This window comes from Paenarthrobacter sp. CAP02, from assembly GCF_040137855.1.
In the GTDB taxonomy this organism is placed as follows: Bacteria; Actinomycetota; Actinomycetes; order Actinomycetales; family Micrococcaceae; genus Arthrobacter.
Window position 1 is genome coordinate 1 of the sequence record NZ_JBEEII010000014.1, and the last position, 56,638, is coordinate 56,638.

Below are 56,638 nucleotides of genomic sequence, written 5' to 3' on the forward strand. Positions count from 1 at the left end.
TTAACAAGGGGGAGCCCCGACCACGACGGTCGGGGCTCCCCCCATTTAACACCCCAACAGCTCAGGTACTGTCATGGGATGAATCTCACCCGGAACATCCCCTTTGACTCCGCCGACACCGCGGACGGACGCGGGCCATTGACCTTGCGCCCGTTGGAGTTCCAGGATGCCGGCCCCTTGGCGGCGGCCTACACACGGAACCGGGAGCACCTGGCCCCCTGGGACCCGCAACGGAGCGAGGAGTTCTTTGGCGCTGCTGGACAGGCCAAGGACGTGGAAGCCAAACTAAACCTGTTCGCTGCCGGCAGCGAGGTGCCCTGGGTCATTACCGCGGGCCAGCGGGTCATCGGCCGAATCACGCTCTCCGGCCTCGTCCGCGGACCGTTTCTCAGCGCGAACATGGGGTATTGGATTGACCAGGAGTTCACGGGCAGAGGCCTGGCATCTGCCTCCGTGGGTCATGTCCTGACCATGGCTGCGGATGAGTTGGGACTCCATCGCGTGCAAGCCGCGACCCTGGTCCACAACCTGGCCTCGCAGGCGGTACTCAAGCGCTCCGGGTTCGAGCGGATCGGGATGGCGCCAGAGTATCTTCAGATCGCCGGTACGTGGCAGGATCACGTCCTCTTCCAACGCATCCTGTTCTGACAGGACCGGACGACGGCTCCCTGCCGACGGCGAAGGGTACGCCAAGGGCGTAAAGCGGTCCCAAAAACCCCTAAATTGCGGTGATTTTGGTCAAAAAGGCGCGGAAACACGCGGAATTTGCTGGCCATGGCTGCCCAAGCTGGTAAGTTTTCGAACAGTGGCTTGCTCGCATTCCGCTTGAAAGCTCAAAAACGTATGAGTCCAGGAGGACGTAAATGGCTAAGAACCGTAGTGAACTCGTTGCAGAGGTAGCAGGCAAGGCTGGCACCAGCCAGGCAGCAGTCAACTCCGTGCTCGATGCACTGTTCGAGGTTTTCGAGACTTCTGTCGCCGCTGGCGAAAAGATCACCATCCCGGGCTGGCTCGCAGTTGAGCGCACCGACCGTGCAGCTCGCACCGGCCGCAACCCGCAGACCGGCGAAACCATCCAGATCGCAGCCGGCCACAGCGTCAAGCTGACCGCTGGCTCCAAGCTGAAGGCAGCTGTCGCCAAGAAGAAGTAATTACTCTTCGGCGAACGCCTTGAAGGGACGGCAACCTGATGGTTGCCGTCCCTTTTGCTGTTAGTTAATGCACATAGCGCCCCTTACGATTCGCAGCCCGGGAGCGGGTAGCGGACAATGGATAGGTGCCGTCAGCAAGAAGCTCCGCAACTGCCCCTTCGCCCGTTCCCAAGCCGGGAACGCGTGGAGGTGACTCCGTCGCGGGAATTTCCATTCCATGGCAGCTGGCCGGCTTGGCGGTCTTGTTCCTGGTTCTGGCCGGGGCACTGATCTTCTCCGGAGCTGCCGCAGCCCGGCAGGTCTCCGATCCCGGCGCTCTGGTCCGATGGGGTCTTCCCATTGCAAAAGCCGTACACAACATTTCTGTGGCCACCGTCGTGGGTGGGCTGATCTTCGCCGTCGGCATCCTGCCCAAGAACCTCGGCGGCTCCCGGTCACGGGAGAAGGACCTGGACGCTCCGGAGCATCCGGCGTTTACCCGGGCCCTTGGAGTTGCTGCGGCCGCCGGTGCCGCCTGGACGTTGTCGGCCGTAGCGGTTCTCGTTTTGACGTACGCGGATGTCGCTGGCCAGGGACTCTCCGGTGACGCCGAGTTCACTCGGGCGTTGGTGTATTTCATGACCGACATCGACACCGGTAAGGCGTGGCTCGCGGTCACCATTATCGCCGCAGTGGTCACCACGGCACTGTTCGGCGTCAGGTCGTTGACGGGCCTGGCTTTCACTCTTCTTTTGGCCCTTATTGGTCTCGTTCCTACTGCCCTCATTGGGCACTCTTCAAGCTCCAGCGACCATGAAGGTGCCATCAACTCCCTGGGCCTTCACCTGGTGGGAGTCTCAACATGGGTGGGTGGCATCATCATGCTCGCCGTCCTGTCAGGACTCCTCACGGGTTCACGAAGCCAAGGGCGCCCGGACATCACGGAGCAAACCCTCCGGCGCTTCTCCGCCCTGGCAGGCTTCGCGTTCGTTCTTGTGTTCGCCTCGGGTGTCATCAACGCAGCCATCCGGGTCACCAACCCGGCGGACCTTTTCGGTTCGCCTTACGGCCAGCTGATCGTCGCCAAGGCGCTGGCCACCCTGGTCTTGGGCGGCATTGGTTTCATGCACCGTCAGTGGGTTATCCCCCAGCTCGGCAAGGGCGGTTCCATGTCCGCGCGCCGCGTGCTGTGGCAGTTGGTGCTGGTTGAACTGCTCGTGATGGGTGCGACGTCGGGCCTCGCCGTTGCGCTTGGGCGCTCGGCACCACCGCAGCCCACCACCTACGCGCCGGACGCGTCGCCGTCGTTCATCCTCTCCGGCTACGAGTTGCCAGCCGAACTGACGCCCGAGCGGTGGCTCACTGAGTGGCGTTTCGACTGGCTGTGGGTAGGTGTAGCGCTCTTTGGCGCAGTCACGTACGTCATGGGCGTCGTGAAGGTCCGCAAGCGTGGAGACAAGTGGTCCTGGTTCCGGGCTGCGAACTGGACGATCGGCTTGGTTGTACTCACGTACATCACGTCAGGTCCGCCCGCTGTCTACGGCAGGGTGCTCTTCTCTGCGCACATGGTGGACCACATGGCCCTCACCATGGTGGCGCCGATCTTCCTGGTCCTCGGGGCGCCGGTAACCCTCGCCTTGCGCGCCCTCCCGGCCAGGGGCGAAGGAGCCCTGGGCTCCCGGGGACTGCGCGAGTGGTTGCTGTTGTTTGTCCACTCCAGGTTCTCGCAGATCGTCACCCACCCGCTGTTCGCCGCAGCGAACTTCGCAGGGTCGATCGTTTTGTTCTATTACTCGGATCTCTTCGGCCTGGCGATGCGCGAGCACGTTGGCCACGAGCTGATGAATGTCCACTTCCTGCTGACCGGATACATCTTCGTGCTCAGCATGATCGGCAGCGACCCGCTGCCGCGCCGTGCCCCTTATCCAATGCGCCTGCTTCTGCTGCTGGCCACGATGGGCTTCCACGCCTTCTTCGGCGTGGCCATCATGGGTGGTACGGGCCTGCTCGCCGCGGACTACTTCGGAAACCTCGGCCGTGCGTGGGGCCCGTCGGCCTTGGGAGACCAACAACTGGGTGGAGCCGTGGCCTGGGGCATCGGCGAGATACCCACGCTGCTGGTGGCGATCGGGGTGGCTGTCATGTGGTCCCGTTCCGATGAGCGCGAGACCCGCAGGGTGGACCGGGCGGCCGACAGGAATAACGACGCCGATCTCAGTGCTTACAACGATATGTTTGCCCGCCTGGCTGATCGTGACGCCAAGATGGCGGGCCGGAGCACGCAACCTGCCCGGACGGACCCCACCACGGACCCCGCCGGGCAGACTGAACCACAAACCAAGCTGGAAGGACGCTGATGAGCGAAACCGTACGCACCCAACTCCGGGTCCGGGCCTCCGAACTGGAGGGCCGCGGCTGGCTCAACACGGGCGGCAAGTCACTGGATCTCGAATCCCTGCGGGGAAAGATCGTGCTGCTCGACTTCTGGACGTTCTGCTGCATCAATTGCCTGCACGTCCTGGATGAGCTCCGCCCGCTCGAGGAAAAGTACTCGGACGTCCTGGTGACGGTAGGCGTGCACTCGCCCAAGTTCGAACATGAGGCCGATCCGGTGGCCCTGGCATCAGCCGTTGAACGCTACGAAATCCACCACCCGGTCCTTGACGACCCTGAGCTTGCCACCTGGAAGGCCTACACGGCCCGCGCGTGGCCAACGCTCGTCGTGGTCGATCCGGAGGGCTACATTGTTGCCCACCTGTCGGGCGAGGGCCACGCAGGCGGCCTTGCCGTGCTCCTGGAGGAGCTCGTAGCCGAGCACGAAGCCAAGGGAACCCTGCACCGCGGCAACGGTCCATACGTGGCGCCGGAGCCGACGTCGGGCACGTTGCGCTTCCCCGGGAAGGCCACCCAACTGGCCAATGGCAACTACCTCGTAGTGGACTCCGGCCACCACCGGCTGGTGGAGCTCCGCCCGGACCTTGAGACCGTGGAGCGCGTTATTGGCTCGGGGACCAAAGGCTACTTGGACGGACAAGCTGAGATCGCTCAGTTCAACGAGCCGCAGGGCGTAGCTTTGCTCCCGTCTGAGCTCGCATGGAAGCTCGGATACGACGCCGTGGTGGCCGATACGGTCAACCACCGGCTGCGCGGAGTGACGCTCAGTTCCGGCTATGTGCAAACCGTTGCGGGCAACGGAGTGCAGCGCCTGCTGGACGCCGGTCCCGCCCGGGTCACCGACTCGGGTGCGGGTACGTGGTCCGAACACCACGACGACGGTCCGGCCGACTTTGCGGCGGACTCCGTGGACGTCGGAGCACTGGGACTTGGCACTGAAGTTTCCCTGTCCTCGCCCTGGGATGTGGTCTGGAGCCAGAAGCTGCAGAAGGTCGTCATTGCGATGGCCGGAACCCACCAGATTTTCGCTTTCGACCCCCTGACCAACGAGGTTTCGATCCTTGCCGGTTCCGGGCTTGAAGGCCTGTTGGACGGCAAAGCCGAGGAAGCCTGGTTCGCCCAGTCGTCCGGCCTTGCGATCGACGCGGACGACAACATCTGGGTTGCCGATTCTGAGACGTCCTCCCTGCGCCGCCTGGTTCTCAGCGACTCCGGCGTGACCGTCGAGACCGCTGTAGGCAAGGGCCTGTTCGACTTCGGGTTCCGCGACGGTGACTTCGCGGAGGCCCGTCTCCAGCACCCCTTGGGCGTCACGGTCCTCCCTGACGGTTCAGTGGCCATTGCCGATACGTACAACGGCGCCGTTCGACGGTACGACCCCGTCGCCAAGTCCGTCTCCACGTTGGCGAGGGGCCTCGCCGAGCCGAGCGACGTCGTCGTGGTTCAGGTGGAAGGCAGCGAGCCGTTGCTTGTCGTGGTGGAGTCGAACAAGCACCAGCTGGTCCTGGTTCCCATCCCGAAGGAAGCCCAGCAGGTGGACGAGGGCGCGTCGCAAACGCACCGCCCCAAGAGCCCTGTCATGCCGGGAAACCTTGAGCTTGCCGTGCGGTTCAAGGCCCCCACAGGCCAGAAGCTTGACGATCGCTGGGGTGACCCGACGCAGTTGAAGATCTCCTCCACACCCCCTGAGCTGCTGGTTTCAGGTGGAGGGACGTCGGTGGGCTTGCTCCGTACCCTTGAACTGTCTGCCGACGTTCCCGAGGGCATCCTGCACATCACGGCACGTGCTGCCGCGTGTGATGGACCCGAGACCGAAGACGGCGAAATCCCGGACCACGCTGCGTGCCACCTCTATCAGCAGGATTGGGGCATTCCCGTGGTCCTGCAGGCCGATGGCGAGTCCGAGTTGGTGCTGGACCTCCGCGGCATGGACTAAGAACCCACGGACAGGCCTCAGAACGTCAGCATGGGCGTCACCGTCACGGTGTCGCCGCTGACGTCCAACTGGGTGGTGAAGCTGAAGTCGTGCTCAACGCTGAGGTCTTTGCCTGCGCCCGTAAAGAGGTCGATTTCGCGGGCGGTCAGCGTTGCCTTGCCATTCAAAGGCGCTACGACCCACTTGCCGCCAAAGGGCTCAATGGTGACCTTGGGGTATTCCGTGATGGCCCATTTGATGGTTCCGTCCACTACCCGGGCATTACTGACGTGGTAGAAGGGGCAGTCCGGCTGGAGGCGTTGCTGTTCCGTCGCCTGGACGGCGCACGTGTCCAGGAACTCCTTGACTTTGCCCGCGACGGCGTCATTCATGGCCTTCGTGGACCGCGTCAAGAGGTTCAGGGGGGCTGTTCCGCCGTCGCGCGTTGAAACGAGCGCCGACGCAGGAGGAGCCTCGAAATAGGTGCCGTTCAGGCTTGCTTCGTATTTGCCGGGGAAAAAGACGGCGAAGGTGTTGTGGCCGTTGGGCATGTTGACGGGGACACCGTTGAGCGTCGCTTCGCTGGCATTGACTACCGTGACGTCAATGGTGGGCAAGGTGGTGGGCACGAAGGCCCATTTGGTGAAGAACAGCCACTGGGTTCCGGTGCGCTCCATCAGGAATTCGGTGTGGAGTCGGTTGCCGTCCAGGGTGTATTCCACGGGTACGGCCATCCGGTTGCTGCCACGGGATTCGGGGTTCCCCACCTTGACGTCTGACATCTTGGAGGCGGCGGTTTGTAACGCGGTTCCGTCGAGCATTGCGGCGTTGGCGCTGGGAACTTTGGCCCTCAGCAGCCCCAGTGCTTGTGCGCCGTCACCCTTTTGCAGGGCTTGGAGGTATTCCTTGACGGGCTGTTGGGGACTGGCCACCGAGGAGCTCACCAGGTTGATGCATACTATGGCTCCGGCGGCAGCAAGCATCAGACCGAGCAGCCACCCGGCTGCGGTCCTGACCATCGCTTGACTCAACTGCACGCCCTTTACGTTACCTGCCGCAGCCGAAATCACTGTGCACGAAGGCGTCGGAGCGACTTATGTCCACCGTGTGGAGAAGGCACGACGGCGGGCGGCAGCTTATGGTGCCGCCGCCCGGGCCCGGCGAAGAGGGTTAGCGACGCCGGCGCGAGGAGGTGCCGAAGACACCCCTCATGAGGTCACGGCCAAGCTGGGTGCCCATGGACCGGACCATGCTCTTGAGGCCACCGCCCAACGCACCTCCCAAGGCGCCGGCGATGTCACCGAACATTCCGTCCTGTGGGGCGGGTGCCGGGGCAGGCGCGGGAGGGGCCGGCATGGGCGGGGCCGGGTAGGACTCGGGGGTGGAAGGCCGGGAGCTTGGACGGCCGAGGATTTCCTCCTCAATACGGCGGGCTTCGGCGTCGATGTCTGCCTGCGATGTTCCCGTGGAGGAAGCCGGCGCGGGCGGCAGGCCCGGTGCGGGGTCGCCTGTGGAGGCGGCAACCTGGCCGTTCAGCTTCTCGTACGCCGAGACGTTGTCCACGGCGGTACCGTACTTCGACAACAGCGCGGACGCAGCCACCGTGCTCCGGATGAGCTCGTCAGTGCTGGGTCCCATGACGGACTCGGGCGCCCGGAGCCGGGTCAGGGCAACAGGCGTGGGAGCTCCTTTTTCGTTCATGACGGTGATGACAGCTTCGCCGATGCCGGCGGAAGTCAGTGTTTTCTCCAGGTCGTAGTCGCTGACCGGGAACGTGGACACCGTGGCTTTGAGCGCCTTGGCATCCTCGGGGGTGAAGGCCCGCAGGGCGTGCTGCACCCTGTTGGCCAGCTGGCCCAGGATGTCGGCGGGAACGTCCTTGGGAGTTTGGGTGACGAAGAAGATGCCCACGCCTTTGGACCGGATGAGCCGGACCGTGGTGGTGATGGCTTCAAGGAACGCCTTGGAAGCGTCGTTGAAGAGCAGGTGGGCCTCGTCCAGGAAGAAGACCAGCTTGGGCTTGTCCAGGTCGCCGGCTTCGGGCAGGTCTTCGAAGAGGTCGGCGAGGAGCCACATCAGGAAGGTTGAAAACAGCAGGGGCTTGGTCTGCAGCGTCGGGAGTTCCAGGCAGCTGACCACTCCGCGGCCGTCCGGTGCTGTGCGGAGCAACTCGGCGGTATCGAACTCCGGTTCGCCGAAGAATTTCTCCATGCCCTGTGCTTCCAATCCCACCAGTTCGCGCAGGATCACGCCGGCCGTGGCTTTGGAGAGGCCGCCCAGGTTTTCGAGCTCCGCTTTGCCCTCGTCGGAGGTGAGGAACTGGATGACGGCACGGAGGTCCTTGAGGTCGATCAGTTCAAGGTTTTTCTGGTCGGCGAAGTGGAAGATCAGCTGGAGGCTGGACTCCTGGGTGTCGTTGAGGTCCATGATGCGCGAGAGCAGGATGGGCCCGAAAGAGGTAATGGTGGCGCGGACCGGGATGCCGTTGCCGTCGCCACCGAGCGACAGGAACTCAACGGGGAAGTTCTTCGCGGACCAGTCCTGGCCCAGCGCAGAGGTACGGGCTGTCAGTTTCTCGCTCCCGGTTGCGGGCGTCGCCAGCCCGGACAGGTCGCCTTTGATGTCGGCGAGGAAAACCGGGACACCCGCCGTCGAAAGCTGTTCGGCGATCATGTGAAGCGTGACTGTCTTGCCGGTACCGGTGGCGCCGGCCACCAGACCGTGCCGGTTCATCATGGCCAGCGGGAGGCGGACCTGCGCCTCCTTGTGGACTTCGCCGTCCACGATCGCTGCACCAAGCTCAATGGTGGCACCTTCCAGGGTGTAGCCCTGCTGGATGGTGGCTAGTTTTTCGGCAGTGGTTTTGTTGGCCATGCGCATAGCTTAGCTGTGCGCGGCAAGATCCTTGCTGAAAGCCAAATGCTTGATTTCTTCGGGGTCTGCGGCGAGGTCGAACAGTGCCGTATACCCTGTGGCCAGGTACAGGTTTTTGGCCTCCGGCTGCCGGGGACCCGTGGTCAGGTAGAGCTTGGAGTAGCCGCGGCGCAGGGCCTCGGCTTCGAGCTCAAGGAGCACCCGCCGTGCCAGGCCGCGACGGCGATGCGCTGAGTGCGTCCAAATCCTCTTGAGTTCGGCGGTGTCCTGGTCATAACGGCGGAAGGCGCCGCCGGCCACTGATTCGCCGTTCTCCTGGAGGATGATGAGCGCACCGTGCGGAGCCGCGAACTCTTCGGCAGGGTAACGGTTGAGTTCCTCGGCCGCGCCCTCACTGCTGAACAGATTCCCGTAGCGCGTCTCATATTCGACGGCGAGCTCGTCCAGGAGCGGGCGGACGCGAGGATCGTCCATTGGCAGGCTCAGGACGGTGATGTCCGACGTCGAGAGGGGCGGCGAAGTGGTCATGTCATGCCTTTCGTGAACGGATACCAACCAGGTCACAGCTGCGAACTAGTTGGGTTGGAGCGCGGGGACGGCGGCAACCGCGGACAGGATCCTCCGCGCCAGGGCGTCATTTTCCCGGAACGGAGCTGCGTTGGTGTTGGGACGGGCAAAGGCGCCCGCGCCCCAACCGGAAGTCCATGGTCCCACCGCAAACAAGCCCTTCTGTGGAATACCAACGGGGGACAATACTTCGTGATTCCCGGAAACCAGGAGTTTCCCCGTTGAGTGGGTTCCTTCGGAGGTGAGCAGCCGCTGTTCGGTTCCCCATCCGGCGTCGTGCAGGTGCAGCAGGGCAGGGTTGGCGGACCGTTCCACCGACGCCGAGGGCAACCGCGCCTCGATATATGCGGACGAGTCAACCACCACGGGGGACTGGAAGGAGCCCGCGACGAACCGGCCAAGGGATTCATCAGCGCGAACCCACATGCCCGGGCCCAGGAATTTCAGGAGCCCGGCCCTGTGCAGCGCAAGCATTTCGCGGAGGCGGTGGGAAGGGGGCCCGGAGTCAACGAAGCTGAAGAAGCCGTGCCACCAGCCGTGGATAGCCTGCTGCGAGCGGGCGTTGAGCCGCTCCTGCGGGACAAGCCGGCCCAGATCCATGTAGACAAACAACAACGCGGTGAACAGTGCGAGGGTTTCGGAGTGGTCGCTGCTGGTGCGGAGGTTGAGGTCGTTCTGGATGTACGCGGCCACCGAACGCTGCACGGCGTCATGGTCGGCGAAAGCGCAGCCGCTCAACGGGTGGTCGAGCTTCTCCAGATCCAGCCGGAGGGCCGGATCCGGCACGGATACGGCCACCAGCTCTTCCCGTGCCGAGCTGTACCACTGGACGGCGTCAAAGTGCGCTTCGAAGCTCTCCCACGTTCCCAACACCCGTGACGGGTACCCGGTGAACAGTTCCCGGTAGTAGGCGTAGCCGGCATCCTTCGCGATCAGGGGCCACAGTTGGGTGCGGAAATCGAGCTCCTGATGCTCGGCCAACAACGACTGGACAGCCTCTGCAGTGAAATACCGGGGCCGGGCAATCGGCTCGCCGCGCAGCTCCGAGGAGATCTTGGAGTGATACGGCACCCCGCGCCGCGACCCTGCCCAGACCCGGGGTTCGGCGCCGGATGGCACGTAGTCGAGTTCGCCGTCGGGCCTTTCCTCGAACCTTCCGCCGCGACCTTCGAACAACAACACCAGCAGGTCAACGAACGCGAGCCCCATTCCGGAGACAATCACGTCCTGGCCTGCTTCCACGGCGGAGTAGTCCACATCAGTGGTGTACGACGGCGGCGCATGGAACCCGCCGTGGGTGGCAGCGAAATCGCTGAGGCGGGCGGACTCGGGATCCAGCAAGGAGTCGGTGTGGCCGAGCGCGTAGACCACGACGTCGGCGGCCACCCCAGCACCGGAAGCCAGCTTCACGTGGTGGGAACCGTCGTCGGAAGCGCGTTCGACGGCGGTTGCCGTGTCCTGATGGACCGTGACCGTCACTTCTGTGCCGAGCGAAGAGACAGCCCGACGGAAGAACCATTCAAGGTACTTGCTCTGGAGTTGCCTGGTGGGAAAGGACGACGGCGTCAGCGAGCGGAGCTGTGCGAGCAGGTGCGGCTCCAGCGCTGGAACGTCGCGGATGGTGCCATCCAGTACCCCCGCGGCCCAGGTTGCGAGGCCCGGCCCATCGACGGAGGGTCCATCGCACGCCACCGACGCGTCAGTGAACATGGTGACGTCCGCTGCCGTTGAGTTGAGCAGGAGACCGGGGTCCTGGTCGTAGCGCCAGATCCTGCCCGAGCCCGGCTGATGCGGCTCGATGACGTGGATGTCCAAGGGGCCGTCGAACAACGCGGGGCGGTTGGCTGCCAGCCGTTCCAGGACGCCGGCCGTGCGCGGACCGCCGCCAATGAAGGCGAGGGCGGGAACTCGTGACGGCATGGGATCTCCTGGCAAACAGTGGTTGGTGCAGTCCAATCTAGGGACCTCGGAGCACGCGGGTCGAGGAGCGGGTAACGGCCGTTCACCACGCGTAACACCGCGTTAAGGCACGCAAAATCCCGACGCATATGGCGCTTGATGACAGTGATTGTGACGCCGTGCGAAGCCTTGCGAAGCCCCGCGAAGTCCAGTGAAGAAGTGCAAATTCCCGCCTTGCTGGCGGCTTCGGCGCGCCCATAGATTGGCAGCCATCCACTAGACAACAACCGATCTGAAATGAGGTGGCGCATGAGTGCAATAGCACCGCCTGCCACGGCGGACACCGCACCGCCCACCCCGGACTACTCCGAATACAAGCTGGTCCCGGCCCGTCACCCCTGGCGTTGGGTGGGTACCGTGCTGGTTGCCGCCGGCGTTGCGGCCATCGCCTGGTCGCTGGTGACCAACCCCCGTTGGGAGTGGGGCGTGGTGGCCCAATGGTTCACCGCGCAGTCCGTTGTCAACGGTTTGGTGGAGACCCTTAAGCTCACGGCCATCTCCGGCGTCCTGGGCTTTGTGCTCGGGTTCATCCTTGCCCTCATGCGCTTGTCTGCCTCGCCTTTGCTGGTTTCAGTGTCCTGGACGTTCTCCTGGATCTTCCGCTCCACACCGCTGCTGGTCCAGCTCCTCCTTTGGTACAACCTGGGCTACCTGTACGAGAAGATCAGCCTGGGCATCCCCTTCACGGACGTCCGCTTCTTCGAGGCCCAGACCACCACGCTCATCAGCCAGTTCGCCGCTGCTGTGCTTGGCCTCACCCTGAACCAGGCGGCCTACTCCGCGGAGATCATCCGCGGCGGCATTCTCTCCGTGGACCAGGGCCAGTTGGAAGCAGCATCGGCTTTGGGTATCCCGGCGTGGAAGCGTTCCACCCGGATCGTGCTGCCGCAGGCCATGCGCGCCATCCTGCCCAATGCCTTCAACGAAATCATCGGCCTGGTCAAGGGCACATCGATCGTCTACGTCCTGGCCTACTCCGAACTTTTCTATACCGTCCAGGTCATCTACAACCGGACCCAGCAGGTGCTCCCGCTGCTCCTGGTTGCCACCCTCTGGTACGTGGTGATCACCTCCGTGCTGAGCGTCTTCCAGTACTACATTGAGCGCCACTTCTCCAAGGGCGCCCTCCGGACCTTGCCGCTCACGCCGCTGCAGAAGGCCCGGAAGTTTTTCGCCACCCACGTTGCCGCTTCCCCCACGAAGGACGCCCGATGAGCATCATCGCCGCACGCAAGCAGAAAACGACGGCGGCACAGGCTGCCGCTGAAACCGCAGCCGGGGAGGCTGCCGGCGAATCCCGCGAAACCGTGGGCGCTACCGGGTCAGCCCAGGCAGCCAACGACTCAGCCCAGGCCAAGGCCGGCACCCGCGGCCAGGTCGATATCGCCAACGTCCGGAAGTCCTTCGGCGCCACCGAGGTCCTCAAGGGAGTTTCCCTCACCGTGCAGCCTGGTGGCGTGGCTGTGATCGTCGGACCGTCCGGGTCCGGCAAATCCACGCTTCTGCGGACCATCAACCACCTCGAAAAAGTCGACGGCGGATACATCACCATCGACGGCGAACTGGTGGGCTACGAGGTGCGCGGCAACAAGCTCCACGAACTGCGCGAGAAGGACATCCTCAAGCAGCGCACCAACATTGGCATGGTGTTCCAGAGCTTCAACCTGTTCCCGCACCTCACAGCCCTGGAGAACGTCATTGAGGCGCCGATCGTGGCGCAGAAACGCTCCAAGGCCGAAGCCCGGAAACGCGGGCTGGAACTCCTGGACCGGGTGGGCTTGAAGGACCGTGCCGACGCCTACCCCCGGCAGCTCTCCGGTGGCCAGCAGCAGCGCGTCGCCATTGCCCGTGCGCTGGCTTTGGACCCCAAAATTCTGCTGTTCGACGAGCCCACCTCCGCACTGGACCCTGAGCTGGTCAATGAGGTCCTGGACGTCATCCGGGAACTGGCCAAGTCCGGGACCACGCTGATCATCGTGACCCATGAGATGGGCTTTGCCCGGGACGTGGCAGACACCGTGGTCTTCATGGACGACGGGTTGATCATCGAATCCGGTTCACCCCAGGAGATCTTCGCCAACCCGCGCGAGGAACGCACTCGGAGCTTCTTCTCCAAAGTCATCGAACCAGCTTTCAACATCTAGGACACTCCATGCTTCGCACTACCTCCGCCGTCGCCGCACATGAAACCAAGCTGCGCCCCACCAAACGCAGCCTTCTGGCACTCGCTGTACTTCCCGCCGTCGTGCTTCCCGTGCTGGCCGGTTGCTCCGATCCCGGAGCGTCGGCAGCCAAGCCGGAATCGGCGGCCGCCAAGAACGGCATTGTATACAACACCTCTGTTGACCAGAACCGGATCCGAGATGAGAAGGACGCCGCAGCGTCCGCCAAGGTACCTGCCGCCATCGCCAAAGACGGCAAGCTGACCGTGGCCACCACGGAGGGCTCCATCCCGCTGTCCTTCCACGCCACGGATGACAAGACCCCCATCGGCGTGGAGGTGGACATCGCCCAGCTCGTGGCCGACAAACTCGGCCTGGAACTGGACCTCCAGGTGACCTCGTGGGAGAACTGGCCACTGAAGACGCAGTCAGGCGACTTCGAGGCTGTGTTCTCCAACGTGGGCATCAACGCCGCCCGCGTGAAGTTGTTCGACTTCTCCACGTACCGCGCCGCCTACATGGGGTTTGAAGCGAAGAAGAGCTCAAGCTACGACATCAAGGGTTCGGATGACATTTCCGGCCTGAAGGTCTCCGTAGGGTCCGGCACCAACCAGGAGAAGATCCTGCTGGCGTGGAACAAGGAACTCGAAGCCAAGGGCAAAGCACCGGCCACGCTGCAGTACTACTCCTCCGACGCGGACACCATCCTGGCGCTGTCCTCCGGCCGCACGGACCTGAACCTCGCTCCCTACCCGTCAGTGACGTACCGCGAAAACACACGCGACGACCTCAAGGTAGTGGGGAAGGTCAACGCCGGCTGGCCCGCTGAAACCCTGGTTGCCGCCACCACGCTCAAGGGCAACGGACTGGCCCCGGCCATCACCGATGCACTGAACTCCACCATCAAGGACGGCTCTTACGCCAAGGTCCTGGAGCGCTGGGGCCTTTCCGAAGAAGCCGTGACGGAATCGAAGACCGTCACCGAAGCGACGTTCGGCACCGGCAAATGAAGTTCCAGGTCCTGGACATCATCCCGCACCTGAAGAATCCGGTGACGGGGGACATCGTCTCCACCGCTGATCGGCTCAACCAGGTAGTGGAGACGGCCCGCCGCGCAGAGGAGCTCGGCTTCGACAGCTTCTCCGTGGGGGAACGCCACGCCGGCGAGTTCGTCTCGTCATCCCCGACGACGGTCCTCGCCGCGATCGCCGCCGTCACCAGCCGCATCCGCCTCCAGACCGGTGTCACAGTGCTCTCCGTGCTGGATCCCGTGCGGGTGGCCGAGGACTACGCCACGATCGACCAGCTGAGCCGTGGACGCCTGGAACTGGTGATTGGCAAGGGCAACGAGGTGCTGCAGTACCCGTTATTCGGCCTAAACCTGGACGATCAATGGGACCTGCTCGCCGAAAAGTATGCGCTGCTGCGCACGTTATGGCGCAAGGAAAGTGTCACTTGGTCCGGCCGCTTCAGGCCCGCACTCACCGAACCAACGACGACGACGCCACGCCCCTTTGCGGGGTCGCCCCGGATTTGGCACGGCTCGGCTACAACGCTGACATCAGCTGGGCTCGCAGCTAAGTGGGGCGATCCGCTGTTCACGGCCAACGCCATCCAGCCCCGGGAAAACTACAAGGTCCTGATCGACCACTACCGGGAAGAGTACGAGCGCCACGGCCACGATCCACGGCACCAGTACCTTGGCTCGGGCAGCGGCGCAGGTGGAGTGTTCATCGCGGACACCACCCAGGAAGCCATCCGCCAGTATGGCCCTGTCTATGAGGGCCTGACCGCCGGGCGCAACGTTCCAGGGAACAACTCGCCTTTCCGGGATATCCAGCACGCAGTCGCCGAGGGCCCGGCGTTAGTGGGCAGCCCGGAACAGGTGATTGACAAGATCCTTAGCTACCACTCCTTGTACAGCCACGATCTCCAGTCGATCTCCTTGCCCACCACCCTGCCCTTCGAACAGCAACTCGAGATCCTGGAGCGGTTTGCATTCGAGGTCATCCCGGCCGTCCGCGCCGCAGCCCCTACCACGCTGTGGGAAACCGGGGATCCTTTCGGTGGCCGCCCGGAGTTCGCCGGGGCCACCGAACCGGATGCCGCAGCAGCAGTCACCGCCGACCACGCTTTGAACAGGAGCGACACCGCAAATGTCTACGCACACTGAAACTGCCCGTGAAACCTTTGAACAGGACTGGCAGGACTGGCACGACGCCCACGAACGCCACCGCGCCGGCCCGCACGGCTTCCTTGCCGTCACCCACCTGCACTGGCTCAGCAGCGAGGCGACCCGGCTGGAAGGCGCGCCCGGCACCTGGAGTGCGGAGGACGACGTCGTACGTGTCGTCCTGGAACCGGGCGAAAGCCTGGAGCAGGACGGTGTCCAGCTCAGCGGCAGCATCGCGTTGGGTCCCATCGAGGAACGGGGCGGGATCAACCTGGTCTCCGGCGATACCGTGATCGAGGTCGCCAAGCGTGGTGGCGAGTACATTGTGCGGCCGCGCAACCCGGAAAATGCCCTTCTGCTGCAGTACCAGGGCACGCCCACGTACACTCCCAATGCAGCTTTCGCGGTGGAGGGCACGTTTGTTCCCTTCGACCAGCCGCGCCCCACCACTGTGGGCGCAGCGGTGGAAGGTATCCAGCATGTCTATGAAGCGCCGGGTCAGATCCGCTTCAAGTTGGCCGGCGAGGAGCTGGCGCTGACTGCGTTCAACGGCTACGCGCCGGGATCGCTGTCCGTGCTGTTCACCGACCAGACCTCCGGTAAGACCACGTATGCCGCCAACCGCTCGCTGTCTGTCACCCCGGCAGCCGACGGAACCGTTCAGCTGGACTTCAACCGCGCGGTGAACCTGCCGTGCGCCTACACCGACCTCGCAACCTGCCCGCTGCCGCCGGCCGAAAACCGGCTTCCGGTGGCCATCGAAGCCGGCGAAAAGATCCCCTACGAACGTCAGGACCAGAAGTGAGCAGCAACATCAACCAAGCCGGTTTCCTGGCCATTGAACTGGACGGGGCGGGCTACGCAAACCTGGCAGGTGCCGTGCTCGCCGCAGAATCAGCCGGGTTCCACGTGGCAACATTCAAGGACGCACCGGCGGCCGGCCGGGTCAACGCACTCCAGCGCGCAGCTTTCGCCGGGCCCATCACCCGCACCATCGCCGTCGTGCCGGAAGTGGACACCGTCTACACGGAGCCGTTCCACATCTCCACCCAGCTCGCCAGCCTGGACTACGTCTCCGGTGGCCGTGCCGGGTGGATCGCTACCGCCGCGGAATCGCCCGAGTCAGCTGCCGCCGTCGGACGCACCTCCGTGGAAGGTGACGTCCTGGCGCAGGAAGCTGCCGCCTCCATCGAGGTCGGCCGCCGCTTGTGGGATTCCTGGGAGGACGACGCCGTGATCCGCGACGTCGCCACCGGGCGCTACATCGACGTCGACAAGCTGCACTACGTCGACTTTGAAACTCCCGCGGACTTTGCCGGGACACCATATTCGGTGAAGGGTCCGTCCATCATCCCGAGGCCCCTCCAGGGCCAGCTGCCTGTGCTCGCTGCGGCGTCGCTGGTAGGCGAGGGCCTGGTCCCCGTGGATGCTGTCGACGCAGTCCTCGTCTCCGCGCCTACCGCGGAGCTGCTGGCTGCCGAGATCCGGGACGTGCGGGCCCGGCTTGGTGCCGCTGTTGCGGTCATCGCGGAGCTCGACGTCGTCCTGGACTCGCGCGGGCAGGACGCCGCAGCGCGCTTGGCGGCTTCCACGGAAAGCGGACGCGCGCGGTTCGCTGGCACCGCAGCCGACCTGACGGAACTTCTTGACTCGCTTCTTCAGGAGGCCGACGGCGTTCGCGTCCACCCCGCTGAGGTGGACGTGGACCTGGAGGAACTGTCACGTCTGGTCCTTCCGGAACTCAGGCGCCGTGGTTCGCTGCGGGCGCCCATCCAGGACGGGTCGTTCCGCGACGTGTTGGGGCTGGGGCCGGCGGAGAACCGCTATTTGACATCTGCCGCGGCTACCGCCGCCGGAAAGTAGGGGACCACCATGACACGAGACATTTTCCAGCCCAGCGGCCAGATCCAGTTCGGCATCTTCTTCCAAGGCGTCAACTCTGGCACCATCTGGAAAGCGGAAGAATCGGGCTCACAAACGGACTTTGAGTCTTTCCGCCACATCGTCCAGACCGCCGAACGCGGAAAGTTTGCTGCCTTCTTCCTCGGCGAAGGACTGCGGCTGCGCGAGCACCTGGGGCGCCCCCATGCGCTGGACGTGGTGGGCCGGCCCGATGCGCAGACCATGCTCGCAGCGCTCGCCGCCGTGACCCGGAACATCGGCCTCGTTGCCACCCAAAACACCACGTACAACGATCCCGCCGATCTGGCCCACCGCTTGTCGTCGCTGGACCTGATCTACGGGGGCCGGGCCGCGTGGAACGTGGTCACCACGGACAACGCCTGGACCGGGGCCAACTTCCGCCGGGGTGGGTACCTTGACCATGCCGACCGCTACAAGCACGCGGAAGCCTTTGTGGAAACGGCCAAGCGGATCTGGGACTCGTGGGAGACACCCACCGGTCCCGCCCGTCACGTCAGGCACGAGGGCCAGCACTACACCGTGGACGTCACACCGCGATTGCCGCGCAGCGCCCAGTACAGGCCGGTGCTCTTCCAAGCGGGCGACTCTCCCGAAGGCCGCGATTTCGCTGCCCGCCAAGCCGACGTGATCTTCTCGGCACACCCCAAGTTCGATGATGCCGTGGAGTTCCGTCGCGACATCGTGAGCCGCTCCGTCGCTGCCGGACGGGGTGCCAACGCCGTGCAGATCATGCCTGCCAGCGAGTTCATCCTCGCCGCGACCGATCAGGAAGCGCAGGAGAAAAAGGCCTGGGTCCGCAGCCTGCAGATCGGTCCGCAACAGGCCATCGCGTATCTGGAACAGTTCTGGGGGCGCGAACTGTCCTCCTACGATCCTGACGGTCCCCTCCCGGAGATCGATCCCGTGGTGGAGGAAACGTCAGAGACCCGCGGCAGCGGTTTCCACGGCGCCAAGGCCCGGCAACTCGCCGATCAGTGGAGGGCCGAGGCCAAGGACAAGGGCCTGAGCATCCGCGGTTTCGTCACCTCCAAGACGGCGCGCATCGACTCAACGTTCACAGGTTCGTACTCAGCAGTGGCAGACCACCTTGCCGAGTACGCACGGGTGGGTGCCGTGGACGGGTTCAACATCTCGCCGTGGCTCATCCCCACCGGCCTGGACGACATCGTGAACCACCTGGTGCCCGAACTCCAGGAACGCGGCGTGTACCCCACGGAGTACCGCGGGACCACCCTGCGGGAAAACCTTGGACTGGAGACGCCGGTGCGGTCCGAAGAGTCGGTACGGGTCTCGTGAAAACGGGCCTCTTGCTGCAGCTTTGCCGTCGCTGGTTTGGGTTCACGCCGGACCGGCGCGGCCAGGCGCCCGACGGCGGCGGGGCGACTGCCGCCGTCGTCGACCCTTCGCGTGGGACCATCAGCCTGCAGTTGACGGTGCTGGGGCAGCCGCTCTAAAGCAGCTCCTTGAAGACGTTCCAGCCTCGGCCGATGGGCCCATACGGGCCGTACAACGCGCCGGTTGACGCGCCTGTGGTGTAGCCGAGAAGGTTGCCGTCGGCGTCAACGGCAGAGATCTCGTTGTATTTGGAGTGGCCGGAACTGCCGAGCCCGGCCAGGATGGTGAACGACTCCCATCCGACGCCGACCTGTGCAGGCTGCTCCCAGCCGCCTTCGCCGTCGGTGGGATACTGGTACAACTGGCCATACTGATCGCGGCCGAAGATATCCACCGCACCATCGGCGTTCATATCACCGCCTGTGATGATCTTGTTCATGATCTGCCAACCCCACCCCACCTGCTCGGGCGCAAGCCAGCCACCTTCGCCGTCGCCAGGGTAAAGGAAGAGGCCGCCGGCGGTGTCGCGGGCCAGCACATCGTTGGTGCCATCGCCGTTGAAGTCACCCGGTCCCACGATGGTATTGAAGACGCCCCAGCCCTGGCCCACCTGGCGGCGGGGCAGCCAACCGCCCTCGCCATCGCCGGGGTACAGGAAGAGCTTGCCCGCGGCGTCCCGGCCCAGGAGATCGTTGAAGCCGTCGCCGTCGAAGTCGCCCGGGGAGAACACGATGTCAAAGACGTTCCAACCCTGCCCCACCTGCTGGGGTTCGTCCCAGGAACCTCTGTACGCAGGGCAGGGGCCTTCACACATGCCCTTGTAGTACGTGTAGGACCGTGGGTAAAGGATGAGCCTGCCGTCATTGGTCCGGGCCAGGGGCTCGAAGTTGCCGCGCCCCGTCCATCCCATCGCCCGGCTGGAGGCTTTGACGGGCAGGGTTTCCGCGCTCAATTGCGTGCCTGTGGGACAACCGGCCTGGCCTGGGGTAAGCGGGTGCACCCGCAGCGATATCCGCCCGTCCCTGTCCTCCGGGAGGATTTTCAGGACGTCGCCTTGACGCTCCTGGGGAAGGGGAACACCGTCCCGCAACCATTCAAGCGTGATCCCGTCGCCGGATCCGTCAGGGTTCCGGCAACCGCTGTAGCTGTAGTCGTACTGACGGCGCATCTCGGCGCCCACGTACGGTACGCCGTCGATGGACGGCGTTGGCTGGGAAGCTGCTTCGGAAGGGCCGGTGCCCAACAATCCCGCCGCCAACCCCAAGACAGCCGCCGATGCAAACCTGACAGTGCGCGCTCGAACAATCCCCATTGTTTCCCCCCGGAAGCCGGCATCGATGGTGCGTAGGTTTGTGCTGAGGCTACCTCACCGGGGGTGCTCCAGTCAGGGGGTTGCGGTAGAGACCATGAAAACGTCGATGGGATCCTCGGACTCCAGCACGAAGCCATGGCGTTCATAGAGTCGCCGAGCAGGGCTGCCCTGCAGGACGTCCAGGCGGAACGGCCGGTGGTCCGCCAAACTTTCCATGACGTGACGGAGCACGGACCCGCCAAGTCCTTTGCCCTGATGGGCGGGAGCCACGTAGAAGTGTTCGATCCACAGAGCATCCGCTTCCGGGCGGACTGCGATCACCCCGGCATCCACCCCATCGGAATGGATCACCGAAGTATGTTCCGGCTGGAATCCCTTCAGGAAGCGCTCACGTACCCGCACAGGATCGTATCTCCCAAGCCGCTCAAGGTCCGGACGCATCACCACCGCACGCAACTCAGCGATCCACGCAGCGTCGGAGGCTACGCAGGGACGGAGCACAAAATCAGCCATGCCAACCAGCCTATGCGCTCACAGCCCGTGGCAGCGCCGTCCCCTTGGCAACCTTAGGATGAAACGGACGAAAGGTGCCTCCCACATGGTCACACGCGAAGAAGTCGAAGCCGCCTATGCCCGGACATCAGGCTGGGTCCGCCACACACCTGTGGCCGAAAGCGGAAGCGCCGAGCCCTACCACCTGTGGTTCAAATGCGAATACATGCAACACACAGGCTCCTTCAAGGCCCGCGGCGCGTTCAACCGCCTGCTGACGGCGAAGGAAAACGGCGAACTGGATCCGGACGTCGGGATCGTGGTTGCCTCAGGAGGTAACGCCGGGCTGGCCAACGCCTATGCCGCAGCCAAGCTGGGCGTGCCAGCAACGGTGTTCGTCCCCGAATCCGCGCCGGCCAACAAGGTGCATAAGCTTTATGCCATCGGCGCCACCGTCATCCAGGGCGGAGCGGAATACGCGGACGCCTATGCGGCCGCCGTTCGTTTCGCGGAAGAGAAGGGCGCCGTCTATTGCCACGCCTACGACCAGCCCGAGATTGTGGCCGGCGCCGGCGGTGTGGGGCTTGAGCTGCTGGACGAACTGCCCGACGTCGACACCATCCTGGTCGCTGTGGGCGGCGGTGGGTTGATAGGCGGGATCGCCGCCGCCACCGAGGGCAGGGCACGCGTGGTTGGTGTGGAACCGGAGACGGTCCCCACCCTGCACACAGCGCTCGCACAAGGCCAACCCGTGGACGTGCCGGTTTCCGGAATCGCCGCTGATTCCTTGGGCGCCCGGCGCATCGGGGAGATCGGCTTCGGGGTTGCCCGGCGGACCGGCGTGCACAGCGTGCTTGTCAGTGACGAGGACATCATCCAGGCCCGGCGCAGCCTGTGGGAGAACCACAGGATCGTCGTGGAGCACGGTGCCGCCGCGGCTTACGCGGCGCTGCTCTCCGGAGCATATAAACCGCACGACGGCGAAACCGTGGCGGTCATTCTCTGCGGCGCCAACACTGATCCCGCGCACTTCTAACAGAGCCACAGCGCAAGAATCCCCGCCGGATGGTGTCCGGCGGGGATTCGGCGTCGGCAGGTCTGCCCTGCCACAGCTGGCGTCCTACTTCTTGGGCAGACCCGCCGGGTTCAGTTCGGATGCCGGGATAGCCTCGGATGACAGCCCCCAACGGTCCAGGATCTTGCCGTAATCGCCGTCCTTGATGAGGGTGTTCAGCGCAGCCTGGGCCGCTACAGCCAGGCCGTTGCCCTTCTTGGTGGTGAACGCGATCTCGGCCTTCAACGGCCATCCGCCTTCCAAGGTGCCTACTTGCTTGGTCTTTCCGTCCTTGGCTGCCTTGTAAGCTGCCGAAGCATTGGGACCAAACGTCAGGTCCGCGCGGCCGGACTGAAGGGCGAGCTGGGAGGCGGAGTCGTCGTCGTAATACTGGAAGGCGACCGGCTGCAGGCCGTTCTTCTTGTTCTCCTCGTCCCACCGCACCAGGATGGCCTCCTGGTTGGTGCCGGAGCCTACGATGATGCGCTTTCCGGCAACGTCCTTGGCTTCCTTGATCTCGCCGATGTTCGAGTCGCTCTTGGCGTAGAAGCCCAGGAGGTCGTTGCGGTACGTGGCGAAGTCGAACTTTTCCTTGCGGGCCTCAGTGACGGTGACGTTGGAGAGAACGGCCTCATACTTGCCGGATTCAACGCCCAACGGCCAGTCCGCCCACGCCACCGGAAGGACTTCGACCTGAAGGCCCAGGGTCTCACCCACGGCGTATGCGATATCCACCTCGCTGCCGATGAGCGTCTTGTTGTCCGTGGCGAACGTGCTCAGGGGCGGGGTGCCTCCCGTGGTCACCACCGTCAACTTGCCATCGGCCTTGATGGCATCGGGGACCAGGGCGGCGGCAGCCGAGTCGACGGCGACTTTGATGCGGTCCTGCTGCGGCGTCAGGTTGAACTCTTTGGTCGTGGAGCCGGACGAAGCGTTCGACGACGGGGCAGTTGCGTTGGTGGCCGCCGTCGCGCCCGGGTCCGAGCAGGCCGCGAGCCCTAACAGGGCGGTAGCGGCCAGCGCCGCAGTGACGCCGGTCTTGACTGCAAAACGTGCCATGGTTACTCCTCGTGTTCCCTCATTGGGAGGTCTGATGCGTGCTGTTGGCTGCAACTATCCGGTAGCTGCGAGAGCCGGGTCAAAGCGCTCTGAAACGCAGGGATACAGGCGTTCATGGCGCTTAATCGGGCGTCGAACGGGGTCACAAAACAGGCCAAGCAAGGCGGAAAAAAGGGGCGCGACGCAACTCACAGAAATAAGGCGGCCATTGTGGTGGTTGTCGCTAGAGTGCCGGCAATCAACCGTGCCGGCACCGCGAAACGTACCGAAAGGCTTTTCTTGTGACTGTTCCTCTTTCCATCCTCGACCTGGCGACCATCGGGAAGGGCCAGACGGTGGCGGAAAGCCTCGCGGGCAGTGTTGCCATGGCGCAGAAAGCCGAAGAACTCGGCTACCGCCGTGTTTGGTACGCCGAGCACCACAACATGTCGGCCATTGCTTCCTCCGCTACGAGCGTGTTGATCGCACACGTCGCAGCGCACACCAACACCATCCGCCTCGGTGCCGGCGGCGTCATGCTGCCGAACCACTCGCCGCTGACCATAGCCGAGCAGTTTGGAACCTTGGAGACCCTCCACCCGGGCCGGATCGACCTCGGTCTGGGACGCGCCCCCGGCAGCGACCAGAACACCATGCGGGCCCTCCGCCGGGATCACACGTCCTCGGACAGGTTCCCGCAGGACGTCCTGGAACTGCAGGGCTACCTGACAGGACCCACCCGGATCCAAGGCGTGGAAGCCACCCCGGGCAAGGGCACCAACGTTCCCCTGTACATCCTTGGGTCATCCCTTTTTGGTGCCCAGTTGGCGGCCCAGCTCGGCCTGCCCTACGCGTTCGCCTCGCACTTTGCGCCTGCCGCCTTGCAGGACGCCGTAGCCATTTACCGGCGCGAGTTTAAGCCGTCGGAGCAGTTGTCCGAGCCACATGTGATCGCCGGCGTGAACGTCACTGCTGCGGACAGCAACGCCGAAGCGCAGGCCATCCATCTCGCAGTTAAGCGTGCCCGCGTTTCGCTCTTCTTTGGCGGCGGCCGAGAGTTCACGGACGACGAAGCGGACATGGTCCTCGACTCCCCACAGGGGCAGCACATTGCCCAAATGATGAAGTTCTCCGCCGTGGGCACCCCTGACGTGGTGCACGACTACCTTGACGAGTTCGCGGCGTTCGCCGATGCCGATGAACTGATCGTGGCGCACCAGAGCATCGGTACCGAGGAACGCCTTCGCTCGGTTGAACTGGTGGCCGAGGTTGCAGGGCTCATTCCCGCCTAGGCTTTCAGGGCTGTTGGCCGGTTACTGTCCCCGGGTCAGGTAGGCCAGGAGTGCTACGTGCAGTGAGGTGCGCGATTCGGGGTCGTCCAGGTCTACAGCCAACAGTTCCTCCAGCTTGGCGAGCCGGGCATAAAGGGTAGGCCGGCTCAGGTAGCCGCTGCGCGCCATGGCGGCTTTGTTGCCGCCGGATCCGAGGTAAAGCCCCAACAGCTCCAGGTATTCGCCCTTGCCCTCGGCGTCAGCCCGGAGGACGGCAGACAACTCGGACTCCACGAATTGCTGGACGCGGGGATCCCTGCGCAGGAGGGCGAGCAGCCCGCGAAGGCGCACATCAGTAGCTCGATAGTAGGGTTTGCCTGTTTCCCGTAGTGTGGCGGCGCTTTCGGCTACGTGGGCCGCTTCGTCAATGCCCGCCGCGGCTTCCAGGAGCGTGGCCTTCATGCGGCCAACACCAATGATCCAGGCTGGAGGAACCGCGGGGGTGGGGCGGACTCCGGAGCCGGCCTCAACCACTGGGCCTGCGGCGGCTTCGGCCAATATCTGCAGCGTCGGTTCCTCCTGCTGACGGGCCGGGAGGGCAAGGATCATTCCGACTGAACCGGACTGGATACTTGCCGCCAAGGCTGTTCCGGCGGTGGACTTCACGGCCTTCGCCAGTCGCTCCAGAAGTTCGCGTTCGTCCTGCTGCCCTGCGAAGGGGTCGGTGGGCAGCACAGGTGAACCCCATGCCGGAAAGGCCGTCCGGAAAACGAGCGGCACGTAGTAGGAGGAGCGTTTCAGGCCCAGTGAACCCGCCCGTGCCAGGGCCTCCGCCTCACTGAGCCCACGGGGTTGGCGCAGTGAGTTAAGGAGTCCGGCCTGGGCGTGATGGCTAAGCTCGCGCTGGTCGCGGTCCGCCAATCGGTTGATCGCCAGGGTCTGGGCGGCCCGCTCAAGAACCATGACGGCCATGTCCTCATCGGCGTCCAGGGCGGCCGGAGGCATTGGCACCACCAGCCTGCCCCATACTTGTTGCCTCACTCCCACCGCTGCCTGCAGCCACAGCTCCGGCCCGGACCGGCCGGTGAGCAACGGAAACGGCGTGGTCCTGGAGCGTCGCTCCCAATCGTCCAGAAGGTCGGTGGTGGTCACGTGCCGGCCCGCATAGGCGAGCACCAGATGCGAGAGGTCCTCCAACAGGACGGGGGCACCGATCATCGTGGCCGCCTGCTCCACGACGCGTTGGGTGTCTGCGCTTTCCAAGCTCAGCACAGTGAATGCCTCATGGACGTCCCGGGCCCGTTCCACGCGCTCAAGTTGGTCCGCGACGATCATCCTGTGGACGATCTCCGTGACCTGGACGAACCGGACCCGGCGTTCAACGATGACCACGGGAATCGAGGCCGTACGGGCTGCTTCCTCCAGGGCTTTCCGGCTGCATTGCCGCTGGCCGACGAGTTCCACGATCAGGCCGGCCGCTCCGGCGGCCTCCAAGGAGTCAATGAACGACGCCGATGCTTCCGGTGATTTTTCCAGCTCCAGTCCGGTGGTGAGCACCAGCTCCCCGCCCGACAGCAGCCCGCCGACGTCGAGTATTTCGCTGACGTGCACCCAGCGGACCGGTGCGTTTAAACCGTTTGCGCTGCCGAGCACAAGGGGATCCGCGGCGCGCAGCACGGGGAGTTCGAGGACGGCACCGACGGTAGGAAGCATTTACACAGTGTAAGGGCGCAGTCCAATAACCTTACAGACGTCTCCTTATATAAGCGCTGGTGCGCGGCAAGACTTGTCCCAGGCCACCTACCAAGGAGAACTCTTGAACACCATCGAGCACTGGATCAACGGCAGCTACGTCCCGGCGGGCGACCGCACCGCTTCTGTCACCAACCCTGCCACCGGGAAGGTGACCGGACAGGTCGCCTTGGCCAGCGTCGAGGACGGCAACGCCGCCGTCGCTGCCGCGAAAGCCGCTTTCCCGGCTTGGCGCGAAACCTCCCTGGCGCGCCGCACCCAGATCCTTTTCGCTTTCCGCGAGCTCCTCAACTCCCGCAAGGACGAGCTTGCTGCGATCATCACCTCCGAGCATGGAAAGGTCCTGGACGATGCTCTGGGCGAGGTGACCCGCGGACAGGAAGTGGTGGAGTTCGCGTGCGGTATCCCGCACCTGCTCAAAGGCAGCTACACCGAAAACGCCTCCACCAAAGTGGACATCCACTCCATCCGGCAAGCACTGGGCCCGGTCGCAATCATCAGCCCCTTCAACTTCCCGGCGATGGTCCCCATGTGGTTCTTCCCGATCGCGATCGCCGCGGGCAACACCGTCATCATCAAGCCGAGCGAAAAGGACCCCTCGGCCGTCAACTGGGTGGCCGAGCTGTGGAAGGAAGCCGGCCTGCCCGACGGCGTATTCAACGTCCTGCACGGCGACAAGGTCGCGGTCGATACCCTGCTGACGCACCCGGACGTCAAAGCCGTCTCTTTCGTGGGCTCCACCCCGATCGCCAAGTATGTCTACGAGACCGCCACCGCCCACGGCAAGCGGGTCCAGGCTTTGGGTGGGGCGAAGAACCACATGATCGTCCTTCCCGACGCCGACCTGGACCTCGCTGCCGACGCCGCAATCAACGCCGGCTTTGGTTCCGCAGGCGAACGGTGCATGGCTGTTTCGGCGCTCCTGGCTGTGGGCGACATCGCGGACGCACTGGTGGACAGGATCGCTGACCGCGCCCGGAGTCTGCGCACCGGCGATGGGCTGCGCGGTTGCGACATGGGCCCCTTGGTCACCTCCCAGCACAGGGACAAGGTATCGGGTTACGTCGACGCCGGTGAAGCCGCCGGTGCCACGCTGGTGGTCGACGGCCGCGGCATCGTCCCCGACGCTGAAGGCGATGGCTTCTTCGTGGGCCCAACACTGTTCGATCACGTCACCACCGACATGTCCATCTACCAGGACGAGATCTTCGGGCCGGTGCTCTCGGTGGTCCGGGTGGACAGCTACGACGAGGCGCTCGCCACCATCAACGCCAACCCGTACGGCAACGGCACCGCGATTTTCACCAACGACGGCGGCGCCGCCCGCCGTTTCGAGAACGAGGTTGAGGTGGGCATGGTGGGCATCAACGTTCCCGTCCCCGTACCCATGGCCTACTACTCGTTCGGGGGCTGGAAGAACTCCTTGTTCGGTGACACGCACGCCCACGGCACGGAGGGCGTTGGCTTCTTCACCCGCGGCAAGGCCGTCACTACCCGCTGGCTGGACCCCAGCCACGGCGGGATCAACCTCGGTTTCCCGCAGAACTCCTAAACGCCAGAAAAAATTGTCAGTGCCAACGTCAGGACAATCACTATGACCGCCATCCTTGAACCATCACTCACGGACCCTGGGGCAGCCCAACGCGCCTACGAGCTGGACCGCAAGCACGTCTTTCACTCCTGGTCCGCGCAGGACACCCTGGATCCCATGGTCATCAGCGCAGCGGAGGGGTCGCACGTCTGGGACGGTGAGGGCAACAAGTACCTGGACTTCTCTTCCCAGCTGGTGAATACGAACATCGGGCACCAGCACCCGGCCGTTGTGGCGGCGATCGCGGCGCAAGCAGCCAAGCTGTGCACGATTGCCCCCAGCTACGTCAACGATGCGCGATCAGAGGCCGCGCGGCTGATCGCCGAGCGAACCCCGGGAGAGCTGGACCGGATCTTCTTCACCAACGGTGGCGCGGATGCCAACGAACATGCTGTCCGGATGGCCAGGCTGCATACGGGCCGGCACAAGGTCCTTTCCGCCTACCGCTCGTACCACGGCGGAACACACCTGGCAGTCAACATCACTGGCGACCCCCGGAGGTGGGCCAGCGACCACGCCTCCACCGGCACCATCCACTTCTTCCCGCCCTACCTCTACCGCACGGCCTTCCACTCGGCCACGGAGGCAGAGGAATCCCAGCGGGCATTGGAGCACCTGGAACAGCTCATCGAGTTCGAAGGTCCGTCCAGCATCGCTGCGATCATGATGGAAAGCATCCCCGGAACTGCAGGGATCTACGTTCCGCCGGCAGGCTACATGCAGGGCGTCCGGGAGCTGTGCACCAAGCACGGCATCGTCTTCATTGCTGACGAGGTCATGGCCGGTTTTGGACGCACAGGGAAGTGGTTCGCCGTCGAGCATTTTGACGTCGTCCCCGACCTGCTCACCTTTGCGAAGGGCGTGAACTCCGGCTACGTACCGCTCGGTGGCGTGGCCATCAACCCGGAGATCGCGGCCACCTTTGGTACCAGGGCCTATCCCGGAGGACTGACCTACTCCGGTCATCCACTGGCCACGGCGGCAGCGGTCGCCACCATCAACGCCATGGAACGTGAAGGCATTGTGCAGCACGCGGAACGCGTCGGCACCGACGTGATCGGTCCGGCGCTGGCTGGATTCGTCGAACGTCACCGTTCTGTAGGAGAAGTGCGGGGTCTCGGCGTTTTTTGGGCCATCGAGCTGGTCAGGAACCGTGTCACGCGGGAGCCGCTGGCACCTTACGGTTCCTCCAGCCCTGAAATGAACCAACTCGTGACGGCTTGCAAGTCGCGGGGCCTCATCCCGTTCGCGAACTTCAACCGTATCCACGTGGTTCCACCCTGCAACATCAGCGTCGAGGACGCCCGCGCAGGCCTGGCCATTGTGGATGAGGTCCTGGACCTGGCGGACACCTTCGCTGAATAAGTGCTGTGTCAGGTCCCGTCCCGGGTGTGGCCGGAGGAAGGCGGGACCTGACAACGCCAAATGTTTTACGCATTTGCAACGAATAAAGCATGACGGCGAAACCGTACGGGCGGAAACTGGATCTATCCGCTTCGGAAGGATTCCCCATGCCTACTCACTTGAACCAGTCGGTTGCCGATTCAGCACTGCTGATGAAGTCCCTTCCGCTCGGCCTGCTCCGGACTGCCCTTCAGTCCGACTCGCCAAACGGCATCACCCCGCAGCTGTTCTCGGAGCTCCGGATCCTTGCACGGGTTCCCGGCTTGCTGGTGGCCTGCAACTATGGCGGGACTCTCTGCGCGGCCGAAGGCGTGTCCACGGAAACACTGCCTCTGGACAGCGCAGCCGTAGCTTTACGGGCGCTCGCAGCGTTGCCGAACACGCACACCGCCATCATTTCCGGCCGGTCGCTCAGGGATTTGGCGGCAGTTTCCAGGCTGCCGGCCGAGGTGCACCTGGTGGGATCGCATGGCGTGGAGTTCGACATGGGCTACGCCTACACCCTTTCCCTCGCTACGGAACAACTGCTCCAACAGGTGGCCACGGCGCTGACCGAAGCCGTCGGGTTCGAAAAGGGCATCAGCGTGGTCCGTAAGCCCGTGGGTGTAGCCGTGCACACCAGGCCGGCCACGCCGGAAGTCGTAGACCGGGTGATCTTCGCAGCACAGAAGATCGCCATCGAGTTCGGCCTGTACTTCATCGTCGACGGAACAGTCCTGGACGTTACCGTGGAGGAGCCCGCCAAGGGGCAAGCCCTGGAGCAGCTCCGGGCACGGCTGGGCGTAAGTGCCGCACTTTTCGCGGGAGATGCCGAGAGTGACGAAAAGGCGCTGGCGACCCTGCGCGGCCCGGACCTTGGTTTGCATGTTGGTCCGGGCGATACGACGGCGGCACACACCATCCCGGACCCGGAAGCCTTCGCGAAGGTGCTGGCTTTGTTGTTCGAATTGCGCCGCGCCTGGCTCTTCGGTGAGGACGCCGTGGGGCTGGAACGACATTCGATGATTGGCAACGGCAGCTCCACCGCCTTGCTCACGCCCGACGCGAAAGTATGTTGGATGAGCCACCCCCTGCCGGACTCGGGATCACTGTTCGCCCACATCCTTGGCGGGGATCCTGCAGGCCACTTCAGCGTAGAGCCCGTTAAGCCCTCGCAGGTGCTGGCCCAACGCTATGTGGATAACACCATGATTGTTGAAACCCGCTGGGCCGACGTGACCGTGACCGACTACCTCGAACCGGCGCCGGAAGGCATCACCAGCCTGGTTCGCGTGCTTTCGGGAACAGGCACGGCCCGGGTGGTTTTCGCGCCGAGGCCCGACTACGCCAATGCACCGTTCGACATGGAGATCCGCGGCGATGACGTCCACATCATCGGCACCTCGGACCCCATCATTCTCTCTGCCCCGGGAGTTGCTTTCCAGGTCACCAGCGACGGCAGGTTCGCAACGGCAACAGCAGAAGTGGCGCTCAACAACGGACCCGTGGTGCTGAACATGCGTTGCGGTGACACCGAGCCGCCACCCGCGGACCCGGTGGGTGAGCCCCACCGGCGTGCCGCCGTCGGACTCGTAACGCGCGAGTGGGTCAAAATGCTGCAGCTGCCCACCATGAAACCGTCGCTGGTGCGGCGCTCGGCACTGGTGTTGAAGTCGCTGGTCCACGAGCCCACCGGTGCTGTCCTCGCAGCCCCAACAACATCGCTGCCCGAGGGTATCGGTGGAACCCGGAACTGGGACTACCGGTACTGCTGGCTGCGGGACGGTTCCATGACGGTCAACGCCTTGGTCAGCCTGGGCTCAACCGGGGAAGCTGAGGGATTCCTCGGCTGGCTGGGCCGGATCCTGGAGAACGCGCCGGGGCCGGAATGGTTGCACCCGCTCTACTCGGTGACCGGGGCTCCACTGTCAACGGAGGCGATCGTTGAGAGCTTGCCAGGCTACGCGGGTTCGCGGCCCGTGCGGATCGGCAACGCAGCAGACCACCAGGTTCAGTTGGACGTATTCGGTCCAATTGCGGAGCTGATCCATGATCTCGCCGAACGGCGGGGTTTCCTGCCGGACGACCATTGGTTCCTCGTGGAGCAGATGGCGCACGCAGTCATGGCGCGCTGGCACGAACCCGACCATGGTATCTGGGAAGCCCGCCGCGCCCCCAGGCATCATGTGTACACAAAGGTCATGTGCTGGGTCACGCTGGACCGCGCGCTCCGGGCTGCGGCGCTGCACGGCCGCGAACCGCACCCGGATTGGGAGCCTGAGGCACGGACCATCCGTGAGGAAGTCCTCCGGGAAGGCTGGGACAGTTCGGCCGCATCGTACACCGTGGCCTACGACAGCCCGGACCTCGATGCCGCTGTCCTGCACGTCGGCCTGTCGGGCCTCCTTGATGTCCAGGACCAACGTTTCCTGGACACGGTCGCCGCTGTGGAGCGGGAGCTGCGCGTCGGACCTACGGTCTTCCGGTACAGGTACGACGACGGCCTGCCGGGCTTGGAGGGCGGCTTCCACATCTGCACCACCTGGCTGATCGAGGCCTACTTGGCCGTGGGGCGCCTGGACGATGCGCTGGAGCTGTTCAACCAGTTGGTGGCTCTGTTCGGTCCCACGGGCCTGTTGCCGGAAGAGTACGACCCCGGCACCGAAACACACCTGGGCAACCATCCGCAGGCGTACTCACACTTGGGCTTCATCCGGTGCGCACAGCTCCTGGACCACTACCTGGCAAGCGCGGATGTGGAGTAAAACCGGCTAGGCGAGCAACAGCGCCACGGCGATCATTGCGGGCACGGCCACGATCGTGGTGATGAGCACGGTGTCCTTGGCCACGGTGATTCCGGCCTGGTAGCGGTTGGCTGCGACGAACACATTCTGGGCTGTGGGAAGTGCGGACGTCACAACCACCGCAAACAATGCGTGGCCGTCCATTCCCAGGGCAAACCGTGCGAACAGGTACGCGACCAGGGGATGCACGATCAGCTTGAACCCGCTGGCCAGCAGAGTATCGAGCCGCCGTCCGGCGTCCTTTTGCAGGGGCCTGGATCCGTTGAGGCTCATGCCGAACGCCATCAGCATGGCCGGGATCGCTGCTCCGCCGATTAGGTGGATGGGTTCCAAAATCAGCGAGGGCACTTGGAATCCGGTCCCGGCCACCAGCAGACCGAGCGCGGAGCCGACGATCATGGGGTTCTTCACGATCATCAGCAGGAAGCGCAGGGGAGTGGTGCGGTGCGAACTGGTGCTGGCATCCAGTGCCATCAGGTACATCGGGGTGAAGAACGCCAACTGGAAGATCAACAGCGGGGCCACATAGCTGGCATCGCCGAGGACAAAAACGGCGATGGGGATGCCCAGGTTCGCGGAGTTCGCCAACGACGCACTCATGGAGGACATGAGGGCTTCGGGCATTGAGCGCCTCAGCCAGAACTTCACGATCAGGAAGAACAGCAGGCCGGTGATGACAGCGCCCACGGCCGTGACCAGAAGCGGTGCAGCGAACACGTCGTGCAACTTGGCCTTGCTCAGGGTTTCAAAGAGGAGCGCGGGGCTAGCCACGAAGAACGTCAGCGAACTCAGGACGGACCGGGCGTTCTCGCCCAGAATGTTGCGGCGTCCAACAAACATGCCCACCAGGATGATGGCCCAGACAACAAAAAACCCCGACAGGACGCCGATCATGGCAGCGTGCGGGTGGGGGCTTTGCGGGTCACGAACTACAGCCTAGCCAGAACCACCCAGTGAGTAAGCGTTTTCTCCCGGGAGTTCCGTCATATGGACGCCCACGACGCGCTCGACGTCGGCACTCGGGTGGGTGCCGACGTCGAGCGCTGCTGAGACTTAGCTGAGGTGCGCCGCGTTGTTCAGCGCGTGCGGAGGGCGCATGAGCCCGGGCGTGTGCGCTTCTGCGGGGTCGTTACCCAACTGGAGGATGTGGTTGTCCTCGCCCACATGGACCACCTTGGGCTGGTACGACCTGGCCTCTTCGGTAGTCATCTGCGCGTAGGTGATGAGGATGACCAGATCTCCTACGTGGACCTGGTGGGCGGCGGCACCGTTGATCCCGATCACGCCGGAACCGCGCTCGCCGGCGATGGTGTAAGTCTCCAGGCGGGCACCGTTGGTGATGTCCACAATGGAGACGAGCTCGCCGGGAAGGATGTCCGCGGCGTCCAGGAGGTCCAGGTCGACAGTGACCGAACCGACGTAGTGGAGGTCGGCGTGGGTCACCGTTGCGCGGTGAATCTTGGACTTGAACATTGTGCGGATCATAATGCGACCAGTTTAGCGCGGCACCCTCGTCCGGCGCTGTGATGTACCAGACTCCCGGGCCTTAGGGGAGGACGCCCATGGGGTAACGTCTTTTGCGGTGAAGTGACCCCGATCGAAAGGCCCAAAGCGTGCTGGAGTCTTACGCGCAGGGGAGGCCGCTGGAGTATTGGCTCTCGGCCGATCTGGCCAAGGTCAGTCCTCCCCAAGCCCCTTCCCGTCTGCGCCAACTTGCCGATGCGCAGGGTGCCTTGGCAGCGGCCTGGAGCGGTGCGATTGGCGGTGGCTCCTTGATGCTCCTTATCGGCGCCGTTGTTTCCACGCTGACCGGCAACCCCACGTGGGTACTGTCCTTGGGGCTGCCGGGAATTGCCCTGGGCCTGCTTGGTTGGCGGGGCTGGAAGAAGGTCCGCAGCAGACTGCCGGACACCAACAAGCTGCTCATTAACCGCGGACCGGGATCTGCCAAGGGTGGCGTGTGGGCGACCCTTGGGATGGCGGGCCTGCTGGCTGCTGCTTTCACTTTGGCGGTCCCTTCGGCAATTGAACGAGGATCACTCGCCACCCTGCTGGGGGTCTACTTCATGATGGTGCTCCTGTTGGTGGTAGCTATCCTCATACCTTCCGTAGTCATGGGCAGGGCGCGTGAGTCGTTCCGGGAGAGATTGCTGGTGGATCCGGCCCTCCGCCAGGCTGTGGAGGCGGACATGGCCACGTGGAGGGACCCGCACGGCGGAAGTGCGGCGTACGGGCCACTCTGAGATTCGACTTTAGACCGGGTTGCTCATCAACGCAGGCTGGTACTTTTCCAGCGCAACCCCGGAAGCAACCAGCGACCTCAGTTCGGCCAGGTCGCCTTCCACCACGCCGCCGGCGCGTGCCTGCACCAGGACATTGCCCAATGCAGTTGCCTCTACGGGACCGGCAATGACGGGTTTTCCGGTAGCGTTCGCGGTCAGTTGGCACAGGAGCCGGTTTTGCGAGCCACCACCCACGATGTGCACCACTGTGGTGTTGCGGCCGGTGAGCCGTTCGGCGTCGGCCAGCGTACGTGCGTAACCGGCCGCGAGGCTGTCCATAATGCAACGCACAACGGCGGCAGGACGGTCCGGAAGGACTTCGCCGTTGTGCCGCACGGCTGCGCGGATACGGTCCGGCATGTTGTCCGGTGCGGTGAAGGCGGGATCATCGGCGTTGATCTGCGGCCCGCCCTCGGGGAGTGCCGCAGCTGAGCCCAGCAGCGCCGGGAGCGTTTGGTTGAATCCTTGTGCGGCCCAGGAACGCTGGCACTCGCTCAACAACCACAGGCCGCCGACGTTGCGCAGGTACCGGATGGTGCCGTCCACTCCTCGCTCGTTGGTGAAGTTGGCTTGGCGGCTTGCCTCGGAGAGCACTGGTAAGGGAAGTTCCACCCCCACCAAGGACCAGGTCCCGGAGGAGATGTAGGCAAAGTCCTGGCCCTCAGCGGGGACTGCGGCCACGGCGGAGGCGGTGTCGTGCGAACCAACGGCCACCACCTTGGTGTCAGCTGAAAGGCCGGTCCGCTCAACAATGGCGGGCAGCAAGGTACCAATGGTCTCGCCCGGCTGAATCAGCGGCGGGAAGATATCCCGAGGCAAGCCCAATGCATCAAGGAACCCCAATGCCCACTGGCCCGCTAGGGCGTCGAAAAGCCCGGTGGTGGAAGCGTTCGTGGCCTCGGTCCGCCGTTCGCCGGTGAGCAGGAAAGCGATGAGGTCCGGAATCAGCAGGGCCTGGAGTCCATCCACGTCCTTTTCCGTGGCTAGTTGATACAAGGTGTTGAACTGCAAGTACTGCAAGCCGGTGGTGGCGTAGAGCTTCTCGGGCGGGATCACTGCGTGTACCCGCTCCACAGCGGCCCGGCTGCGTTCGTCGCGGTAGCTGTAGGGCTGCGCGGTCAGTTCGCCGGCGTCGTTCACCAAGCCGTAGTCAACCGCCCACGTGTCGATGCCGATGCTCGCGATGCGCTCGCCGCTGCCCGCCGCCACGGAAGCAGCGGTAGCGAGTCCCTTGAGCACCTCCGCGAAGAGGGCGTCGAAATCCCAGTGGAGGCCGCCGTCGAGCTCTATGACGCCGTTGGGAAAGCGGTGGATCGTTTCCAGTGCGACGCCGGACGTCGGCGAGACGCGGCCCAGCATGACGCGGCCGGAGGACGCGCCGATGTCGATGGCTACGAAAACCTGGTTTGTTTGCGGAGAGGACACCGCCCCGGCGTGGGCCGGGGCGGTGTCCGTGGCGGTTCCGTTCGTCACTGTTGGTCCTAGCGGAGGAAGGCGGCTGCCACGCCGGCGTCCACGGGGATGTGGAGGCCGGTGGTGTGGGAGAGCTCGTTGCTGGTGAGCACGGACGCGGCATTGGCCACGTGTTCCGGGAGGACTTCGCGCTTGAGGAGCGTGCGCTGGGCGTAGTACTTGCCCAGCTCCTGCTCGTCCACGCCATAGACGGCTGCGCGCTTGGCGCCCCAGCCGCCAGCGAAGATGCCCGAGCCGCGGACCACGCCGTCGGGGTTGATGCCGTTGACGCGGATGCCGTGATCGCCCAGCTCAGCGGCGAGCAGACGGACCTGGTGGGCTTGGTCTGCCTTGGTGGCGGAGTAGGCGATGTTGTTGGGGCCGGCGAACACGGAATTCTTGGAGGAGATATAAATGATGTCTCCGCCCAGGCCCTGGTCGATCATCACCTTCGCCGCGGCCTTGGACACCAGGAACGAGCCTTTGGCCATGACGTTGTGCTGCAGGTCCCAGTCCTTCTCCGTGGTTTCCAGCAACGGTTTGGAGATGGACAGACCGGCGTTGTTGACCACCAGGTCCAGGCCGCCGAACGCGAGCACTGCCTCCTGGATCGCGGCTGCGATCTGGGCTTCGTCGGTCACGTCGGCCTGGACGCCGATGGCGACGTCGGAACCGCCCAGTTCCTCGGCTACCTTTTGGGCGTTCTCAAGGTTCAGGTCGGCAATGACCACGCACGCGCCGTCGGACGCCAAGCGGGTGGCGATTGCCTTGCCGATGCCCGACGCCGCGCCGGTCACCAGTGCAATGCGGGTGGCGTGCGACTTGGGCTTGGGCATGCGGGCGAGCTTGGCCTCTTCGAGTGCCCAGTACTCGATGCGGAACTTCTCGGACTCCTCGATGGGGGCGTAGCTGGAGATCGCCTCGGCACCGCGCATCACGTTGATGGCGTTGATGTAGAACTCGCCGGCCACGCGTGCGGTCTGTTTGTCCTTGCCGAAGGAGAACATGCCCACGCCCGGGACCAGCACGATGGCCGGGTCCGCACCACGGAGGGCCGGACTGTTCTCGTCGGCGTGGCGGTCGTAGTACGCCTGGTAGTCCTCGCGGTAGGCGGCGTGTAGTTCCTTGAGGCGGTTGGTTGATTCCTCGATGGTGGCGTCGGCCGGCAGGTCCAGGACCAGGGGCTTGACCTTGGTACGCAGGAAATGGTCCGGGCAGGAAGTGCCCAGCGCGGCGAGGCGTGGGTGCCCGGTGGCGGCGAGGAAGTCAAGCACGACGGCGTCATGGCTGAAGTGCCCCAGCTGCGGTTTGTCCGTGGAGGCCAAGCCGCGGATGACCGGGGCCAGGGCTGCTGCCTTTGCTTTCCGCTCCGCCTCGGGGAGTGCGGCGTAACCGGGCAGGGCAGGACCGAAAGGCTGGGACTTGCCGTTGGCTTTGATGTAATTCTCGGCCTGGTCAATGATCCACAGCGAGTTCGCTTCGGCCTCTTCGGATGTGGCACCCCAGGCAGTGATTCCGTGGCCGCCAAGGATGGTGCCGATGGCCTGGGGGTTGGCTTCCTTGATCGCGGCGATGTCCAAGCCGAGCTGGAACCCGGGCCGGCGCCAGGGAACCCAGACAACCTTGTCGCCGAAGACCTTGGATGTCAGCGCCTCGCCGTCCACCGCCGTCGCAATGGCGATGCCGGAATCGGGGTGCAGGTGGTCAACGTGGGCAGCGTCCACCAGCCCGTGCATTGCGGTATCGATCGACGGCGCCGCGCCGCCCTTGCCGTGGAGGCAGTAATCGAAGGCGGCTACCATTTCGTCTTCACGCTCGACTCCGGGGTAAACATCCTTGAGTGCCTGGAGCCGGTCGAGCCGGAGTACAGCGAGGTTTTCGGCTTTCAAGGTGCCGAGGTCGCCGCCGGAGCCCTTGACCCAGAGAAGCTGGACGTCCTGGCCGGTAACGGGGTCCTTCTCGGTGCCCTTCGCTGACGTGTTGCCGCCAGCGAAGTTTGTGTTCCGCTTGTCCGCACCCAGGCGGTTGGAACGGTTGATCAGCTCTTCAACAGTGGTGTTGTCTGTGTTCTGCATGTTCATGCCTTTACGCGCCCCATCCGGCTTGCTGGCCGCCTGCGCGGTCCTCGTTGATCTTCTTCTGGTAGCCGCTGGCCTTGTAGGCAGCGATCGGGTCGGCGGGCAGTCCGCGGGATTCACGCCACTCGGCCAGGATCGGGCGGACATCGGTGTAGAAGGCATCGTTGAAGATGCCGTTAGCGGCCAGGACGTCGTCTGCACGCTGTGCTTCGTTCAGTGCAGCGGTATCCACGAGCAGGGCACGGGCGGTCATTTCCTGGACGTTGAGCACCGAGCGGATCTGGCCCGGGATCTTCTCTTCCAGGTTGTGGCACTGGTCCAGCATCAGGGCAACGCCTGACTCCTTGCCGAAGCCACCGCCGCGGATCACCTCGTGCATGATGCGGAACAGCTGGAACGGATCCGCTGCGCCCACGATCAGGTCATCATCGGCGTAGAAGCGGGAGTTGAAGTCGAAGGAACCCAGCTTGCCCAGGCGCAGGAGCTGCATGACGATGAACTCGATGTTGGTGCCGGGGGCGTGGTGGCCGGTGTCCAGGCAAACGAAAGCCTTCTCGCCCAGCGCAAGGGTCTGCGCGTACGAGGTACCCCAGTCAGGAACATCGGTGTGATAGAAAGCGGGCTCGAAGAACTTGTATTCAAGGACCAGGCGCTGCTGGTCACCGAGGCCTGCGTAGATCTCCTGAAGGCTTTCCGCGAGGCGGTCCTGCCGGCCGCGCATGTCGTCCTGGCCCGGGTAGTTGGTGCCATCAGCAAGCCAGATCTTCAAATCCTTGGACCCGGTGGCGTGCATGATGTCGATGCACTCCAGGTGGTGATCGATGGCCCGGCGACGTACGGATTCGTTGGACGAGGTCAGGGAGCCGAACTTGTACTCGTCATCCTGGAAGGTATTGGAGTTGATGGTGCCCAAGCCAACGCCCAACCCTTCGGCGTATTCGCGGAGTGCGGAGTAATCGTCCACTTTGTCCCACGGGATGTGCAGGGCCACGGTAGGAGCCAGCCCCGTGAGTTCGTGGACCTTGGCGGCGTCGGCGATCTTTTCCTGAACGGTGCGCGGCGTGCCCGGGGTGCCGAACACCTTGAACCGAGTCCCTGAATTTCCGTAGGCCCAGGACGGCACTTCAATGGCCAGTTCCCCTAGACGGCCCAGGGCCGATTCTGTGGTGTTCATGCTTGTTCCTTTTGGTATTCGTGGGCTGGATCTTTGTCTATGTGTGTGGCGCCGGCGGGCTCTGGGACGGCTCCCGCGGCGGCCAGTTGATCCTCGAGGTTGAAAACTTCCTCGATGATCTCGAAACCTTGGTCTGGAGGGAGGTCGCTGTCCGCGAAGAGGTTTGCCATCTCGGCCTGCCAGCGGGCATTAACCCCGGTGAGGGCCATTTGCGCCTGCGCTGCCTCGTAGTCTTCGCATTCCAGGTAGCCGATCAGCTGGCCATCAGGGGCGAGGAACAGGGAGTAGTTGTTCCAGCCCGCACTCTTCAGCGCTGACAGCATCTCCGGCCAGACGGCCGCGTGGCGCTCCTTGTACTCGTCCATCAGCTCCGGCTGAACGGAGGAGCGGAAACAAACCCTCATATGGGATCTCCGGGTTACTCGTCTTTGAATCGTTTCATTTGTTACGATTCAAATTACCCTCGGAATTGGGAGGGTGTCAAGGCGTTTCCAGCACTTTGACTTCGGCCCACGGAGATCGGAAAGCATGTCCACGACAGCCAGCATCAAAGACGTCGCCAACCATGCACAGGTAGCCGTGGGAACTGTTTCCAACGTGCTGAATTATCCGGACCGCGTTTCCCAGCGGACCAAGGAACGGGTCCTCAAATCCATCGCTGAGCTGGGTTTCGTACGCAACGACGCCGCCCGCCAACTCCGGGCAGGACAAAGCCGGACCATCGGCCTGATTGTGCTCGATGTCGGAAACCCCTTCTTCTCCTCCGTGGCCCGTGCGGCTGAAGACGCAGCTACGGCCCTGGGAAGCGTGGTGCTGGTGGGGGACAGCGGCCAGGACGCTTCCCGCGAAGCGCACTACATGGACTTGTTCCAGGAACAACGGGTCCAGGGCCTGCTGATCTCGCCCGTCGGCGATGTGGGCCAGCGGATCGATACCCTTCGCGAACGCGGAGTGCCTACCGTCCTGGTGGATGAACTGGCCGACACCGGGCGGTGCAGCTCAGTATCCGTTGATGACCAGGAGGGCGGATATTTGGCCGCCAAGCACCTGCTGGACATCGGCCGCCGTCGTTTGGCCTTTGTCGGAACGCCGACCATCCGCCAGGTGGCCAGCCGACTCAAGGGCGCGCAGCGCGCCGTCGCCGAAGTATCCGGAGCCAGCATCGAGGTGCTCGACTCCGAGGGGCAGACCGTCCTGACAGGCCGCAAAGTGGGCAACAGCCTGGTGGAACGTTCTCCGGAAAAGCGCCCGGAAGCTGTCTTCTGCTCGAACGATCTCCTGGCCCTGGGCGTCATGCAGTCCCTGACCATGCTGCGGACAGTCCGGATTCCGGAGGACATTGCTTTGATCGGCTATGACGACATCGATTTCGCCATCTCTGCGGTAGTGCCGCTGTCCTCGATCCGGCAGCCCACGGAAGCGCTCGGCCGCACGGCCATCGAACTCCTGGCAGAGGAGCATGACAACGGCGGAACCAAGCATCGGGCTGTGGTGTTCACGCCCGAGCTGGTGGTCCGCCAAAGCACCGCGGGCTCAGGAAGCTAGCGCCCGGCCTGGTTGGATGCCTACAGCGCGTAGATGCTCCACGACGCCGTGTGGGTAGCCCCGGGCTCAAGCCGGATCAGGTCCGTTCCGCTGTTGAAAGCGTCGGGCGGGCACGTCATGGGCTCCACTGCCAGACCGAACCGGTTGGGGATGGGCGCAGGCTTGTCGGCTGTGTGGATCTGCAGCCATGGGCAGCTTTCGTCCCATGACATCCCGACGCCGGTGCCCGCCGGGTCCCGCACGGACAACCGCGCCAGCCCGCCGTCGAACGTTATGCCCGTAAAGGCGTGATCGATCTCGGTGCTGCCGATGGCGCGCGGAGCGCGGAAATCGAACTCATGACCTGCCACGGGTGCCAATGAAAGCGGCAGCAGCCTGTCCGGCGTGACCTCCAGGAACGAGTCCGCGGCGAAATCCAGGACCCATTCATTGAGCGGCGACGAACCGGCCACAAGGTAAGGGTGCGGGCAGACGCCATAGGGAGCAGCGACGTCAGCAGTATTCACTGCCGTCACGGAAGCGTGCAGCCCGGAGTCGTCCAGCTCGTACCGGGCCGAAAGTTCCAGGGCGAATGGGTAACCCGCGGTCGGACCTACCGTGCACGTCAAGGTGACCGAACCGGCGTCGGACTCTTTCATTGCCCAGTCGAGCGGGAAGGCGAGGCCGTGCAAAGCTGTGCCGCGCTCCGGTTCGTTGACCGGCAACTGGTACTCAACGTCGTCAAAGCTGTACCTGCCATCCGCGATCCTGTTGGGCCACGGTGCAGCGATGATGCCGCGATAGTCCGGGATGGGTCCACCCTGGGGAAACGGGACCACCAGGTCCCGGCCGTGGAACTGCAGGACGCGGAGCGCAGCCGCGCGGGCGGTCACAACAGCCGTGTAACCGCCCGCGCTCAGCGTGAATTCAGTGCTCACAGGCCGCCGGCCAACTTGTAATAGGCGGCGTTCCAGGCGAGTTCCTTCTTGAACTGTTTGATGGTGGTGTCCTGGTCGATGGTCAGGAGCTCGGTCTTGGCGATTTCGGCGAAGTCCTCGAATACCTCCAGGCCCACCTGCGTGGACAATACCGTGTGGTGCGCTGCGCCGGCGGTGAGCCACGCGGCGGCCGAGGTAGCGAAGTTGGGCTTGGGTTCCCACAGCGCGCGGGCCACCGGGAGGTTGGGGAGCGGTTGGTCGAGGTCGACGACGTCCACCACGTTCGCCACCAAGCGGAAGCGATCGCGCATGTCGGACAACGCAACCACCACGCCGGGGCCGGCGTCGGTGTCGAAGACCATGCGGACGGGATCTTCCTTGCCGCCAATCCCCAGCGGGTGGATCTCCACGCGCGGCTTCCTGGCGGTCAACGACGGGCACACTTCCAGCATGTGAGCGCCCAGGATCTTCTCGCTGCCCGGTTCCAGGTGATACGTGTAGTCCTCCATCAGCGATGCGCCACCGGGCAGGTCCCCACCCATGACCTTGGCCGCGCGGACCAGGATGGCGGTCTTCCAGTCACCCTCGGCACCGAACCCGTAGCCATCGGCCATAAGACGCTGGACGGCCATGCCGGGGAGCTGGCGCAGTTCGCCCAGGTCTTCGAAGGACGTGGTGAAGGCCGCAGAGCCGTTGGCTTCCAGGAAGCTGCGCAGTCCCAGCTCGATGCGTGCACTGTAGCGCAGCGACTCGTGGCGGTCGCCCCCTGCCTTGAGTTCGTCAACCACCTCGTAAAGGCGCTCGTACTCCGCAACCAAGGCGTCGACGTCGGACTCCGCGGCGCCGTGGACAGCCTCGGCGAGCTCATTCACGGACCAGGTGTTCACCGAGACGCCGAAGCGCAGCTCGGCCTCGGTCTTATCGCCTTCGGTGACCGCGACGTTGCGCATGTTGTCACCGAAGCGGGTGAGCTTCAGCGTGCGGACGGCGGCCCACCCGGCGGAGGCGCGCTGCCAGGCACCCACTTGGCGGGCTACCTCGGGGTTGCTGACATGCCCGACGACGGTCTTCCGCGGCACGCCGAGGCGGGACTGGATGTATCCGAACTCGCGGTCCCCGTGTGCTGCCTGGTTGAGGTTCATGAAGTCGAAGTCGATGTCCGCCCACGGCAGGTCCCGGTTGGCCTGGGTGTGCAGGTGCAGCAAGGGCTTGCGCAGTGCGTCCAGGCCCTGGATCCACATCTTGGCGGGGCTGAACGTGTGCATCCATGCGGTCACGCCGATCACGGAATCGTTGGAGTTCGCTTCCAGTGCGGTCCGGCGGATGGCGTCCGAGTCGGTAAGGACCGGCTTCCAGACGAGTTTGACCGGGACGTCGTTGCTGGCGTTGAGGACGTTGGCAATCTCCTGCGACTGCGCTGCGACCTGCTTGAGGACGTCCTCGCCGTAGAGGTGCTGGCTGCCGGTGAGGAACCAGACCTCGTACGGCTCAAGTGACGTGTTGTTGGCCTTTGCCATGGGGGTGCTCCTGGGGTTGTGTTCTTGTCCGGGCTGGGCTGCTGAGGGTTTAGCGGCCGTAAACGTTTTGGTAGCGGTCGTACAGCGACTCGATCTTGGCTCGGTCAATGGGAAGGGGTTCGCCCAGCTGTCGGGAAATGTGCACGGTCCGGGCCACTTCCTCGCACATGACAGCGGCCTTGACCGCGGACCGGGGGTCCTTGCCGATGGTGAACGGCCCGTGGTTCTGCATCAGAACCGCTGGCGAATTGGAGTTCTTGAGCGTCTCCACGATGCCTTGGCCGATCGAGTCGTCTCCGATCAGCGCGAACGGCCCTACCGGGATGGGGCCACCGAATTCGTCGCCCATCATGGTCAGGACGCAAGGGATTTCCTCGCCGCGGGCAGCCCACGCCGTGGCGTAGGTGGAATGCGTGTGCACCACGCCGCCAACCTCGGGCATGTGGCGGTAGACGTAGGCGTGCGCGGCTGTGTCCGACGACGGCGAAAGATCCGGATTTCCCCAGTCAACGGTGCCCGCGCTGCCGGTGTTCATGCCCCGGACCGGTGTGCCGTACAGGTCGGTGACCACCATGAGTTCCGGTGTGAGGTCGTCGTAGGAAACACCGGAGGGCTTGATGACCATCAGGTCGTGGCCCGGGATGCGGCCCGAGACGTTCCCGGCGGTCCACACCACCAGCTCATACCTGGTGAGTTCAGCATGGAGCTCACAGACTTCCTTGCGGACCTTCGCGATGGTGTCCAGGAGCGCGCTCATGCGGACACCCGCTCTGCGGCATCTGTGGAAGAGTTCGACGCCGGTTCGGACACCGTCGCGGCGCCCTGCACCTCGCGCTGGATCGCCTTGAGTCGGTGCATGACATTGTTGGTTCCGCGGCCGAAGTAGTCGTGCAGGGTCCGGTATTCCTGGAAGAGGACGTCGTACGCGGCAACGTTTTCAGGAATGGGCGTGTACACCGCGCCGGGGGCTGCGGCCATGGATGAGGCGGCCTCGCGGATGTCCTTGTACTTCCCGGCGGCGACTGCAGCGTGGATCGCCGAGCCCAAGGCCGGGCCCTGCTCGGAACCGATCGTGGAGAGCTGCAAGCCCGTGATATCCGCGTAGACCTGCATGAGGAAGGTGTTCTTCAGCAGGCCGCCGGCAACGATGAACTCCTTGACCGGGACACCGGAATCGCGGAAGGCATCCACGATGGTGCGGGTGCCGAACGCCGTGGCCTCCAGCAGGGCCCGGTAAGTGTCCTCAGGCTTGGTGGCCAGGGTTTGGCCCACCACAATGCCTGAAAGTTCGTGGTCAACCAGCACCGAACGGTTGCCCGAGTGCCAGTCCAGGGCGATGAGGCCATGCTCGCCAATGGCCTGCTTCTCCGCGAGTCCGGTCAGGTACTCGTGGATGTTTTTGCCTTCGGCCGCGGCGGCCTGGTGGTATTCGGGAGGAACACCGTTCTTGGTGAACCAACCGAAGATGTCGCCCACTCCGGACTGGCCTGCCTCGTAACCCCACAGGCCGTCAACGATTCCGCCGTCGACGACGCCACACATGCCCGGGACTTCGCGCAGGACGTCGCCGTTCATGACATGGCACGTGGAAGTACCCATGATGGCAACAAGCTGCCCAGGCTCCACGGCATTGGCTGCCGGTGCGCTCACGTGCGCGTCAACGTTTCCCACGGCTACGGCAATCCCTGCCGGAAGCCCCGTCCATGCGGCGGCTTCTTCCGTGAGCTGTCCGGCGGCCTCGCCCAAACGGCCGATGGTGTGCTCGAGTTTGCTGCTGACGAAGTCCTTGAAGTCAGGATTAAGCGCTGCCAGGAAATCTTCCGACGGGTACTTTCCATCCTGGTAGATGCCCTTGTATCCAGCGGTGCAGGCGTTCCGGACGTAGCTTCCGCATAGCTGCCAGACGATCCAGTCGGCGGCCTCAACCCAGTGGTCCATGGCGCCGTAGACTTCGGGGTCTTCTTCCAGGAGCTGCAACCCCTTGGCGAATTCCCATTCGGAGGAGATCAGGCCGCCGTAGCGGGGGAGCCAGGATTCGCCGCGCTTTTCAGCAAGCTGGTTGATGCGGTCCGCTTGGGGCTGGGCGGCGTGGTGGCGCCACAGCTTCACGAACGCGTGGGGTCGGTCAGCGAAGCGTTCCAGTTCGTTCAGCGGCGTGCCGTCCGCCGTCGTCGGAACCATGGTGCAGGCGGTGAAGTCAGTGGCGATGCCCACCACGTTCTTCGGGTCGACGCCGGCATCGGCGACGGCGGCCGGTACAGCATTGCGCAGGACGTCGCGGTAGTCGTTGGGGACCTGGAGCGCCCAGTCGGCGGGCAGGCGCTGGCCGCTGCCGGGAAGCTTTTCCGTGACCACGGCATGCGGGTATTCGAACACGCCACTGCCGAGCTCGGCGCCGTCCGAGACACGAACGACGACGGCGCGGCCGGACAGGGTGCCGTAGTCCACGCCGATGACGAATTGCTCATCGAGCGGGGAATTTTCTGAGGTATTCATGAGGTCTCCATCCGGCTGGCCAGGGCCTCATTGCCGGGGTTCGGGGTGGAAAAGTGAAGAAGGTCTGATGCAATTGTTAGCGCTCACAACTTTGATGTCAAGAGCGGTTCGCCGCTCTGTCCAAGTCCGCTCCCGGGTAGGCTGGCACGACAAACTGTTTGGGGGAACATTGAGATACCGCGAGATGAAGTCCGCTGCCGCCGCTGTGGCGCTCCTGCTGCTCACCGGGTTGCTTGCCGGGTGCTCCGGCTACTCCGGGATTGCGGCCGTACAACGGCCCGCCGAGGCAAAAGACGCACTGCCCGCCGATATTCGGAGCGAAAAGCCTGACTTGCCTTCAGACTTCCGGCTTTTGGCCGAGGACAACCGGGTTAAGTACTTCGCAGCAGAGAGCCCCGAGCGCACGACGGCCTGCATCGCTGCCTACCCCGTCGACAAGCCGGACCAATGGATGCTGGCTTGTTCCGATGGGATTACCGGTGAACGGGAAATCGTAACCACCAGCCACATGGGACAGCCCACCGTAAAGCTGGTAACAACCGGGTTCGACACCAAGGCCCTCGAAGCAGAGGGCTGGCGTAAAGTTCACGACAATGTCTGGGTGGGGGCCGTAGCCAACCCCTAAGCCTGCCCCTCGGCAGGGTCCGGGCTAGGCGGTTCGGGCCTGGGCGGTGGTGGAGCGGACAACCAGGCGAGGCGTGACCGTCGCCGGCGCCTGCGATGTGCCCTTGTCCAAGTGCTCGAGCAGCAGGTCGATGCAGCGCTGGCCCAACTCTTCGAAGTCCTGGGCAACGGTGGTCAGGGGCGGAATGAAATACGCGGATTCCGGTTGGTCATCGAAGCCCACCACACTGATGTCGGTGGGAACCTGGACGCCGGTCTCATTGAAGGCCCGCAGGACCCCCAGGGCCATCTGGTCGTTGGCAACAAAAAGAGCCGTCATTGAGCGCTCAGCCGCGATCTTCAGGCCTTCGCGATAACCACATTCAGCACTCCAATCGCCCTCGATCAGTGTGGCCGGCTCAAGCCCCGCTTCAGCCAAAGTGTCCCGCCAGCCGTCGATGCGGGCCGCAGCGTCGATCCAATCGGCCGGCCCGGACAGGTGGCCTATCTTGGTATGGCCAAGGTCCAGGAGGTGGTGGACTGCGAGCCGGGCACCTTGCCGTTGGTCGACCGTGGCACCGCTGAGGTTCTCATCGCCCACAGACCCTACGGCCACCAACGGAACCTGGGCTGTAATGTCCCGCAGGACGTCGAAAGTTCCAGGGTGTGGCACCGTCACCACAATGCCGTCCACGCCCTGGTCCATGAAGTGGGCGATGGCGTCCTTGATGGTTTCCGGGGTGACCTCGCGCAGGCCTGCAACACTGACGAAATAGCCGGCATCCCTCGCAGCCTGCTGAACGCCCAGCAGCGTGTGGGATGGTCCGTACTGCGCCAGCTCGCTGCCGAGCACTCCAATGGTTTGGGAGCGCCGCGTCACCAAGCTGCGGGCGGCAACGTTGCGGCGGTAACCCAGATCGGTGATGGCCTGTTCGACGCGCTCGCGGGTCTTGGAACTCACGTTGGGGTGGTTGTTGAGGACCCGTGAAACGGTCTGATGGGACACCCCGGCAACGCGGGCGACGTCCTCCATAACCGGCGGGCGGGTTGGTGCAGTTCGTTCAGAGCTCACCCTGTCACGATAGAGCACTGGCCACGATGATCAGCCGATGGCCGCCCTTGCGGCGTAATGCCGGTACCTCGTAAGAAAGGCAGCGGGCGCGTCGCCGTTCCGTGCGCTCACGTTCACACCTTCCACCGGCCAGTCAGGCAACGTACCCGCCAGGACACCCGCTGCCTGCCGCGCGGCACCGTCAGCAACGTACTCGCCCGGCTTCGGCACGAAGACCGGAACCCCGAATGCGGCGGCGGCCACCTGTTGGACGGCTTCGGATTGTGCGCCCCCGCCCACCAGGATGATGCGCCGGGCTTCGACACCCTGGGCCTGGAGGGCTGCCAGGCCATCGGCGAGTGAGCACAGCACGCCCTCGACTGCGGCCCTGGCCAGGTTGGCGGGGGTGTAGTTGGAGAGGGTAAGTCCGTGGAGCGAGCCGGTGGCGTTCGGCAGGTTGGGTGTCCGCTCGCCCTCGAAATACGGCACCATGGTCAGTCCGCCGGATCCTTCCGGCGCGGTCAACGCCAGCTCCCCGAGTTCCTGGAGCGTTACGCCCAGCAAAGCGGCGGTGGAGTCAAAAATCCGTGTGGCGTTGAGCGTGCACGCCAGCGGAAGGTAATTCCCGGTGGCATCAGCGAAACCAGCCACCAGCCCGCTGGCGTCGCGTGAGGAAACATCCGAGACGGCGAATACTGTCCCTGATGTCCCAATGGATATGACTACATCGCCGACTCCGGCATTGACACCCAGGCCCGCCGCAGCGTTATCGCCGGCACCCGGCCCGATCAAGGCACCGTCCGGAGTCTTGCCTGCCACTTCCAAAGGCCCCACGACGGTAGGCAGAACCGGTACATGCCCCAGCGTGCTCCGGAGTACTTCGGGAAGATACTCCCCGGCGGTGGCCGAAAAGTAGCCGGTGCCGGAGGCGTCGGATCTGTCGGTCCGGAGAAGGTCCAGCGACGCAGGCCCTGTTCCGGGACCATGGCCTGCCAGGCGCCAGGACAACCAATCATGGGGAAGGCATACTGCGGCCGTGCGGGCGGCGTTTTCTGGCTCATTGCGGGCCAGCCAACGCAGCTTAGTGGCCGTCAATGAAGCGACCGGCACGGTTCCTGTGCTGCTTGCCCACTGGGCGGCACCGGCCACTGAATCGCCATCACCGGCCTCGCGGATGAGATCCTCGGCGTCCGGTGCTGAACGTGTGTCGTTCCACAGCAGGGCCGGGCGAACAACGTCTCCGGATTCGTCCAGGCACACCATGCCATGCTGCTGCCCACCGATGGAGACGGCGTCCACATCATCCAGGCCACCCGCCTCCGCAATCGCCTCCAGCAGCGCAGTCCACCAGTGGTCCGGATGGACTTCGCTTCCCTCTGGATGGGAAGCCCGGCCTTGTCGCACCAAGGCGCCTGTGGCTGAGTCCCGGATGATCACCTTGCAGGACTGGGTGGAGCTGTCTATCCCGGCTACGAGTGGCATGGGTAAATCCTTTGGAGGACATACCGGACGCGGCCTCAAAACAAGGGCACGTCCGGCATGGATGGTGGTGGACGGGAGTGGCTTAGCGGGCGCCGAGGAGGTGCTCGATGGCCAACTGGTTGAGGCGGACGAAGGCGAACGAGCGCTCCGCGGCCTGGTCGGCGTCGAAGGTTTCGAAAGCGCTGGCATCAGCCAGCAGGTCCGCGGTGCTCTCGCCCGCGCCAAGAGTAGGCTCACCCAGCTCGAACACGCCTGAGGTGGCCAGTGCTTCCTGAACTTCGGGATCCGCGCGGAACGCCAGTGCCCGTTCCTTGAGCAGGAGGTACATGGACATGTTGGACTTTGCGGATTCCCAGACGCCGTCGTAACCGTCAGTGCGTGACGGCTTGTAGTCGAAGTGCCGCGGGCCGTCATACTTCGGTCCGCCGTTCGGGAAGCCGTTCTCCAGAAGGTCAACGGTGAAGAAGGCGCTGGTGAGGTCGCCGTGGCCGAAAACAAGGTCTTGGTCGTACTTGATTCCACGTTGGCCGTTAAGGTCGATGTGGAAAAGCTTTCCGGCCCACAGGGCCTGTGCGATGCCGTGGGTGAAGTTCAGGCCCGCCATCTGCTCGTGGCCCGTCTCGGGGTTGAGGCCCACGATGTCACCGTGTTCCAGCTGCGCGATGAACGCGAGGCCGTGGCCGACCGTGGGAAGGAAGATGTCGCCGCGGGGTTCGTTCGGCTTGGGCTCCAGGGCGATCCGGAGGCCGTAACCCTTCTCCTTGATATAGCCGGCCGCTGTGTCAACGCCTTCCTTCATGCGGTCCAGTGCGGCGGAAAGGTCCTTCGAACCGTCATATTCGCTGCCTTCGCGGCCGCCCCACATCACGAACGTCTCGGCGCCAAGCTCGGCGGCGAGATCGATGTTGCGGAGGATCTTGCTCAGGGCGAAGCGACGGATGGAGCGGTCGTTCGACGTGAAGCCGCCGTCCTTGAAGACGGGGTGGCTGAAGAGGTTGGTGGTGACCATGGGCGTCTTCATGCCGGTTTCGGCCAGTGCGGCCTTGAAGTTCTTCAGGATCAGTTCACGTTCGGAGGCGGTGGCATCGAAAGGGATCAGGTCATTGTCGTGAAAAGTGATGCCGTAGGCGCCGAGCTCGCTGAGCTTGTGGACGGCTTCTACCGGGTCCAGGGCCGGGCGGGTTGCGACGCCGAATGGGTCCGCGCCAGTCCAGCCAACGGTCCAAAGGCCAAAGGTGAAACGGTCCTGGGGGGTGGGCTGCAGGGTCATTTTGCTCCTTTGCAAAGCACTGGGAAGGGACGGAAAGTGATGCCCTCCAATTAGTTTTCAATCTGAACTATATGGGGGATGATGGATTATGGTCAATGGAAGCCGGCAAAAAGTTTTTTCGAATCCGCAGGGAGGTCCGTACCCGTGATTGATGCAACCGCGCCCGGGCGCGTGGGCGATGTCCGCCGTCGTAATCTTTCGCTCGTGCTGGACTCCATTGCCAAGACGGGCGATGCCAAGCCCAGCCGCGCGCAGCTTGCCGCCGGGACCGGGCTCACCAAGGCCGCGGTGTCCAGCCTTGTCGCCGACCTCGTGGAATCCGGGTTGGTCGCCGAGGTGGGCCTCTACCGCGACGGCGAGCGGGGGAGGCCTGGCCAGGGCCTGGAGCTCAGTTCCCGGCGCGGCGTGATCGGCATGGAAATCAACGTGGATTACCTGGCCGTAGGCGTGGTGGACCTCGGTGGCAACCTGCGCTTCCATGCAAGTGTTGAGTCGCCCAACCGGGGCTTAGAGCCGGCGACGGTGATGGAGCGTCTCGGCGCCTTGGCGGCCGAGGCGAAGGCTGCTGCGGCCGCCGAAGGCATAGCCATCCTCGGTGGCGGCCTGGCTGTCCCCGGGCTGGTGGACGAGCAGCGAAGCGTCGTCCTGTCCGCCCCCAATTTGCATTGGGAAAATGAGCCGTTGAATCCACGGGCCCTCCTGGAGGGGGCCCCGCTTGGAGTGCGGTTGTCCAATGAAGCCAACAGTGCAGCGCTGGGCGAACTTTGGTATGGAGGTGGGCCCGCCGACTTCCTCTACGTATCCGGAGAAGTGGGTGTAGGCGGCGGCGTCATCATCGCGTCCGAGCTGTACACGGGGCCGGGTGGCTCCGCGGGAGAGTTGGGGCATATCGTAGTGAACCCGGACGGGCCGTCCTGTTCGTGTGGCGGGGCGGGGTGCCTGGAAACCTTCGCTGGTCAAGAGGCGATATTCGAGGCGGCGGGCATTCCGCCCGGCGCGTTGGAGGAGCGCGCTGAGTTGCTGCTCGCGGCTCTTCGGCAGCGGGATCCGCAGGCCAGGAAGGCAGTCGACGACGCCGGACGTTACTTGGGAGTCGCACTGGCCTCCTCTGCCCGGTTGATGGATATCGAGGCTGTAGTGCTCGGCGGACACTTTGCCGTGCTGGGAGAGTGGCTGCGACCAGCCCTGTTGGCCAGTCTGGAGCGCCACGCGCCCGGGCTCCTGGATCCGGAGAACCTGACATTGTCCGGCTTGGAGCATTCCGGAACGCTTCTGGGGGCAGCCGGCCAGGTGATCCGTTCTGTGATTGAGTCGCCGTTCGAGTTCCTGCTGGCCGCGAAGCTGGCGTAGTTTCCGGTGAAAGTCGGCGTGGGTTCTTCCTAAAGAATCATCAGCATGCTTAGTATTGATGGGTCAGTTGTTCGCGCAACCTACCCCCACGGACGAGTGCCCCATGACTACACAAGATTCAGCCCACACAAGCACTGCGAAGGCGCGGACCGCACCTTCCCCGGAAGACTCGCGCAAGCCGGACAGTCCCAACGACCTCGTCAAGCCCACTTGGATGTACATCGCCAAGAGGACCCTGAGGGAGTTCACCAAGGACCAGTGCCCGGACGCTGCGGCAGGCTTGACGTACTACGGTGTGCTCGCGCTCTTCCCCGCCCTCCTTGCCTTGGTTTCGCTTCTCGGCATATTTGGCGATGCAGGCAAGACCACCTCGGCGTTGCTGGACATCGTCCAGCAATTTGCTCCCGGACCGGGCGTTGACACCCTCCGAAAGCCCATCGAGGAACTGACCCAGTCCAATGCGGCCGGCTTCGCCCTGTTCTTTGGAATCGTGGTGGCCCTATGGTCGGCCTCCGGCTATGTTTCCGCTTTCAGCCGCGCAATGAACCGCGTCTATGAGGTGGACGAAGGGCGTGGTTTCATCAAGCTCCGCGGCACGATGCTGGCAGTGACGGTGGTTGCCGTGGTTGGCGCCGCCCTGGTCGCTGGCATGCTGGTCCTCAGTGGGCCAGTGGCAGAAGCGATCGGCGGTGCCATTGGATTGTCCCAGGCGTTCCTGACGGTCTGGAACATCGCCAAATGGCCGGTGCTCATCGTCATTGTGGTGGCCATCATCGCCGTCCTTTATTACTTCACCCCTAACGTCAAACAGCCCAAGTTCCGCTGGATGAGCATGGGCTCCCTTATCGCCCTAATCATTTTCGCCCTTGCTTCGCTGGGCTTCGGCTTCTACGTCGCCAACTTCAGCAACTACAACAAGACCTACGGCGCCCTGGCCGGCGTCATCATCATGTTGCTGTGGCTCTGGATTCTGAACATGTCCTTGCTGTTCGGCGCCGAATTCGATGCTGAAATGGAGCGTGGCCGCCAGTTGCAGGGTGGCATTGAGGCTGAAGAGAGCATTCAGCTCCCGCCCCGCGACACCAGGAAGAGCGACAAGATGCAGGAAAAGGAAGATGAAATTGTCAGGACCGGAGAGGAAATCCGTGAAAATCATGGCCGGGAACCGCGGAAAGACAAGTAGCCGGAACCCTGCCGCCGACGCCGTCACAACCAAGCTCAAAGCGATCAAGCACGGGGATAGCGTGAAGATCCGGAGCGAGGTGTTCCGGGTCCGTTCGGTGCAGTCCACGGGAGACTCCTCGAACATCACCCTGGAACTGCAAGGGCCCGACGGCGGTTCGGTCACCTTTATCGGTCTGCCGAAGGCCCGGCTGGAGCTGGCAGGAAGCGGGCCCCTGCCGTGACCGTGGCAGGGACCCGCTGGCTTTGGAGCGATCCTCCCGCGGCGCTTAGGGCATCCGCGGGAGGATCACGTAGTTACGCGAACGGGAGGACGAGCTCCGCGTAGCGCTGCTTCATGGTTTCCAGGACGCTGTCCCCATCGGCATCCCAGACCTCCTGGTTAAAGATTTCAACCTCAATGTCGCCCCTGTACCCGGCGTCCCTGACCCAGGCACCGATGGTCGCGAAGTCGATGACGCCGTCGCCCATCATGCCGCGCGACAACAACGCGTCAGCGGCGATCGGCAGGTTGAAATCGCACACCTGGTAGGACGCGATGCGGTTCTCCCGGCCAGCACGTTCAATCTGGGCCTTGAGTTCCGGATCCCACCAGACGTGGAAGGTGTCGACGGCGACGCCAACAGCCCTTGCGTCGTAAGGCGCCGCGAGATCGAGTGCCTGGCCCAAAGTGGAGATCAGGGCGCGGTCAGCGGCGTACATCGGGTGCAGGGGTTCAAGAACCAAGCGGACGCCGTTCTCGGAAGCGAAGGGAACCAGCTCTTCCAGGCGATCGGCCACGCGTTGACGGGCCGCAACCACATCCTTTTCGCCGGGGGCGAGGCCACCCACCACCAGGAACAGCTCCTGGGTGTCGAGCGCTACTGCTTCGCGGACGGCGTCGAAGTTGTCTGCCAGAGCGGCGGCCTGTCCTTCGGCATCGGCCGCTGTAAGGAAACCGCCGCGGCACAGCGAGGAAACCCGGAGCCCGGCGTCCTTGATGAGCTTGGCTGCTTTGTCCAAGCCAGCCTCGGCCACGCGGTCACGCCAAGGGCCAATCGCGGGAATGCCGGCGCGGGCACAGCCGTCGACGGCCTCGGCAAGTGTCCACTTCTTGGTGGTGGCGCTGTTCAAGGACAGTCGCGAGAAATCGGTGCTCATGCGCCTACTCCGTTGATCCGGAGGTAGTCCGACATGCGGAAGGCTGCCAGTGACGGATCCTTCAACAATCCTGCCTTGTCCGCCAGTTCGAAGGTCTTGGCCAGGTGCAGGACCGACCGGCCGGAATGGAGCCCGCCCACCATTTGGAAACCGGGCTGCTTTCCGTTGAGCCAGGACATGAACGCGATCCCGGTTTTGTAGTAGAACGTGGGGGCGCTGAAGATGTGCTTCCCGAGCTCGCGGGTGGAGTCCAGGATGGCGCGGCCCTCGGCGCCCTGACCGGCGTCGTACTTCTGCAACGCAACCGAAGCGGCCGGGTAGATGGCGGCGAAGATGCCCAGGAGGGCGTCCGAGTGGTGCGTCTCGTCGCCGTCGATCAGTTCCGGGTAGTTGAAGTCGTCGCCGGTGTAGAGGCGGACGCCTTCCGGCAGGTTGGCGCGGAGGGCGACCTCGTGGGAAGCATCCAGCAGCGAAACCTTGACGCCGTCAACCTTGTCCGAGTGCTCGCGGATCAGGCTAAGGAACGTTTCGGTGGCGACGGAGACGTCATTGGAGCCCCAATACCCGGCCAGTGCGGGGTCGAACATGGTGCCGAGCCAGTGCAGGATGACGGGCTGGTCAACTTCCTGCAGGAGCGTGGAGTAGACGTGCAGGTAGTCGTCGGCGCTGTTGGCGACCTTGGCCAAGGCGCGGGAGGCCATGAGGATGACCTTAGGGCCGGCCTCGCTGACGACGGCGATCTGCTCACGGTAGGCGTCGATGACGGCCTGGATACCGGCCGCGCCATCTGGGAGGGCGGCAATATCCAGCTGGTCGGTTCCGGCGCCACAGGAAACGAGGTCCCGCACGGACTTGCCGGCCGTCGCCGCATTGTTGCCGGCCACGACCGAAGCGGCCTCGGCACCTGTGCGCTTGATGAGCTGCTGGGTTGCTGCCCAGTCCAGGCCCATACCGCGTTGGGCGGTATCCATGGCATCAGCAACACCCAGCCCGTAGGACCACAGCTCGTGCCGGTACGCCAGGGTTGCGTCCCAGTCGAGCTGTGCAGGAGCGCCGGGGGTGTTGTCTGCGGACACTTCGGGAATGACGTGCGATGCGGCGTAGGCGCGGCGGGCGGTCAGGGGAGCGGTCGGCTTGGCCCACGATGTGGCTGCCTGGAGGCGGTACTCGCGGGTGCCGCCGTCGTCTGTGGGAAGAATCAGTGACGTCATTAGAGGGTGATCTCCGGGATGTCGATGGTGCGGCGTTCAGCCGAGGACTGCAGGCCGAGTTCGGCCAGCTGCACGCCGCGGGCTGCGGACAGCAGGCCGAAGCGGTGCTCACGGCCGGCGACGACGTCCCGCAGGAATTCTTCCCACTGCAGCTTGAAGCCGTTGTCCAGCTCGGCGTTGGCGGGAACTTCCTGCCACTGGCTTCGGAAGGATTCGGTGACGGGCAGGTCCGGGTTCCAGACTGGCTTGGGGGTGTGGGCGCGCTGCTGTGCAACGCACTTGTTCAAACCGGCGACGGCGGAACCGTGCGTGCCGTCGATCTGGAACTCAACCAGTTCGTCGCGGTAGACGCGGACCGCCCAGGAAGAGTTGATCTGGCCGATGACGTCGTCGCCGCCCGGGGTTTCGAGCTCGAAGATGCCGTAGGAGGCGTCGTCTGCGGTGGCCTTGTATTCCTTGCCGGCCTCGTCCCAACGGGCGGGGATGTGCGTGGCTGTCTTGGCGTTGACGCTCTTGACCTTGCCGATGATGCCTTCAAGGACGTAGTTCCAGTGGCAGAACATGTCCGTGGTCATTCCGCCGCCGTCTTCCTTGCGGTAGTTCCAGGAGGGGCGCTGTGCAGCCTGCACGTCGCCTTCGAAGACCCAGTAGCCGAACTCGCCACGGATGGAGAGGATGCGGCCGAAGAAGCCTTCGTCCACCAGGCGGCGAAGCTTGACCAGGCCGGGGAGGTACAGCTTGTCGTGCACAACGCCTGCGGTGACGCCGGCTTCCTTGCCGATCTGTGCGAGCTCGATGGCCTCTTCGAGGGTTTCGGCCGTGGGCTTCTCGGTGAAGATGTGCTTGCCGGCGCGCATGGCCTTCTTCAGGGTGGCGGCGCGGAGGCTGGTCATGGAAGCGTCGAAGATGATGTCCACGGTGGGATCGGCGATGACGGCATCCAGATCGGTGGTCCATTCGGAAACCTTGTGGAGCTCGGCGAGTTCGCGGATCTTCGCTTCATTGCGGCCTACGAGGATCGGTTCGACCTGGACCTTGGTGCCGTCCTCAAGGGTAAAACCCCCGGCGTCGCGGATGGGAAGGATGGACCGCAGCAAGTGCTGGCGGTATCCCATGCGGCCGGTGATGCCATTCATGGCGATGCGGATCGTCTTTGTTTCGAAACCCATGTTTTCTCTCCAGTACCTTATGTGCCGGTCGCTCTGCGGTTGCCGGTGCTTGCTTTTGCATGTGTGGGAAAGCGCATTCCCATTGCAAAGAATCATGCACCATGGCGCGACAGCTTGGCAAGCGCTTTCCCGAATTCGCGTATGCCCTGACATAATTTCCCTAGCGCCAGTCCCGACGCCTGCAGACAAGGAGGGCCCCGTGGCCGCCAGCACACTCAGTGAAGTTGCCCGTTTAGCCGGAGTTTCCCTGGCCACAGCCTCCCGGGTCCTCAACGGCTCATCCCGCAAGCCCGCGGAGGACATCGCGGAGCGCGTCCGCGAGGCCGCCGACAAACTTGGCTACGTCCCCAATGCGCAGGCCCAGGCGCTCGCGAAGTCCAGTTCGGGCTTGATCGGCCTAATTGTCCACGACATCGCCGATCCCTACTTCTCGGCCATAGCCCGTGGAGTGCAGGAAGCCGCGCGGCAGCAGAATCGCATGGTGCTGCTGGCAAGCACCTCAGGCGCCCCCGCCGATGAGCGCGAGGCAGTAGCAGCCTTCGCTGCCCGCCGCGCGGACTCAATCGTGATTGCCGGTTCACGCTCCGTGCGGGCCGAGGACCGGCAGGGCAACGCCGAGCTCGCCGCCGAGTTGGATCGGTACTGCCGCAACGGCGGACATGTGGGGGTGGTGGGGCACCCTATCGTCGGCGCTTCCGCCTCAGAGGGCTACCACGTAGTGAAGGTCCCTAACGAGGAACTCGCGGCTGGCCTTGCCGCAGAACTGGCTGCCTCCCATGATGGCCCGTTCCTGATCATCGCAGGCCCTGAAGGCCTGTACACCTCCGACGACAGGGTCCGCGGATTCCAGCGCGGACTCGGCGACGCCGGCAGGGCACCGGCCGAGGTTATCCGCACCGGCTTCAACCGCGCCGGAGGATACGACGCCGGCCTGGCGCTCGCGGAACGCATCAAGTCTTCCGAAGAGCGGCTCTGCATCTTCGCGGTCAACGACGTCATGGCTATCGGAGTCACAGCGGCGCTGCGGCCGGAAGGGGTGTGGATTCCCCGCGACGCCAACATCGCCGGCTTCGACGATATCGAGACCCTGCGCGACTTCCGTCCGGCGTTGTCCACAGTCCACCTGCCGCTTGAGGACATCGGTCGGCTCGCTGCCGGAGACCCGGATACGCCACCTGTCAGCGGCGTGGTCAAGCTTCGCCGCAGCACCGAAACCCCGGTCGCGGAATCGCCCGCATAACCACGCCGCCGCTCGGGTGACCCGGGCATCCGCGGTGATTCCCGACGTCGGGCGTTCCGGTGTGGTTCCGCCGGGCACACGGCGTTCGCGCTAGTCCTCGCCCAGGGTGATGGTGTGCAGGAACGCGGCGTCATTGAGGACGTTCTCCGGGAGGTCGTCCTCGACGAATTCCAACATGATGTCCATATCCTTGCCGTTGCCCCGCAGGACGTCGGTGACGGTCTGCCATAGCAACTCGCGGTTCCGCAGCGGGAACCGTTCGGCTTCGGGCCCCCACGAGAAGCAGTGGACGCCCACCACGTGCGGCAGGACCTGGTGGAGCGAGTCGAGTGCCTGCTGGTCGGAAAGCC

At 64.3% G+C, this 56,638-nt stretch carries 49 protein-coding genes (1 of these 49 cut by a window edge); 24 read left to right on the forward strand and 25 right to left on the reverse strand.

From position 1 onward, the window contains the following. Positions 1 to 78: 78 nt before the first annotated feature. From ABHM97_RS19240 to ABHM97_RS19255, 4 genes are all read left to right on the forward strand, one after another. The gene (locus ABHM97_RS19240; RefSeq protein WP_349471878.1) at positions 79 to 648 is read left to right on the forward strand and encodes a GNAT family N-acetyltransferase; all 570 of its coding nucleotides are present in this window, start codon (positions 79 to 81) and stop codon (positions 646 to 648) included. A gap of 215 nt (positions 649 to 863) precedes the next feature. Continuing rightward, positions 864 to 1,151: an HU family DNA-binding protein gene (locus ABHM97_RS19245; protein ID WP_011776355.1), complete on the forward strand. Its 288-nt coding sequence runs from the start codon at positions 864 to 866 to the stop codon at positions 1,149 to 1,151. A 125-nt stretch (positions 1,152 to 1,276) separates the two neighbouring features. Continuing rightward, positions 1,277 to 3,487 (forward strand): bifunctional copper resistance protein CopD/cytochrome c oxidase assembly protein, encoded by a 2,211-nt coding sequence (locus ABHM97_RS19250; protein ID WP_502921311.1) that lies wholly within the window; start codon positions 1,277 to 1,279, stop codon positions 3,485 to 3,487. Further along, positions 3,487 to 5,460: an NHL domain-containing thioredoxin family protein gene (locus ABHM97_RS19255; protein ID WP_349471879.1), complete on the forward strand. Its 1,974-nt coding sequence runs from the start codon at positions 3,487 to 3,489 to the stop codon at positions 5,458 to 5,460. The genes ABHM97_RS19250 and ABHM97_RS19255 overlap by 1 nt, the downstream gene beginning before the upstream one ends. 17 nt (positions 5,461 to 5,477) lie before the next feature. On the opposite strand, the gene ABHM97_RS19260 is transcribed toward ABHM97_RS19255, so the two are convergent. The 4 genes from ABHM97_RS19260 to ABHM97_RS19275 all read right to left on the reverse strand — a co-directional run bounded on the left by ABHM97_RS19260 (position 5,478) and on the right by ABHM97_RS19275 (position 10,800). Continuing rightward, the gene (locus tag ABHM97_RS19260) at positions 5,478 to 6,458 is read right to left on the reverse strand and encodes a hypothetical protein (protein WP_257369715.1); all 981 of its coding nucleotides are present in this window, start codon (positions 6,456 to 6,458) and stop codon (positions 5,478 to 5,480) included. A 151-nt stretch (positions 6,459 to 6,609) separates the two neighbouring features. Further along, on the reverse strand, positions 6,610 to 8,313 hold the full coding sequence (locus ABHM97_RS19265; RefSeq protein WP_235517948.1) for a helicase HerA-like domain-containing protein: 1,704 nt from the start codon (positions 8,311 to 8,313) through the stop codon (positions 6,610 to 6,612). Between the two features lie 9 nt (positions 8,314 to 8,322). Then, the gene (locus ABHM97_RS19270) at positions 8,323 to 8,841 is read right to left on the reverse strand and encodes a GNAT family N-acetyltransferase (protein ID WP_349471880.1); all 519 of its coding nucleotides are present in this window, start codon (positions 8,839 to 8,841) and stop codon (positions 8,323 to 8,325) included. A gap of 45 nt (positions 8,842 to 8,886) precedes the next feature. After that, entirely contained in the window at positions 8,887 to 10,800 is a 1,914-nt protein-coding gene (locus ABHM97_RS19275; protein ID WP_284987960.1) for an FAD/NAD(P)-binding protein, read from the reverse strand. Positions 10,801 to 11,088: 288 nt separating this feature from the next. Between ABHM97_RS19275 and ABHM97_RS19280 the strand changes: the two genes are divergently transcribed. Genes ABHM97_RS19280 through ABHM97_RS19315 form a run of 8 tightly spaced genes read left to right on the forward strand, consistent with a single transcriptional unit; the run spans position 11,089 to position 18,551 of the window. Next, a complete protein-coding gene (locus ABHM97_RS19280; protein ID WP_211713550.1) occupies positions 11,089 to 12,054 on the forward strand; it encodes an amino acid ABC transporter permease in 966 nt (321 codons plus the stop codon). Then, positions 12,051 to 12,983 (forward strand): amino acid ABC transporter ATP-binding protein, encoded by a 933-nt coding sequence (locus ABHM97_RS19285; protein ID WP_349471881.1) that lies wholly within the window; start codon positions 12,051 to 12,053, stop codon positions 12,981 to 12,983. The genes ABHM97_RS19280 and ABHM97_RS19285 overlap by 4 nt, the downstream gene beginning before the upstream one ends. An 8-nt stretch (positions 12,984 to 12,991) precedes the next feature. Then, positions 12,992 to 14,011, forward strand: a complete 1,020-nt coding sequence (locus ABHM97_RS19290; RefSeq protein ID WP_349471882.1) for an ABC transporter substrate-binding protein — start codon at positions 12,992 to 12,994, stop codon at positions 14,009 to 14,011. Further along, complete coding sequence (locus ABHM97_RS19295; protein ID WP_349471883.1) at positions 14,008 to 15,174, forward strand: LLM class flavin-dependent oxidoreductase; 1,167 nt, start codon at positions 14,008 to 14,010, stop codon at positions 15,172 to 15,174. Before ABHM97_RS19290 ends, ABHM97_RS19295 begins: the two co-directional genes overlap by 4 nt. Then, positions 15,158 to 15,979, forward strand: a complete 822-nt coding sequence (locus ABHM97_RS19300; RefSeq protein WP_349471884.1) for a DUF1684 domain-containing protein — start codon at positions 15,158 to 15,160, stop codon at positions 15,977 to 15,979. The genes ABHM97_RS19295 and ABHM97_RS19300 overlap by 17 nt, the downstream gene beginning before the upstream one ends. Then, entirely contained in the window at positions 15,976 to 17,037 is a 1,062-nt protein-coding gene (locus ABHM97_RS19305; RefSeq protein ID WP_349471885.1) for an LLM class flavin-dependent oxidoreductase, read from the forward strand. The genes ABHM97_RS19300 and ABHM97_RS19305 overlap by 4 nt, the downstream gene beginning before the upstream one ends. A 9-nt stretch (positions 17,038 to 17,046) precedes the next feature. Next, positions 17,047 to 18,393, forward strand: a complete 1,347-nt coding sequence (locus ABHM97_RS19310) for an NtaA/DmoA family FMN-dependent monooxygenase (RefSeq protein ID WP_349471886.1) — start codon at positions 17,047 to 17,049, stop codon at positions 18,391 to 18,393. Then, a complete protein-coding gene (locus ABHM97_RS19315; RefSeq protein WP_349471887.1) occupies positions 18,390 to 18,551 on the forward strand; it encodes a hypothetical protein in 162 nt (53 codons plus the stop codon). The genes ABHM97_RS19310 and ABHM97_RS19315 overlap by 4 nt, the downstream gene beginning before the upstream one ends. On the opposite strand, the gene ABHM97_RS19320 is transcribed toward ABHM97_RS19315, so the two are convergent. Continuing rightward, positions 18,548 to 19,744, reverse strand: a complete 1,197-nt coding sequence (locus ABHM97_RS19320) for an FG-GAP repeat domain-containing protein (RefSeq protein WP_349471888.1) — start codon at positions 19,742 to 19,744, stop codon at positions 18,548 to 18,550. The two genes, ABHM97_RS19315 and ABHM97_RS19320, sit on opposite strands and share 4 nt — an antisense overlap. Positions 19,745 to 19,816: 72 nt before the next feature. Next, positions 19,817 to 20,257 carry a GNAT family N-acetyltransferase gene (locus tag ABHM97_RS19325; protein WP_349471889.1) on the reverse strand — a complete coding sequence of 147 codons (441 nt, stop codon included), beginning with the start codon at positions 20,255 to 20,257 and terminating at the stop codon, positions 19,817 to 19,819. Between the two features lie 85 nt (positions 20,258 to 20,342). On the opposite strand from ABHM97_RS19325, the gene ABHM97_RS19330 reads away from it, so the two are divergent. After that, positions 20,343 to 21,272, forward strand: a complete 930-nt coding sequence (locus ABHM97_RS19330; RefSeq protein WP_349471890.1) for a threonine/serine dehydratase — start codon at positions 20,343 to 20,345, stop codon at positions 21,270 to 21,272. Between the two features lie 84 nt (positions 21,273 to 21,356). On the opposite strand, the gene ABHM97_RS19335 is transcribed toward ABHM97_RS19330, so the two are convergent. After that, positions 21,357 to 22,349: an ABC transporter substrate-binding protein gene (locus tag ABHM97_RS19335; protein ID WP_235517930.1), complete on the reverse strand. Its 993-nt coding sequence runs from the start codon at positions 22,347 to 22,349 to the stop codon at positions 21,357 to 21,359. A gap of 281 nt (positions 22,350 to 22,630) precedes the next feature. Between ABHM97_RS19335 and ABHM97_RS19340 the strand changes: the two genes are divergently transcribed. Further along, on the forward strand, positions 22,631 to 23,620 hold the full coding sequence (locus tag ABHM97_RS19340; RefSeq protein ID WP_284987969.1) for an LLM class flavin-dependent oxidoreductase: 990 nt from the start codon (positions 22,631 to 22,633) through the stop codon (positions 23,618 to 23,620). Positions 23,621 to 23,641: 21 nt separating this feature from the next. On the opposite strand, the gene ABHM97_RS19345 is transcribed toward ABHM97_RS19340, so the two are convergent. After that, on the reverse strand, positions 23,642 to 25,312 hold the full coding sequence (locus tag ABHM97_RS19345; protein ID WP_349471891.1) for a PucR family transcriptional regulator: 1,671 nt from the start codon (positions 25,310 to 25,312) through the stop codon (positions 23,642 to 23,644). A gap of 103 nt (positions 25,313 to 25,415) precedes the next feature. Between ABHM97_RS19345 and ABHM97_RS19350 the strand changes: the two genes are divergently transcribed. The 3 genes from ABHM97_RS19350 to ABHM97_RS19360 all read left to right on the forward strand — a co-directional run bounded on the left by ABHM97_RS19350 (position 25,416) and on the right by ABHM97_RS19360 (position 31,090). Then, a complete protein-coding gene (locus ABHM97_RS19350; RefSeq protein WP_349471892.1) occupies positions 25,416 to 26,903 on the forward strand; it encodes a CoA-acylating methylmalonate-semialdehyde dehydrogenase in 1,488 nt (495 codons plus the stop codon). 42 nt (positions 26,904 to 26,945) lie between these two features. Next, complete coding sequence (locus ABHM97_RS19355; RefSeq protein ID WP_349471893.1) at positions 26,946 to 28,307, forward strand: aspartate aminotransferase family protein; 1,362 nt, start codon at positions 26,946 to 26,948, stop codon at positions 28,305 to 28,307. Between the two features lie 146 nt (positions 28,308 to 28,453). Continuing rightward, positions 28,454 to 31,090 (forward strand): trehalase-like domain-containing protein, encoded by a 2,637-nt coding sequence (locus ABHM97_RS19360; RefSeq protein ID WP_349471894.1) that lies wholly within the window; start codon positions 28,454 to 28,456, stop codon positions 31,088 to 31,090. 6 nt (positions 31,091 to 31,096) lie between these two features. Here the strand turns inward: ABHM97_RS19360 and ABHM97_RS19365 are convergent, their stop codons facing one another. Both ABHM97_RS19365 and panD read right to left on the reverse strand, forming a co-directional pair. After that, positions 31,097 to 32,023, reverse strand: coding sequence for an AEC family transporter (locus tag ABHM97_RS19365; protein ID WP_257369322.1), 927 nt, complete (start codon positions 32,021 to 32,023; stop codon positions 31,097 to 31,099). A gap of 159 nt (positions 32,024 to 32,182) precedes the next feature. Further along, positions 32,183 to 32,614: an aspartate 1-decarboxylase gene (gene panD / locus ABHM97_RS19370; protein WP_235517917.1), complete on the reverse strand. Its 432-nt coding sequence runs from the start codon at positions 32,612 to 32,614 to the stop codon at positions 32,183 to 32,185. 128 nt (positions 32,615 to 32,742) lie between these two features. Between panD and ABHM97_RS19375 the strand changes: the two genes are divergently transcribed. Further along, positions 32,743 to 33,372 carry a hypothetical protein gene (locus ABHM97_RS19375; protein WP_349471895.1) on the forward strand — a complete coding sequence of 210 codons (630 nt, stop codon included), beginning with the start codon at positions 32,743 to 32,745 and terminating at the stop codon, positions 33,370 to 33,372. 9 nt (positions 33,373 to 33,381) lie between these two features. Here ABHM97_RS19375 and ABHM97_RS19380 read toward each other — a convergent pair whose 3' ends face one another. Genes ABHM97_RS19380 through ABHM97_RS19395 form a run of 4 tightly spaced genes read right to left on the reverse strand, consistent with a single transcriptional unit; the run spans position 33,382 to position 38,519 of the window. Next, a complete protein-coding gene (locus ABHM97_RS19380) occupies positions 33,382 to 34,884 on the reverse strand; it encodes a rhamnulokinase (RefSeq protein WP_349471896.1) in 1,503 nt (500 codons plus the stop codon). A gap of 8 nt (positions 34,885 to 34,892) precedes the next feature. Continuing rightward, positions 34,893 to 36,944, reverse strand: a complete 2,052-nt coding sequence (locus ABHM97_RS19385; protein ID WP_349471897.1) for a bifunctional aldolase/short-chain dehydrogenase — start codon at positions 36,942 to 36,944, stop codon at positions 34,893 to 34,895. A 4-nt stretch (positions 36,945 to 36,948) separates the two neighbouring features. Then, complete coding sequence (gene rhaI, locus ABHM97_RS19390) at positions 36,949 to 38,115, reverse strand: L-rhamnose isomerase (RefSeq protein WP_349471898.1); 1,167 nt, start codon at positions 38,113 to 38,115, stop codon at positions 36,949 to 36,951. Beyond that, positions 38,112 to 38,519 (reverse strand): L-rhamnose mutarotase, encoded by a 408-nt coding sequence (locus ABHM97_RS19395; protein WP_349471899.1) that lies wholly within the window; start codon positions 38,517 to 38,519, stop codon positions 38,112 to 38,114. Before ABHM97_RS19395 ends, rhaI begins: the two co-directional genes overlap by 4 nt. A 124-nt stretch (positions 38,520 to 38,643) precedes the next feature. On the opposite strand from ABHM97_RS19395, the gene ABHM97_RS19400 reads away from it, so the two are divergent. Further along, the gene (locus ABHM97_RS19400) at positions 38,644 to 39,660 is read left to right on the forward strand and encodes a LacI family DNA-binding transcriptional regulator (RefSeq protein WP_349471900.1); all 1,017 of its coding nucleotides are present in this window, start codon (positions 38,644 to 38,646) and stop codon (positions 39,658 to 39,660) included. Between the two features lie 20 nt (positions 39,661 to 39,680). Here the strand turns inward: ABHM97_RS19400 and ABHM97_RS19405 are convergent, their stop codons facing one another. From ABHM97_RS19405 to araB, 4 genes are read right to left on the reverse strand one after another with little or no spacing between them, the layout of a single operon-like run. Continuing rightward, a complete protein-coding gene (locus ABHM97_RS19405; protein WP_349471901.1) occupies positions 39,681 to 40,577 on the reverse strand; it encodes an aldose 1-epimerase family protein in 897 nt (298 codons plus the stop codon). Beyond that, positions 40,574 to 42,094 (reverse strand): L-arabinose isomerase, encoded by a 1,521-nt coding sequence (araA, locus tag ABHM97_RS19410; protein ID WP_349471902.1) that lies wholly within the window; start codon positions 42,092 to 42,094, stop codon positions 40,574 to 40,576. Before araA ends, ABHM97_RS19405 begins: the two co-directional genes overlap by 4 nt. A 49-nt stretch (positions 42,095 to 42,143) precedes the next feature. Then, positions 42,144 to 42,851 (reverse strand): L-ribulose-5-phosphate 4-epimerase, encoded by a 708-nt coding sequence (locus tag ABHM97_RS19415; RefSeq protein ID WP_349471903.1) that lies wholly within the window; start codon positions 42,849 to 42,851, stop codon positions 42,144 to 42,146. Next, a complete protein-coding gene (gene araB / locus ABHM97_RS19420; protein ID WP_349471904.1) occupies positions 42,848 to 44,590 on the reverse strand; it encodes a ribulokinase in 1,743 nt (580 codons plus the stop codon). Before araB ends, ABHM97_RS19415 begins: the two co-directional genes overlap by 4 nt. A gap of 184 nt (positions 44,591 to 44,774) precedes the next feature. Between araB and ABHM97_RS19425 the strand changes: the two genes are divergently transcribed. Further along, positions 44,775 to 45,215, forward strand: a complete 441-nt coding sequence (locus ABHM97_RS19425) for a hypothetical protein (protein WP_349471905.1) — start codon at positions 44,775 to 44,777, stop codon at positions 45,213 to 45,215. Between the two features lie 24 nt (positions 45,216 to 45,239). On the opposite strand, the gene ABHM97_RS19430 is transcribed toward ABHM97_RS19425, so the two are convergent. From ABHM97_RS19430 to xylA, 3 genes are all read right to left on the reverse strand, one after another. After that, positions 45,240 to 46,226, reverse strand: coding sequence for a LacI family DNA-binding transcriptional regulator (locus tag ABHM97_RS19430; RefSeq protein ID WP_349471934.1), 987 nt, complete (start codon positions 46,224 to 46,226; stop codon positions 45,240 to 45,242). 69 nt (positions 46,227 to 46,295) lie between these two features. Beyond that, entirely contained in the window at positions 46,296 to 47,726 is a 1,431-nt protein-coding gene (gene xylB, locus ABHM97_RS19435; protein ID WP_235517895.1) for a xylulokinase, read from the reverse strand. Between the two features lie 82 nt (positions 47,727 to 47,808). Beyond that, positions 47,809 to 48,996: a xylose isomerase gene (gene xylA, locus ABHM97_RS19440; protein WP_235517894.1), complete on the reverse strand. Its 1,188-nt coding sequence runs from the start codon at positions 48,994 to 48,996 to the stop codon at positions 47,809 to 47,811. An 81-nt stretch (positions 48,997 to 49,077) separates the two neighbouring features. On the opposite strand from xylA, the gene ABHM97_RS19445 reads away from it, so the two are divergent. The 3 genes from ABHM97_RS19445 to ABHM97_RS19455 all read left to right on the forward strand — a co-directional run bounded on the left by ABHM97_RS19445 (position 49,078) and on the right by ABHM97_RS19455 (position 51,752). After that, positions 49,078 to 50,346: an ROK family transcriptional regulator gene (locus ABHM97_RS19445; RefSeq protein WP_349471935.1), complete on the forward strand. Its 1,269-nt coding sequence runs from the start codon at positions 49,078 to 49,080 to the stop codon at positions 50,344 to 50,346. Between the two features lie 103 nt (positions 50,347 to 50,449). Continuing rightward, positions 50,450 to 51,529 (forward strand): YihY/virulence factor BrkB family protein, encoded by a 1,080-nt coding sequence (locus tag ABHM97_RS19450; RefSeq protein WP_235517892.1) that lies wholly within the window; start codon positions 50,450 to 50,452, stop codon positions 51,527 to 51,529. After that, positions 51,501 to 51,752, forward strand: coding sequence for a hypothetical protein (locus tag ABHM97_RS19455; protein ID WP_349471936.1), 252 nt, complete (start codon positions 51,501 to 51,503; stop codon positions 51,750 to 51,752). The genes ABHM97_RS19450 and ABHM97_RS19455 overlap by 29 nt, the downstream gene beginning before the upstream one ends. Positions 51,753 to 51,825: 73 nt before the next feature. Here ABHM97_RS19455 and ABHM97_RS19460 read toward each other — a convergent pair whose 3' ends face one another. The 3 genes from ABHM97_RS19460 to ABHM97_RS19470 are packed head-to-tail and all read right to left on the reverse strand — an operon-like array spanning position 51,826 to position 55,048. Then, positions 51,826 to 52,668: a sugar phosphate isomerase/epimerase family protein gene (locus ABHM97_RS19460; RefSeq protein WP_349471906.1), complete on the reverse strand. Its 843-nt coding sequence runs from the start codon at positions 52,666 to 52,668 to the stop codon at positions 51,826 to 51,828. Continuing rightward, a complete protein-coding gene (locus ABHM97_RS19465) occupies positions 52,665 to 53,879 on the reverse strand; it encodes a dihydrodipicolinate synthase family protein (protein WP_349471907.1) in 1,215 nt (404 codons plus the stop codon). Before ABHM97_RS19465 ends, ABHM97_RS19460 begins: the two co-directional genes overlap by 4 nt. Then, positions 53,879 to 55,048, reverse strand: a complete 1,170-nt coding sequence (locus tag ABHM97_RS19470; protein WP_166842176.1) for a Gfo/Idh/MocA family protein — start codon at positions 55,046 to 55,048, stop codon at positions 53,879 to 53,881. The genes ABHM97_RS19465 and ABHM97_RS19470 overlap by 1 nt, the downstream gene beginning before the upstream one ends. A 199-nt stretch (positions 55,049 to 55,247) precedes the next feature. On the opposite strand from ABHM97_RS19470, the gene ABHM97_RS19475 reads away from it, so the two are divergent. Continuing rightward, a complete protein-coding gene (locus ABHM97_RS19475; RefSeq protein WP_349471908.1) occupies positions 55,248 to 56,288 on the forward strand; it encodes a LacI family DNA-binding transcriptional regulator in 1,041 nt (346 codons plus the stop codon). 90 nt (positions 56,289 to 56,378) lie between these two features. Here the strand turns inward: ABHM97_RS19475 and ABHM97_RS19480 are convergent, their stop codons facing one another. Further along, positions 56,379 to 56,638: the 3' end of a sugar phosphate isomerase/epimerase family protein gene (locus ABHM97_RS19480; RefSeq protein WP_349471909.1), read on the reverse strand. The gene runs 514 nt beyond the window's last position; the window shows 260 of its 774 coding nt (coding positions 515–774); its start codon lies beyond the right edge, outside the window; the stop codon is at positions 56,379 to 56,381.

What these genes read in the sequence shown, in the direction of transcription:
- ABHM97_RS19240 (WP_349471878.1), top strand. Translation starts at nt 79, where the DNA reads ATGAATCTCACCCGGAACATCCCCTTTGACTCCGCCGACACCGCGGAC.
- ABHM97_RS19245 (WP_011776355.1), top strand. Translation starts at nt 864, where the DNA reads ATGGCTAAGAACCGTAGTGAACTCGTTGCAGAGGTAGCAGGCAAGGCT.
- ABHM97_RS19255 (WP_349471879.1), top strand. Translation starts at nt 3,487, where the DNA reads ATGAGCGAAACCGTACGCACCCAACTCCGGGTCCGGGCCTCCGAACTG.
- ABHM97_RS19260 (WP_257369715.1), bottom strand. Translation starts at nt 6,458, where the DNA reads ATGGTCAGGACCGCAGCCGGGTGGCTGCTCGGTCTGATGCTTGCTGCC.
- ABHM97_RS19265 (WP_235517948.1), bottom strand. Translation starts at nt 8,313, where the DNA reads ATGGCCAACAAAACCACTGCCGAAAAACTAGCCACCATCCAGCAGGGC.
- ABHM97_RS19270 (WP_349471880.1), bottom strand. Translation starts at nt 8,841, where the DNA reads ATGACCACTTCGCCGCCCCTCTCGACGTCGGACATCACCGTCCTGAGC.
- ABHM97_RS19275 (WP_284987960.1), bottom strand. Translation starts at nt 10,800, where the DNA reads ATGCCGTCACGAGTTCCCGCCCTCGCCTTCATTGGCGGCGGTCCGCGC.
- ABHM97_RS19280 (WP_211713550.1), top strand. Translation starts at nt 11,089, where the DNA reads ATGAGTGCAATAGCACCGCCTGCCACGGCGGACACCGCACCGCCCACC.
- ABHM97_RS19285 (WP_349471881.1), top strand. Translation starts at nt 12,051, where the DNA reads ATGAGCATCATCGCCGCACGCAAGCAGAAAACGACGGCGGCACAGGCT.
- ABHM97_RS19290 (WP_349471882.1), top strand. Translation starts at nt 12,992, where the DNA reads ATGCTTCGCACTACCTCCGCCGTCGCCGCACATGAAACCAAGCTGCGC.
- ABHM97_RS19295 (WP_349471883.1), top strand. Translation starts at nt 14,008, where the DNA reads ATGAAGTTCCAGGTCCTGGACATCATCCCGCACCTGAAGAATCCGGTG.
- ABHM97_RS19300 (WP_349471884.1), top strand. Translation starts at nt 15,158, where the DNA reads ATGTCTACGCACACTGAAACTGCCCGTGAAACCTTTGAACAGGACTGG.
- ABHM97_RS19310 (WP_349471886.1), top strand. Translation starts at nt 17,047, where the DNA reads ATGACACGAGACATTTTCCAGCCCAGCGGCCAGATCCAGTTCGGCATC.
- ABHM97_RS19320 (WP_349471888.1), bottom strand. Translation starts at nt 19,744, where the DNA reads ATGGGGATTGTTCGAGCGCGCACTGTCAGGTTTGCATCGGCGGCTGTC.
- ABHM97_RS19325 (WP_349471889.1), bottom strand. Translation starts at nt 20,257, where the DNA reads ATGGCTGATTTTGTGCTCCGTCCCTGCGTAGCCTCCGACGCTGCGTGG.
- ABHM97_RS19330 (WP_349471890.1), top strand. Translation starts at nt 20,343, where the DNA reads ATGGTCACACGCGAAGAAGTCGAAGCCGCCTATGCCCGGACATCAGGC.
- ABHM97_RS19335 (WP_235517930.1), bottom strand. Translation starts at nt 22,349, where the DNA reads ATGGCACGTTTTGCAGTCAAGACCGGCGTCACTGCGGCGCTGGCCGCT.
- ABHM97_RS19345 (WP_349471891.1), bottom strand. Translation starts at nt 25,312, where the DNA reads ATGCTTCCTACCGTCGGTGCCGTCCTCGAACTCCCCGTGCTGCGCGCC.
- ABHM97_RS19355 (WP_349471893.1), top strand. Translation starts at nt 26,946, where the DNA reads ATGACCGCCATCCTTGAACCATCACTCACGGACCCTGGGGCAGCCCAA.
- ABHM97_RS19360 (WP_349471894.1), top strand. Translation starts at nt 28,454, where the DNA reads ATGCCTACTCACTTGAACCAGTCGGTTGCCGATTCAGCACTGCTGATG.
- ABHM97_RS19365 (WP_257369322.1), bottom strand. Translation starts at nt 32,023, where the DNA reads ATGATCGGCGTCCTGTCGGGGTTTTTTGTTGTCTGGGCCATCATCCTG.
- panD (WP_235517917.1), bottom strand. Translation starts at nt 32,614, where the DNA reads ATGATCCGCACAATGTTCAAGTCCAAGATTCACCGCGCAACGGTGACC.
- ABHM97_RS19385 (WP_349471897.1), bottom strand. Translation starts at nt 36,944, where the DNA reads ATGAACATGCAGAACACAGACAACACCACTGTTGAAGAGCTGATCAAC.
- rhaI (WP_349471898.1), bottom strand. Translation starts at nt 38,115, where the DNA reads ATGAACACCACAGAATCGGCCCTGGGCCGTCTAGGGGAACTGGCCATT.
- ABHM97_RS19395 (WP_349471899.1), bottom strand. Translation starts at nt 38,519, where the DNA reads ATGAGGGTTTGTTTCCGCTCCTCCGTTCAGCCGGAGCTGATGGACGAG.
- ABHM97_RS19400 (WP_349471900.1), top strand. Translation starts at nt 38,644, where the DNA reads ATGTCCACGACAGCCAGCATCAAAGACGTCGCCAACCATGCACAGGTA.
- araA (WP_349471902.1), bottom strand. Translation starts at nt 42,094, where the DNA reads ATGGCAAAGGCCAACAACACGTCACTTGAGCCGTACGAGGTCTGGTTC.
- ABHM97_RS19415 (WP_349471903.1), bottom strand. Translation starts at nt 42,851, where the DNA reads ATGAGCGCGCTCCTGGACACCATCGCGAAGGTCCGCAAGGAAGTCTGT.
- araB (WP_349471904.1), bottom strand. Translation starts at nt 44,590, where the DNA reads ATGAATACCTCAGAAAATTCCCCGCTCGATGAGCAATTCGTCATCGGC.
- ABHM97_RS19425 (WP_349471905.1), top strand. Translation starts at nt 44,775, where the DNA reads ATGAAGTCCGCTGCCGCCGCTGTGGCGCTCCTGCTGCTCACCGGGTTG.
- ABHM97_RS19430 (WP_349471934.1), bottom strand. Translation starts at nt 46,226, where the DNA reads ATGGAGGACGTCGCCCGCGTTGCCGGGGTGTCCCATCAGACCGTTTCA.
- xylB (WP_235517895.1), bottom strand. Translation starts at nt 47,726, where the DNA reads ATGCCACTCGTAGCCGGGATAGACAGCTCCACCCAGTCCTGCAAGGTG.
- xylA (WP_235517894.1), bottom strand. Translation starts at nt 48,996, where the DNA reads ATGACCCTGCAGCCCACCCCCCAGGACCGTTTCACCTTTGGCCTTTGG.
- ABHM97_RS19445 (WP_349471935.1), top strand. Translation starts at nt 49,078, where the DNA reads ATGGATTATGGTCAATGGAAGCCGGCAAAAAGTTTTTTCGAATCCGCA.
- ABHM97_RS19450 (WP_235517892.1), top strand. Translation starts at nt 50,450, where the DNA reads ATGACTACACAAGATTCAGCCCACACAAGCACTGCGAAGGCGCGGACC.
- ABHM97_RS19455 (WP_349471936.1), top strand. Translation starts at nt 51,501, where the DNA reads ATGGCCGGGAACCGCGGAAAGACAAGTAGCCGGAACCCTGCCGCCGAC.
- ABHM97_RS19460 (WP_349471906.1), bottom strand. Translation starts at nt 52,668, where the DNA reads ATGAGCACCGATTTCTCGCGACTGTCCTTGAACAGCGCCACCACCAAG.
- ABHM97_RS19465 (WP_349471907.1), bottom strand. Translation starts at nt 53,879, where the DNA reads ATGACGTCACTGATTCTTCCCACAGACGACGGCGGCACCCGCGAGTAC.
- ABHM97_RS19470 (WP_166842176.1), bottom strand. Translation starts at nt 55,048, where the DNA reads ATGGGTTTCGAAACAAAGACGATCCGCATCGCCATGAATGGCATCACC.